This window comes from Blautia sp. 1033sp1_1033st1_G9_1033SCRN_220408, assembly GCF_040929965.1.
GTDB classification, from domain to species: Bacteria; Bacillota; Clostridia; order Lachnospirales; family Lachnospiraceae; genus Blautia_A; species Blautia_A ammoniilytica.
In genome coordinates, this window is sequence record NZ_JBFKZO010000021.1 from 1 (window position 1) to 57,671 (window position 57,671).

General features: G+C 44.6%; 46 protein-coding genes. 34 read left to right on the forward strand and 12 right to left on the reverse strand.

What is annotated here, in order from left to right; all coding sequences use genetic code 11:
* Positions 1-727: 727 nt before the first annotated feature.
* Genes alsE through AB5916_RS13675 form a run of 3 tightly spaced genes read left to right on the forward strand, consistent with a single transcriptional unit; the run spans position 728 to position 3,308 of the window.
* Complete coding sequence (gene alsE / locus AB5916_RS13665; protein WP_173727145.1) at positions 728-1,405, forward strand: D-allulose 6-phosphate 3-epimerase; 678 nt, start codon at positions 728-730, stop codon at positions 1,403-1,405.
* Between the two features lie 15 nt (positions 1,406-1,420).
* Positions 1,421-2,323 (forward strand): allose kinase, encoded by a 903-nt coding sequence (gene alsK, locus AB5916_RS13670; protein ID WP_158421206.1) that lies wholly within the window; start codon positions 1,421-1,423, stop codon positions 2,321-2,323.
* Positions 2,324-2,372: 49 nt separating this feature from the next.
* Positions 2,373-3,308: an ROK family protein gene (locus tag AB5916_RS13675; RefSeq protein WP_368191477.1), complete on the forward strand. Its 936-nt coding sequence runs from the start codon at positions 2,373-2,375 to the stop codon at positions 3,306-3,308.
* A 57-nt stretch (positions 3,309-3,365) separates the two neighbouring features.
* Here the strand turns inward: AB5916_RS13675 and AB5916_RS13680 are convergent, their stop codons facing one another.
* Together AB5916_RS13680 and AB5916_RS13685 are read right to left on the reverse strand one after the other, a co-directional pair.
* Entirely contained in the window at positions 3,366-5,978 is a 2,613-nt protein-coding gene (locus AB5916_RS13680) for a histidine kinase dimerization/phospho-acceptor domain-containing protein (RefSeq protein WP_368191478.1), read from the reverse strand.
* 23 nt (positions 5,979-6,001) lie between these two features.
* Positions 6,002-6,697: a response regulator transcription factor gene (locus tag AB5916_RS13685; protein WP_368191479.1), complete on the reverse strand. Its 696-nt coding sequence runs from the start codon at positions 6,695-6,697 to the stop codon at positions 6,002-6,004.
* 227 nt (positions 6,698-6,924) lie between these two features.
* Between AB5916_RS13685 and pulA the strand changes: the two genes are divergently transcribed.
* The 4 genes from pulA (at position 6,925) to AB5916_RS13705 (ending at position 11,677) form a co-directional block, all read left to right on the forward strand.
* The gene (gene pulA, locus AB5916_RS13690; RefSeq protein WP_368191513.1) at positions 6,925-8,871 is read left to right on the forward strand and encodes a type I pullulanase; all 1,947 of its coding nucleotides are present in this window, start codon (positions 6,925-6,927) and stop codon (positions 8,869-8,871) included.
* Positions 8,872-8,942: 71 nt separating this feature from the next.
* Positions 8,943-9,476 (forward strand): TetR/AcrR family transcriptional regulator C-terminal domain-containing protein, encoded by a 534-nt coding sequence (locus AB5916_RS13695; protein WP_368191480.1) that lies wholly within the window; start codon positions 8,943-8,945, stop codon positions 9,474-9,476.
* A 212-nt stretch (positions 9,477-9,688) separates the two neighbouring features.
* Positions 9,689-10,258 (forward strand): HdeD family acid-resistance protein, encoded by a 570-nt coding sequence (locus AB5916_RS13700; RefSeq protein ID WP_368191481.1) that lies wholly within the window; start codon positions 9,689-9,691, stop codon positions 10,256-10,258.
* A gap of 45 nt (positions 10,259-10,303) precedes the next feature.
* Positions 10,304-11,677 carry a radical SAM protein gene (locus tag AB5916_RS13705; protein WP_173727134.1) on the forward strand — a complete coding sequence of 458 codons (1,374 nt, stop codon included), beginning with the start codon at positions 10,304-10,306 and terminating at the stop codon, positions 11,675-11,677.
* Positions 11,678-11,856: 179 nt separating this feature from the next.
* Here AB5916_RS13705 and AB5916_RS13710 read toward each other — a convergent pair whose 3' ends face one another.
* Genes AB5916_RS13710 through AB5916_RS13720 form a run of 3 tightly spaced genes read right to left on the reverse strand, consistent with a single transcriptional unit; the run spans position 11,857 to position 15,000 of the window.
* Positions 11,857-13,185 carry a phosphodiester glycosidase family protein gene (locus AB5916_RS13710; RefSeq protein ID WP_368191482.1) on the reverse strand — a complete coding sequence of 443 codons (1,329 nt, stop codon included), beginning with the start codon at positions 13,183-13,185 and terminating at the stop codon, positions 11,857-11,859.
* A gap of 47 nt (positions 13,186-13,232) precedes the next feature.
* Positions 13,233-14,096 (reverse strand): YitT family protein, encoded by an 864-nt coding sequence (locus AB5916_RS13715; protein ID WP_368191483.1) that lies wholly within the window; start codon positions 14,094-14,096, stop codon positions 13,233-13,235.
* 37 nt (positions 14,097-14,133) lie between these two features.
* Positions 14,134-15,000, reverse strand: coding sequence for a class I SAM-dependent methyltransferase (locus tag AB5916_RS13720; RefSeq protein ID WP_368191484.1), 867 nt, complete (start codon positions 14,998-15,000; stop codon positions 14,134-14,136).
* 262 nt (positions 15,001-15,262) lie between these two features.
* Between AB5916_RS13720 and AB5916_RS13725 the strand changes: the two genes are divergently transcribed.
* From AB5916_RS13725 to AB5916_RS13750, 6 genes are all read left to right on the forward strand, one after another.
* The gene (locus AB5916_RS13725) at positions 15,263-16,546 is read left to right on the forward strand and encodes an aminotransferase (RefSeq protein WP_368191485.1); all 1,284 of its coding nucleotides are present in this window, start codon (positions 15,263-15,265) and stop codon (positions 16,544-16,546) included.
* A gap of 53 nt (positions 16,547-16,599) precedes the next feature.
* Complete coding sequence (locus AB5916_RS13730) at positions 16,600-18,000, forward strand: peptidoglycan binding domain-containing protein (protein ID WP_368191486.1); 1,401 nt, start codon at positions 16,600-16,602, stop codon at positions 17,998-18,000.
* An 89-nt stretch (positions 18,001-18,089) separates the two neighbouring features.
* Entirely contained in the window at positions 18,090-19,127 is a 1,038-nt protein-coding gene (locus tag AB5916_RS13735) for a D-alanine--D-alanine ligase (RefSeq protein ID WP_158421210.1), read from the forward strand.
* A gap of 5 nt (positions 19,128-19,132) precedes the next feature.
* Complete coding sequence (gene murF, locus AB5916_RS13740) at positions 19,133-20,503, forward strand: UDP-N-acetylmuramoyl-tripeptide--D-alanyl-D-alanine ligase (protein ID WP_368191487.1); 1,371 nt, start codon at positions 19,133-19,135, stop codon at positions 20,501-20,503.
* Positions 20,504-20,643: 140 nt separating this feature from the next.
* On the forward strand, positions 20,644-21,237 hold the full coding sequence (locus tag AB5916_RS13745; protein ID WP_158421186.1) for a hypothetical protein: 594 nt from the start codon (positions 20,644-20,646) through the stop codon (positions 21,235-21,237).
* A gap of 94 nt (positions 21,238-21,331) precedes the next feature.
* On the forward strand, positions 21,332-22,288 hold the full coding sequence (locus tag AB5916_RS13750) for a D-2-hydroxyacid dehydrogenase (RefSeq protein ID WP_158421185.1): 957 nt from the start codon (positions 21,332-21,334) through the stop codon (positions 22,286-22,288).
* On the opposite strand, the gene AB5916_RS13755 is transcribed toward AB5916_RS13750, so the two are convergent.
* Complete coding sequence (locus AB5916_RS13755) at positions 22,282-23,625, reverse strand: ATP-binding protein (protein ID WP_368191488.1); 1,344 nt, start codon at positions 23,623-23,625, stop codon at positions 22,282-22,284. The genes AB5916_RS13750 and AB5916_RS13755 overlap by 7 nt on opposite strands.
* On the reverse strand, positions 23,622-24,368 hold the full coding sequence (locus AB5916_RS13760; protein ID WP_368191489.1) for a LytR/AlgR family response regulator transcription factor: 747 nt from the start codon (positions 24,366-24,368) through the stop codon (positions 23,622-23,624). Before AB5916_RS13760 ends, AB5916_RS13755 begins: the two co-directional genes overlap by 4 nt.
* 237 nt (positions 24,369-24,605) lie before the next feature.
* Here AB5916_RS13760 and AB5916_RS13765 point away from each other — a divergent pair, with 237 nt between their 5' ends.
* Complete coding sequence (locus AB5916_RS13765) at positions 24,606-31,472, forward strand: Ig-like domain-containing protein (RefSeq protein WP_368191490.1); 6,867 nt, start codon at positions 24,606-24,608, stop codon at positions 31,470-31,472.
* 155 nt (positions 31,473-31,627) lie between these two features.
* Here the strand turns inward: AB5916_RS13765 and AB5916_RS13770 are convergent, their stop codons facing one another.
* The 3 genes from AB5916_RS13770 to AB5916_RS13780 are packed head-to-tail and all read right to left on the reverse strand — an operon-like array spanning position 31,628 to position 33,608.
* The gene (locus AB5916_RS13770; RefSeq protein ID WP_158421181.1) at positions 31,628-31,894 is read right to left on the reverse strand and encodes a hypothetical protein; all 267 of its coding nucleotides are present in this window, start codon (positions 31,892-31,894) and stop codon (positions 31,628-31,630) included.
* Between the two features lie 32 nt (positions 31,895-31,926).
* Positions 31,927-33,117: a pyridoxal phosphate-dependent aminotransferase gene (locus AB5916_RS13775; protein ID WP_368191491.1), complete on the reverse strand. Its 1,191-nt coding sequence runs from the start codon at positions 33,115-33,117 to the stop codon at positions 31,927-31,929.
* Complete coding sequence (locus tag AB5916_RS13780; protein WP_368191492.1) at positions 33,114-33,608, reverse strand: Lrp/AsnC family transcriptional regulator; 495 nt, start codon at positions 33,606-33,608, stop codon at positions 33,114-33,116. Before AB5916_RS13780 ends, AB5916_RS13775 begins: the two co-directional genes overlap by 4 nt.
* A 295-nt stretch (positions 33,609-33,903) precedes the next feature.
* Between AB5916_RS13780 and AB5916_RS13785 the strand changes: the two genes are divergently transcribed.
* The 3 genes from AB5916_RS13785 (at position 33,904) to AB5916_RS13795 (ending at position 38,673) form a co-directional block, all read left to right on the forward strand.
* Entirely contained in the window at positions 33,904-36,162 is a 2,259-nt protein-coding gene (locus tag AB5916_RS13785; protein ID WP_368191493.1) for a hydratase, read from the forward strand.
* Between the two features lie 92 nt (positions 36,163-36,254).
* Entirely contained in the window at positions 36,255-36,839 is a 585-nt protein-coding gene (locus AB5916_RS13790; protein ID WP_368191494.1) for a DUF1294 domain-containing protein, read from the forward strand.
* A gap of 1,159 nt (positions 36,840-37,998) precedes the next feature.
* On the forward strand, positions 37,999-38,673 hold the full coding sequence (locus AB5916_RS13795; protein WP_368191495.1) for an RluA family pseudouridine synthase: 675 nt from the start codon (positions 37,999-38,001) through the stop codon (positions 38,671-38,673).
* A gap of 63 nt (positions 38,674-38,736) precedes the next feature.
* Here AB5916_RS13795 and AB5916_RS13800 read toward each other — a convergent pair whose 3' ends face one another.
* Positions 38,737-39,828, reverse strand: a complete 1,092-nt coding sequence (locus AB5916_RS13800) for a substrate-binding domain-containing protein (protein ID WP_368191496.1) — start codon at positions 39,826-39,828, stop codon at positions 38,737-38,739.
* 230 nt (positions 39,829-40,058) lie between these two features.
* Between AB5916_RS13800 and AB5916_RS13805 the strand changes: the two genes are divergently transcribed.
* The 15 genes from AB5916_RS13805 to AB5916_RS13875 all read left to right on the forward strand — a co-directional run bounded on the left by AB5916_RS13805 (position 40,059) and on the right by AB5916_RS13875 (position 54,127).
* The gene (locus tag AB5916_RS13805) at positions 40,059-41,543 is read left to right on the forward strand and encodes a rhamnulokinase family protein (protein ID WP_368191497.1); all 1,485 of its coding nucleotides are present in this window, start codon (positions 40,059-40,061) and stop codon (positions 41,541-41,543) included.
* A 162-nt stretch (positions 41,544-41,705) separates the two neighbouring features.
* A complete protein-coding gene (locus AB5916_RS13810; protein WP_158421173.1) occupies positions 41,706-41,969 on the forward strand; it encodes an AtpZ/AtpI family protein in 264 nt (87 codons plus the stop codon).
* Positions 41,969-42,514, forward strand: a complete 546-nt coding sequence (locus AB5916_RS13815) for an ATP synthase subunit I (protein ID WP_368191498.1) — start codon at positions 41,969-41,971, stop codon at positions 42,512-42,514. Before AB5916_RS13810 ends, AB5916_RS13815 begins: the two co-directional genes overlap by 1 nt.
* A 92-nt stretch (positions 42,515-42,606) precedes the next feature.
* A complete protein-coding gene (locus AB5916_RS13820) occupies positions 42,607-43,368 on the forward strand; it encodes a F0F1 ATP synthase subunit A (RefSeq protein ID WP_173728770.1) in 762 nt (253 codons plus the stop codon).
* 82 nt (positions 43,369-43,450) lie between these two features.
* Entirely contained in the window at positions 43,451-43,732 is a 282-nt protein-coding gene (atpE, locus tag AB5916_RS13825; RefSeq protein ID WP_158421171.1) for an ATP synthase F0 subunit C, read from the forward strand.
* A 36-nt stretch (positions 43,733-43,768) separates the two neighbouring features.
* Complete coding sequence (gene atpF, locus AB5916_RS13830; RefSeq protein WP_368191499.1) at positions 43,769-44,272, forward strand: F0F1 ATP synthase subunit B; 504 nt, start codon at positions 43,769-43,771, stop codon at positions 44,270-44,272.
* The gene (atpH, locus tag AB5916_RS13835) at positions 44,269-44,808 is read left to right on the forward strand and encodes an ATP synthase F1 subunit delta (RefSeq protein WP_368191500.1); all 540 of its coding nucleotides are present in this window, start codon (positions 44,269-44,271) and stop codon (positions 44,806-44,808) included. The genes atpF and atpH overlap by 4 nt, the downstream gene beginning before the upstream one ends.
* Positions 44,809-44,857: 49 nt before the next feature.
* On the forward strand, positions 44,858-46,393 hold the full coding sequence (atpA, locus tag AB5916_RS13840; RefSeq protein WP_368191501.1) for a F0F1 ATP synthase subunit alpha: 1,536 nt from the start codon (positions 44,858-44,860) through the stop codon (positions 46,391-46,393).
* Positions 46,394-46,408: 15 nt separating this feature from the next.
* The gene (atpG, locus tag AB5916_RS13845; RefSeq protein WP_368191502.1) at positions 46,409-47,266 is read left to right on the forward strand and encodes an ATP synthase F1 subunit gamma; all 858 of its coding nucleotides are present in this window, start codon (positions 46,409-46,411) and stop codon (positions 47,264-47,266) included.
* 18 nt (positions 47,267-47,284) lie between these two features.
* The gene (atpD, locus tag AB5916_RS13850) at positions 47,285-48,685 is read left to right on the forward strand and encodes a F0F1 ATP synthase subunit beta (protein WP_158421166.1); all 1,401 of its coding nucleotides are present in this window, start codon (positions 47,285-47,287) and stop codon (positions 48,683-48,685) included.
* Between the two features lie 12 nt (positions 48,686-48,697).
* Positions 48,698-49,099: an ATP synthase F1 subunit epsilon gene (gene atpC, locus AB5916_RS13855; protein WP_173728761.1), complete on the forward strand. Its 402-nt coding sequence runs from the start codon at positions 48,698-48,700 to the stop codon at positions 49,097-49,099.
* Positions 49,100-49,187: 88 nt separating this feature from the next.
* Complete coding sequence (gene iorA, locus AB5916_RS13860) at positions 49,188-50,966, forward strand: indolepyruvate ferredoxin oxidoreductase subunit alpha (RefSeq protein WP_368191503.1); 1,779 nt, start codon at positions 49,188-49,190, stop codon at positions 50,964-50,966.
* Positions 50,967-50,968: 2 nt separating this feature from the next.
* Positions 50,969-51,544: an indolepyruvate oxidoreductase subunit beta gene (locus tag AB5916_RS13865; RefSeq protein WP_158421163.1), complete on the forward strand. Its 576-nt coding sequence runs from the start codon at positions 50,969-50,971 to the stop codon at positions 51,542-51,544.
* A gap of 2 nt (positions 51,545-51,546) precedes the next feature.
* A complete protein-coding gene (locus AB5916_RS13870; RefSeq protein ID WP_368191504.1) occupies positions 51,547-52,737 on the forward strand; it encodes a pyridoxal phosphate-dependent aminotransferase in 1,191 nt (396 codons plus the stop codon).
* Positions 52,730-54,127 carry an MATE family efflux transporter gene (locus AB5916_RS13875; RefSeq protein ID WP_244093022.1) on the forward strand — a complete coding sequence of 466 codons (1,398 nt, stop codon included), beginning with the start codon at positions 52,730-52,732 and terminating at the stop codon, positions 54,125-54,127. The genes AB5916_RS13870 and AB5916_RS13875 overlap by 8 nt, the downstream gene beginning before the upstream one ends.
* Before the next feature lie 162 nt (positions 54,128-54,289).
* On the opposite strand, the gene typA is transcribed toward AB5916_RS13875, so the two are convergent.
* Positions 54,290-56,122 (reverse strand): translational GTPase TypA, encoded by a 1,833-nt coding sequence (typA, locus tag AB5916_RS13880; RefSeq protein WP_368191505.1) that lies wholly within the window; start codon positions 56,120-56,122, stop codon positions 54,290-54,292.
* A 225-nt stretch (positions 56,123-56,347) separates the two neighbouring features.
* On the opposite strand from typA, the gene AB5916_RS13885 reads away from it, so the two are divergent.
* Positions 56,348-56,974 (forward strand): single-stranded DNA-binding protein, encoded by a 627-nt coding sequence (locus AB5916_RS13885; protein ID WP_158421160.1) that lies wholly within the window; start codon positions 56,348-56,350, stop codon positions 56,972-56,974.
* Positions 56,975-57,162: 188 nt separating this feature from the next.
* Entirely contained in the window at positions 57,163-57,654 is a 492-nt protein-coding gene (locus AB5916_RS13890) for a cob(I)yrinic acid a,c-diamide adenosyltransferase (protein ID WP_158421159.1), read from the forward strand.
* The last annotated feature ends 17 nt before the right edge of the window (positions 57,655-57,671 follow it).

Consider the following 57,671-nt stretch of genomic DNA (forward strand, 5'->3'; position numbering starts at 1 on the left):
CAGAGGTGCGCAGGAGAAGTATGTCATGCAATTGCATGACGCGCACCTCGCAGCAAGAATGCCGAGGCATTCTTGAAAAAAGAAAAGCAGGGCTGTTTCCAGGGCTGAGGAAGCAGCTCTGTTTGCGTGTTGTGAAATGTGCATAAAAATAATGCTTCAAATAAGCGAAACTGACGAAATGATAAAAGGTATATTGACAAATCATAACACGGGTATTATGATTACACCATAAGTTACGTAAAGGTTTACGCAACGAAAAATAAGATGGTTAATACTATGAATGAAAAGAAGCTGTCCATCATTCGTGTAATCCTTTACTTAACAAATATGTGCAAAAATATTCAAAATATGTTCCAAATTATGAAAAAATATACAGGAAAGGAGCACGTTCACTTTATAATAACAGAGAAAAATGGTAATATGGAGACTTTACTAAGATTTCTATGAAGGCTGCATCAATATTATTTACCAGGAATTAAGTGTAATTAACGAGTTGTCTATTTTAGAAAACCTTTTCGTAGGCAAGCTTCCATCATCGGTGGAACAAGCTTTATGGATGATAAAGGTAAGATCCAGGGAGTTGTAATGGGTGCTCTGATCATTATTTCTGTTGCAATCGACCATTTCGTAGTAAGTAAGAAATAATCTGGATTCAGGTGTTTTCACACCCGGATCATGTTACAAATTCAAATAAAGTTACAGTTTTTGGCTTAAGGAGAGAAAAGAAATGAAACCAATGTTTAATCCTTCATTAATGTGTATGGATCTTCTTAATATCAAAGAGCAGATCCAGATTCTGAATAAACGTGCAGACTTTTATCATGTAGATATCATGGATGGACATTTTGTTAAAAATATTACTCTGTCCCCGGATTTTGTAAAAGCGATCCATCCCATCTGTGACATTCCGCTGGATTGTCATCTGATGGTAACTACACCGGATGATTTTATTGAACCTTTGGCAAAAGCAGGTGCAGGCTTTATCTGCCCTCATGCTGAGACTATCAATTCCGAAGCATTTCGTATCATCAACAAGATTCATGATAATGGATGCAAGGCTGGCGTTGTACTGAATCCTGCAACACCGGTATCTTATATTAAGCACTACATCCACAAGCTGGACAAGATCACAGTAATGAGCGTTGATCCTGGGTTTTCCGGACAGCCATTCATCCCGGAAATGTTAGACAAGATCCGGGAACTGAAACAGTTGAAGGAAGAAAATGGATATCATTATCTGATCGAGGTAGACGGATCCTGCAATAAGAGAACCTTCAAGCAGCTGACGGAAGCTGGAACGGAAGTGTTCGTTGTAGGTTCTACAGGATTGTTTGGACTGGATTCCAATCTGGAAACAGCCTGGGATAAGATGATTGCAGACTTCAATCAGGAAGTGAATGCCTGAGGACAGGAGAAATCTATGAAAAAAGTAATCGGAATTGACATCGGAGGAACCAACCTGCGGTTCGGAGTTGTGGATCACAATGGAAATTTGGAACATTTTGAAAAGAAATCCAGTGGTTCTCTGGTATCCGATAATGCAGTTGAAAATCTAAAAAACGAGATACTCAGATATATGGATACATATCAGCTGAATAAAGAAGAGTTGGCTATCACTATCGGAGTTCCGTCAGCAGTAAGCAAGGATAAGAGTTTTATCTATTCTTCTCCAAACCTGAAAGGTCTTGAGAACATGGATCTGGGACATCTTTTAAGAGATGCCCTTCAGATGCCGGTGTTTGTAGACAGGGATGTGAACTATCTTCTGATGAATGATATCAAGAATTTTGATATTGATCCTGATCGTGACAAAACCATTCTTGGTATGTATCTTGGCACTGGCTTTGGAAATGCCGTGTATATAAATGGCAGTCTTCATTGCGGAAAGCATGGGGTTGCAGGAGAGCTTGGTCATATTCCACTTAGAGGTGCCCATGGACAGTGTGGATGCGGCGGCAAAGAATGTAGTGAACTTCATTGTTCAGGCAAGCATCTGCAGGAAATAAGGGCGGAATATTTCCCGGATACAGTGATCGATGATATTTTCACAAAACACGGAGATGATCCGGTGATCCAGGAATACATAGATATTTTGTCTTATCCTATCAGTACAGAGATCACGATTCTGGATCCGGACTATGTATTAATGGCAGGCGGTGTGATGATCATGAAGGACTTCCCTATGGAAAGGCTTCTTGAGCAGATCAGAATACGTTGCAGACATCCTTATCCGGCAGAGGATATTCAGTTTATTTTCCCTGAGCATACTCAGACCAGCGGTGTGATCGGTGGAGCTCTGGCTTATTTTGCCAGTGTAAAATAACATGTGCAGATGATCTCAGATATGGAAAAGAAATATGGAGCCCAGTGGCATGAATAAGTATATTGGCGTAGAAATCGGCGGTACCAAGCAGCAGATCGGGGTTGGCTATGGGAACGGAAATATTATTGTCAGCAGGAATGTAAAGCTTCAGTATAAAAGAGGCGCAGAGGACATTCTTGACTGGCTGTCCGAAAATATCAGGGAGCTGCTTGATGAGTATCCGGATGTGTCCAGGATCGGCGTTGGATTTGGCGGACCGCTGGAGTCCTCAACCGGTCGTGTGCTTTGTTCACTTCAGGTTCCGGGATGGAAGGATTTTCAGCTGAAAAAGTGGTTTGAAGAAGAATTTCATCTTCCGGCAGTGATCGTGAATGATACCGTAGCCGGTGGGATTGCAGAGCTTTATTGCGGTGCCGGGATCGGTTCAAAATCCATGTTTTATACCAACATCGGAACTGGCATCGGCGGCGGCCTTTACATTGACGGGAAAAATTATGATGGGATCGGTTTTGGGGCAGGCTATCTGGGAAACAGCCTGATCCCGGACTGGCAGAGCAGTACACCAGGGGCAATGACCCGTTTGGAGCTGATCTGTTCCGGCAGAAGCATTGAGAACCGTCTGAATCAGCCAGGGTATGTGCCAGAAGGCACTTCCTTGTGCAAAAAAGGAGAGCGGATCACCTGTCAGGATCTTGGAGATGGGGTAAAGGCGGAAGATGCTTTCTGTATGGAAGAACTGGATCGGATCGCTTCCAGCTTTTCTATCGGATTGGCCAATGTCCTGGCTCTTGGAGGAATCCAGAAGATCCTTATTGGCGGAGGCGTAGCTAAAATGGGAGAGATTCTGTTTTCACGGATCCGCAGGTTTACAAAGGAATATGCATTTGTGGCAAATCAGGGAACTTATTTGATCCAACCCTGCAGACTGATGGATGAAGCGGTGATCGTAGGTGCTCTTCTTGCTGCTGATGGAAAGTGGAGATAAAAGAAAAAACCAGGTGAAGACCCTGAATAAGGATTTGCATCTGGTTTTTTTGCTTGTTTATTTATCTTCCTCAGGTAATTTCTTTTCCACAGGGAAGGTGATCACTACTTTAAAAAGATCTCCATCAAGATACAGGCGGAAGCTGCCTTTTTGCAGCTCCGTCAGAGTTTTGGCAATGGAAAGGCCAAGACCGCTGCCTTCTGTGCTTCTGGAAAGATCCCCGCGTATAAAGCGTTCTGTCAGCTGGTCAGCTGAGAAGTTAAGAGCTTGTGCTGAAATATTCTTGGCAGTAAAAACAACCTTAGTTCCTTGATTTTCCAGGGAAATATATACTCGGGTGCCTTCCATTGCATACTTATAGATATTTGTAAAAAGATTGGAAAGCACACGCCACATTTTCTGACCATCTGCCAGGATGGTGGGTTGTTTGGCAGAGAAAAGGGTAACAATGGTCAGCTGCCTGCGTTGGAACTGCTCCTGAAATTCTCCGCACACCTGCTGGGCAAGCTCTGTAAAATTCAAAGGCTGGATATTCAGGGAAACATTTCCGGTACTGATCTTGGAGGCTTCCACCACATCTTCTGTCAGTGTTTTCAGACGGTGGGCCTTTTCATCAAGGATATCCAGATAGCCGCAGATCTTTGGATCTGTAAAATTCTCCTGTTTCAGCAGGGAAATGTAATTGATAATGGAAGTAAGGGGTGTTTTGATGTCATGGGAAACATTGGTGATCAGCTCTGTTTTCAGCCGTTCATCCCGAAGACTTTTATCAACGGCAGCATCCAGTCCGCTGCCAATATTGTTGATATATTCTGCTGTCCGTTTCTGATTGCCTTTCAGACGGTCTGTGGGTATTTTATACTGCAGGTCTCCTTCCGTGATCTTTTTAAGCCCAAGGGTGATCTGATCCTGGCCGTCTGCTTTTTTGAGCACCCATACCAGTGCGGCAGCATCCATAACAAACAGGAGAAGCAGGAAAATCTGCGGGGTATTTACAGCAAGTATGGAAAAAATAAACTGGAAAAACAGGAAAACAGCCAGCCCCAGGGTCAGGGTTATTTTAAGGGCAGTGTTGGTAAAATACAGGGCAAAAAAATCTTTTAATTTATGGAAGAACAGCCGGATCAGAGAGAAAATCCTGCAGGTCAGACTGTTTTTCCAGAAGGTTTTGGTACGAATCCTGCGGATCATGCCAAGGACAAAGGAAAGCATCAGGACAAAGGTATATAACAAAAGGGATATAAGTACAAAAGCATGTGCCTTTCTTCCGCTTTGTGCATTTTCATAAAGAGTGATCAGGGCGGAATGGTTTATTACATAAGCAAAGGGCAAGAACCAGATTAGGAAAAGCACTACCCCGTAAATCTCAGTGAACCATCTGTCAATAAATGTAAGGTGGATATTACCGTCTTTTGAAGTTCTGCCTGCATTGAAGCAAAGCCACAGGGAACCAATCAGTGTAAGGATCAAACCGGCAGCAAAACCGGCCAGGGCAGGCCGTGCCCATTTCTGGTAGATCTGATAAGTATCCGCATGGGCAGAAAAAATATCTGCTGCAGGATAGTCTGTATCCATTGCCATTGCAAAAGTATAATCTGAAAGATTAAGGTAACTTTCTATATTCTGCAGCCAGGCAGAGGCAGACAGGATGCCATGGCCTGTATTACTGATGGCAGTTCCTGCAGTTTTAAAGGAGCGGTCAGAGCCTGCAAGAACATATACTGGTGTCTGCTTTATCTTTGACAGAAGAGATGCTGCCGAGGAGTAGGAGATTTCCTGATTAGAAAAAGCCTTTTTATTCTCATTGTCTACTAAAAGCCAGGTAAGGTTGGAATTCGTTCCATATTCCTGGAGCACATTCTGGCTGTCCATATAGGCGGATACTAAAGATAATGTTTTTTCCAGAGCATTCAGCGCATCCAGGACACGGTCATTCCAATTTGGATCATGATTCAGGATATCCAGAAGACTGGTACCTCCTTCCGGAGAAAAGTCCTCCACCAAAGGGGTTTGCGTACAGCTGGAAACACTTACATATTTCAATGTGGTTTTGTCGCTGCCATAAATTCCGGTAAGGGCATTGACAGAAACCTCTTTTTCTAAATAATCGTACTCCAGTTCACTCATGATCATGTCATATGCTTCTTTCTCTGTCCACACATCATCATGAAGAAACTGCTGGTTATACCGGAAGTTAAGAGTGCCGTTTTTTATCTGATCCTGAAAATCAGAGAACGGGAAATATTCTTTTGTGCCGTCTTCTTTTTCACAGATCACAATTGTGTGGCCCGGATCAGAATCATAAGACCAGCTATCACTGACCCATTTCTTCAGATCAGAGAAGGAATAGGCAAGGCCGGAAGTGTTTTTGCCGGAAAGAGGCTGGTCATTCAAAACTTCATCCAGGTCGATCATGCAGGAATCATCTGTAACAGAAGAAAAACGGGAAGTATTTGAGTAAGCAGCGGCGATCTTTCCAGCAGCGGTATTAAGATCGTCTGCAAACATGCTGGACTTTGGATAGGTATCAGCCATCTGTATAGGGGACTGGTCTTTGCTTAGCATGTAAGAAAGAAAGAGTCCGCATACAAGGGATACACACAGGAAACCACAGGTCAGGATCCAGACCAGACCTTTCATTGGACGGCTTCTGTAAAATTTGTGATTCATAAGAACTCCTTTCAGAAAAAGTATCAGATTTTTTCTACTTTGTAGCCAAGCCCCCATACAACCTTCAGATAACGGGGCTCTTTTGGATTGATCTCTATTTTCTCACGGATATGGCGGATGTGTACAGCTACGGTATTATCAGCTGCTATGGCCTGTTCGTTCCATATATTTTCGTAGATCTGGTTAATGGAATATACCCGTCCCTGGTGCTTGATCAATAACAGCAGGATGTTGTATTCAATAGGTGTAAGCCGCACCGGTTCTCCGTCCACTGTAACTTCTTTACGGTCATCATCTACCATCAGGCCGCCGGTCTCGTAGATATGGCCGCTTTTTTCCTGGGAAACAGAGCCAAGCTTCATATACCGGCGCAGCTGGGAGCGGACCCGTGCCACCAGCTCCAGTGGATTAAAGGGCTTTGTTACATAATCATCTGCCCCTACATTTAGCCCCAGGATCTTATCTGCATCTTCGGATTTGGCAGACAGGATAATAATGGGAAGGGGATTTTCTTCCCGGATCTTTAGTGTGGCACGGATCCCGTCCAGCCTGGGCATCATCACATCAATGATCAAAAGGTCTACCTCCTGGGTGCGGAGAACCTGCATAGCCTGAACTCCGTCATAGGCTTTCAGCACCTGGTGGCCTTCCTGCTGCAGATAAATGTGGATCGCTTCAACAATGTCTTTGTCATCATCACATACTAATATATTAGCCAATTTCTTTTACCTCCAATGGTCAGATCGTAACAATTCCTTTTTAAGATAGGCGAAAGGAAAGTCTTAAGAATTTATGAAATTTAAACAGTTTATTGCATTTGTATCAGGGTAGCATATTATCAGTGGCATGGCAAACACTGATTTTGGTTGCAATGGGGGAGGGAGTTGGATATAATATGAAAACTATGAAGGCATTCTTGAATTTTGGCGGGAAGGAAGAAGTATTTATGAGAAGTATCAGCGAATGGAAAAGGACCTATAATACAGAAGATTTCAAGGCTAACTATACATATGCAGGACAGGATCTGGGATGTACCTGCACAGAGGGGAAAACTTCTTTTGTGCTGTGGAGTCCTTTGGCAGAGGAAGTATGTCTTTACCTGTACAAAGACGGAGAATCAGGAGAAGCATATGGATCTTTTCCAATGGAAAAGGGCGAAAAAGGAACCTGGAGATGGGAGACAGAAGAGAATCTGAACGGAGTATATTATGATTTCAGGCTTTCTATGGACGGAGAACAGGTATGTCTTGGAGATCCTTATGCCAGAGCCTGCGGTGTGAACGGCAAAAGAAGTATGGCGGTATTGCTGGAAAGCACAGACCCAAAAGGCTGGAAGGAAGATAAGGCTCCTGCAAAAGCAGAGGAAAATATTATTTATGAGATTCATGTAAAGGAGTTTTCCTGGGACAGATCTGGTGGATTCCCTGAAAAAGACCGTGGGAAATATACAGCATTTACAAAAGAACATACCACTTTAAATCATGACGGGATCCATCCCACAGGAATGGATTATATGAAGCAGTTGGGTGTAACTTATGTGCAGCTGATGCCGGTATATGATTATGGATCTGTGGATGAGAAGGATGATCATGGCTTTAACTGGGGGTACGATCCGGTGAATTATAATGTTCCGGAAGGTTCTTACTCTACAGATCCCTGCCATGGGGAAGTGCGTATCCGTGAATTTAAAGAGATGATACAGGCTTTGCACAAAAATGGTTTTCGTGTGATCATGGATGTGGTGTATAATCATATGTATTCTCTGGATACAAATCTGAATAAAGCAGTTCCCTGGTATTATTACCGTTCTTTTGAAAATGGAGAGATCTCCAATGGCTCTGCCTGTGGCAATGATATAGCAAGTGAGCGGCCAATGTGTGGGGATTATATCCTTCAGTCCGTGCTTTACTGGGCAGAAGAATACCATATTGACGGCTTTCGGTTTGACCTGATGGGGCTTCTGGACACAGACCTTATGAACAGGATCCGAAAGGAATTGGATGTACGTTACGGAAAAGGGGAAAAACTGGTTTACGGTGAGCCATGGGCTGCAGACAAAACAGCTATGGAAGGCAGCAGTATTCAGGCATTAAAGTCTAATATTGGCCTTCTGGATGAAAATGTGGGTATGTTTTGCGACGATACCAGAGATGCCATCAAGGGTCATGTGTTTGAGGCAAAAGTGCCTGGCTTTGTAAACGGAAAGGGCGGATTAGAGGAGAAGATCCTTGACAGCGTAAAGGCCTGGTGCATTCCAGGCAGCCAGATCAAATCACCTGCACAGATCATAAGCTATATTTCTGCACATGACAATCTTACTTTGTGGGATAAGCTTCTGGCAACAATGAAAGGTGCTTCCAGAGAGAAACTTCTCAGAGTGAATAAACTGGCAGCAGCTGTTTATATGACCTGTCAGGGTAATCTGTTCCTGTTATCCGGGGAGGAATTTGCAAGGACCAAGGACGGGGAGGAGAACAGCTTTAATCTGCCCATAGAACTGAACCGTCTGGACTGGCAGAGGGCTTATGAAAATGAAGAATTGGTAAGTTTTTATCAGGGGCTGATCCGGCTTCGCAAACAGATGCCCGGATTGTGTGACAAGACAGCACAGGCTTTTGGAAGGATCCGGGATCTGTGGGCACAGTCACAGGCAGTAGGGTTTACTGTGGACAATCAGGATCCAGGAAACGCCTCTGCCTGGACACAGCTGTACATTGCGTATAACGCATCTGACAAGGTGATTGAGAGACCCCTTCCGGAAGGTGACTGGGAGATCCTTGTAAAAGATGGCAGGATCTGTGACAAGACATTCTGCAAAGGCATAGTTACTGTGGAGCCTGTAAGTGCAGTGATTCTAGGTCGAGGTTGCTTTTGCTGGCGATTTATGGCATAATAAGTCAATACAAAAAGACAAAGTAGTGGAACTGCAGAAGCATACAAGTTTGGAACAGGCAGGAAAGAATAATGGCGGGTTTTACAAAAGAGATTATCATTCAGACACTTTTGGAGCTGCTTAATGAGAAGCCGCTGGCGAAAATAACAGTAAAAGATATTGTAGAACGCTGTGGAGTCAACAGAAATACGTTTTATTACCATTTTCGGGATATTCCGGATGTGATGTACTTCGCATTGAAGCGTGAAGCAGACAGAGTGATGAGCAGCCAGATGGAGATCGGAAGCTTTATGGAAGGGCTTGTGCTTCTGGCTGAACGTCTGGGAGAGAATAAAAAAGCAATCCTTCATATCTATCGGTCAGCAGATAAGGAAGTCATTGCAAAACACCTTCGTGAGCTGGCAGAGTACATTATTACCCAGTATGCAGGGAAGGACAGTGATCTTGCACAGATCCCAGAAAAAGACAAGAAGCTTCTCATACATTACGAAAAATGTGTGATCGTAGGGATGCTTCTGGACTGGATGGATCAGGGGATGAAATATGACCTGGTTGAGTATGCACGAAGATTGAATGCTATTTTAAAAGAACATGGAATGTGGTAAATGTCATCACTTTCTATATTATAGCCCAGGACTTTTAACAGCCCGGTATCATTTGTTAAATCGTATAACAACTAGAGCGGATTATGTTTATTTTTAGACATAATCCGTTTTTTGTCTGTTTTGATCTTCTTTTTTTTGAGGTATACTAAATCTAATGAAAGGATGATATCGCCTGACGGTGTTATCACCATATAAGAAAGGAGGAGCAGGAAATGGATTCTCTGAAAATGCTGAAGATAGCCAGAAATGGTTACATAGCAATTTCCCTGATCTTCTGTGCCATGGGATTGTTTCTTGTGTGCAAACCAGGATGTTCTGCGGTTATTTTCTGTACCATCATAGGCCTTTTGTTTATTGCTGATGGGATCATCAAGATGATCGGCTATTTTTCAAAAGATTTTTACTGTCTGGCATTTCAGTTTGATTTTGCATTTGGCTTACTGATGGCAGCAGTGGGGATCGTGATCCTGGTAAGGCGTGAAAGTATTATGCATCTGATTTTTGCAGTGCTTGGGCTTATGGTGCTTATGGATGCCCTGGTACGGATACAGATGTCCATTGATGCCAGACGATTTGGGTTAAGTCTCTGGTGGAGGATCCTGCTGGCAGCTATACTGGTTGGGATTTTCGGGATGATCCTGCTGATCGATCCTTACGAAGGGGCGAAGATGACCATGGTCCTTACAGGAATCAGCTTCTTGTTGGAAGGTGCATTAAACCTGGGTGTAGCCATATACACTGTGAAAGTGATCGAAGGCAAATGGGACAGGTATGATCAGTAAAATAATTTATACAATATAGAAAGATGTATCTATAAGGAGGAAATTATGAAGATTACAGACAAGGTAAAACAGGCGGCTATCAGCGCCGCAGTAAAGCAGGGCTTAAGCTATCTGGAGAAAGATCCTGAAACCAATATTCCAAAGCTGATGGATCTGGTTGACAAGTACTCACCAGATGACTGGTATGCAGGCCAGAGAAATGCCATCCGTAATGCGATTAAAGATAAAGACAGCAACTGGTATCAGCTGATCATGCGTATTTATGATCTTGATCCTGAGGTTAGAAAAGTATTTTTCCAGAATTTTATTATCAATGCCAGCCTGAAAGGAAGTGCAAGACAGGATGAGGTGGCAGCAGAGAACAACTGTAATGTACCCTGGGCGATCCTTCTGGATCCTACCAGTGCCTGCAATCTGCACTGCACTGGATGCTGGGCAGCTGAGTATGGACATAAACTGAATCTGAGCCTTGAGACTATTGATTCTATTGTAAGACAGGGTAAAGAGCTTGGTACTTATATGTACATTTATACAGGCGGTGAGCCTACCGTGCGTAAGAAAGATCTGATCAAGATTTGTGAAATGCATCCGGATTGTGAGTTCCTTTCTTTCTCCAATGGTACATTATTTGACGAGGAATTCTGTGATGAGATCCTGAGAGTAAAGAACTTTGTTCCTGCATTCAGTCTGGAAGGCTCTGAGGAAGCCAATGATGGGCGTCGTGGAGAGGGTATCTATCAGAAGGTTATGCATGCAATGAAGCTTTTGAAAGAAAGACATCTTCCCTTTGGTGTATCCACCTGTTATACAGGAGCAAACGTAGACAGTGTAAGCAGTGAAGAATATTTTGATCATCTGATCGATTGCGGTGCTCTGTTTGCATGGTTCTTCCATTATATGCCGGTAGGAAACGATGCGTCACCGGAACTGCTTCTTACACCGGATCAGCGTGAGAAAATGTATCACAGCATCCGTAAATTCAGAGGTACAAAGTCTATCTTCACACTGGATTTCCAGAATGATGCAGAGTATGTAGGCGGATGTATTGCAGGAGGAAGACAGTATCTGCATATTAATGCAAATGGCGATGTGGAACCATGTGTATTTATTCATTATTCAAACTGCAACATCAAAGATACATCCCTGCTGGATGCACTGAAGAGCCCGATCTTCCAGGCTTATCATGACAATCAGCCATTTAATGAAAATATGCTCAGACCATGTCCGATGCTTGAGAATCCGCAGATCCTTCGCCGTCTTGTAAAAGAGACAGGAGCCAAGTCCACAGACCTGCAGTCTCCGGAGACAGCAGATCATCTGTGTGGTAAGTGTGATCAGTATGCAGCATGCTGGAAAGAAAGAGCAGACCAGATGTGGGCAAAGACTCTGGAAGAAAAGAAAGCAAAAGCAGCAGAATGATTTTTTTGCAGTAGCAAGCTGATAGAAACATAAAATAAAAGCGGTGCACTGTCATTGATCCTTGAAAGGATCTGACAGATGCACCGTTTTTTGATATCGGAATTTTCATCATGATTACACGGATTGTTCCGTGCTTTGCACTTCTACAAGCCTTCCCGTTATTCGTATATCGTGGGATTCTATTTTGTAAAGTAAAGGAAATCAGCACAGGGACGCTGGTAATCGCTGATCAGGCTGTTCATAACATTTCCATTGTAATACAAAGTGGCTGAGCCGCCTCCGTCCAGATTGTAGGCATAGGTGCAGCCATAAGACAGAAAGATATTAACCATATCCCAGTGATTCAGCCCTGTATAGGAACCGGTATTTGTAACAAGAAGCACGTAGTTACAAGGAGAGATCATCCCAATGGCAGTTCTTGGATAATATTTGGCTGTTTCGGACCAGGCTGGCTGTACTTTGCCATCTTTGATCAGCACAGGGCCAAAGTTGTAGGTATCCTTTACCCCATCTGCCAGCAGGTCTTTTCCCATCAGTCCCTGGGCAGGGGTATAAATGGTTCCGTCTTTTTTTACTGCCATTACACTGTAACTGGTCATGTAATCTCCGTAGATCTTACCGTTTTTGATGCACATGCCCAGTGGGGAAGGCTTCCCTGTCTGGTAGCTGAAAGCACTGCCGTTCACACCAATGATCCCGCCGTTAGACGATACAGCACTGGATGTGGTCTGGCGTGTGCCTCCGTAAGTACCATAGGATAATGCAGAACGCAGCTGGGAAGGACTGGAAATATGTATTTTGGCAGCCCAGTAAGAAACCCCATGCATGGATTTTTTGCGAAGATCGATCTTCAGGGTGCTGCTTGTGTAGGTATAATGGGAGGAACTTAAGGTCTTGGCCGGCTGCGGCTCCCTGGTAGCAATCCTTTGACCGATGTTGTTAACATAAGCATCATCAATCCATTGATTCCTGGCCATAACGCCAGAGGTTTTATCAAAATAGTAATAGAAATTGCCTATTTTCTGCCAGCCCTTTGCCATGGTGGAGTCTGCCAGGAAGTAATAGCGTCTGCCTTTGGAAGTAAGCCATTTCTTTGCAATGGCAACCCCATTTTTGTCAAAACAGTAACGCTTGCCTTTGCTGGTAGCCCAGCGGTTGCGGAACATGATCCCTGTACTGGGAGAACAGTAATATCGCCGGCCTCCTTTTTTGAGCCAGCCGGAAGCACGGCGTCCGTTGGTATAGCTGTAATAGTAATTGCCCTTGTACTTGATACGGCCATACATCAGCCGTCCCTTCGTATTGTAGAAATAATAATGCTTGCCAAGCTTTACCCAGCCTCTTCTGGTGGAGGAGGTGGTTTTTACCTGGGTTTTGGAAGCTTTCACATAGGAAGCTGCCTGTGCGGAGGCAGTGCCTGTAAAGCCAAGAAAGAAAACAGACAGGCAGATCAGGAACCATTTTCCAAATCGCTGTGCCTGTACAGGTCTTGATACATCATTCATCATAATCATCCTCTTTAATGCATGGAAAAGCAGGAGAAGTCCTGCTTTTCTCAATAATCTGTCTTATGGTAAAAACGTCCGTTGATATAGTCTGTCTTGATCAGATTTACAAAGGCAGAAGGATCTGTTTCGTGTACCTTTTTCACAAGAAGCTTTGCCTCATCTCTGGATACTACGGAATAGAGCAGGCTGGTCCCCTCAGCGGTATAGCAGCCATTCCCCTCAAAACGGGTGGCAGAATGGTGGGTCAGCTGGGAAATCTCGTGGTAAACCAGATCAGGATGTCTGGTAACGATGAATAGCGTATGCTTCTTGTAACGCTGATGAAGCATCTGTATAGTCTGGGTGGAGGTGAACTGGAAAATAATGGAGTACAGTGCACGGTCCCAGCCAAACAGGATACCTGCGGCCACAAGGATGCAGGCATTGGCACAGAAAACATAATTCCAGATATCTTTGCCGCTTTTTTCGGAAAAATAAATGGCAAAGAAATCGGTGCCGCCGCTGCTGGTATTGCCGATCAGACAAAGGCTGATGGAAAAGCCGTTGATCAGCCCTCCGAAAATGCTGATCAGCAGAGAATCATAGGTGATAGGCTGTGCAGGGATCAGGTCTGTAAGCACACTGGAAAGAAGGATCACACAACAGGAGCTGATGGTGAACTTCTTGCCGATAAAGCGGAAGCCTACGTAAACAGGAATGCTGTTCAGCAGGATATTGATCACAGTGTAAGGAATCTGAAACCCTAAAAACTGGGCAAAAATGTTCTGGATCAAAAGGGTAAGACCGCTGACGCCTCCCGGATAAAGACCGCCTGCTCTTACAAAGGTTTTGATATTAATGGCAAAAACAGTAGCTGCAAGTACAGCACAGCCATAGCGCTTACATTCATGCTTGATATTCAATTGTTCCATAACACTCTCTCCTTGTTACAGATGTTATTAGATGTTATTAATGGGAATCTGCCTCCCACCGTCCGGATGCTCCGCAGGGAAGGATCAGACCGTTATTTCTGACAGGAAGTCCGATCTCCTGGGAATCTACATGGCCATTGAACCTGCCAAGCTCTGTAGACAGCATATAAGTAAGTACAGCCGGTGCCAGCCCGGTAGTGTAGGAATTAACAAGGAAGAAAAGGGGCTGATCAGAAAGAAGGGAAGCACACAGCTTGATCAGGGGATGGATCGCTTCCTCGATCTTCCATACTTCTCCTTTGGGACCACGGCCATAAGAGGGAGGATCCATGATAATGGCATCGTAATGATTGCCTCTTCGGATCTCACGCTCTACAAACTTTACACAGTCATCTACAAGCCAGCGGATGGGGGCGTCTCCAAGACCTGAGGCCACAGCATTTTCTTTGGCCCAGGTAACCATACCCTTGGATGCGTCTACGTGGGTCACACTAGCTCCTGCAGCAGCTGCTGCAAGGGTAGCACCTCCTGTGTAGGCGAAAAGATTCAGCACCTTGATGGGACGACCTGCATTACGGATCTTGTCCCCAAACCAGTCCCAGTTGGCAGCCTGTTCCGGGAAAAGGCCGGTGTGCTTGAAGCTGAATGGCTTCAGATGGAAGGTCAGCTCCTTATAATGAATGTCCCATTGCTGCGGCAGATCAAAAAATTCCCATTCTCCACCGCCTCTGGAGCTTCTGTGATAGTGTGCATTAGGCCTTTTCCAGCCTTTGTCTGTGCGTGGGGTGTCCCAGATCACCTGAGGATCCGGACGAATCAGAAGGTAGTCCCCCCATTTTTCCAGCTTTTCCCCACGGGAAGTGTCTATTACCTGATATTCTTTCCAGTTATCTGCAATCCACATGAAATAAAACCTCGTTCTTTTTGAATTTCCTTTGATGGCAGGTGTGCCTTATAAGAACAGTATAGTGGAAAAGGGAAGGTTGTGCAAGGCAAAAAGAGGGATACAGGTGATCCTTATGGTTGGAATATACGAAAAAAGTGCATACTCCATATAAATATTGTATGGGGAAAAGGCTTGACAACCAATAATTTAGCATACTAAAATGTAACAGATATACAGGGAGTGGTAAAATCCCTTGAAATACAGGCAAGAGGAGGAAATTATGAAGAAATATACCGAAATGAACAAGGAAGAACTGCAGGCACTGAAAAAAGAGCTGGACGCTCAGTTTGCAGAGGTAAAGGCACAGGGACTTGCCCTTGATATGTCCAGAGGAAAGCCAAGTGCTGCACAGCTTGATCTTTCTATGGAAATGATGGATGTTCTTGGCAGCGGTGATGACCTGAAATGCGAGACAGGGGTTGACTGCAGGAATTACGGGGTGATCGACGGTATTCCGGAAGCCAAAAGACTTCTTGGAGAAATGTCTGAGGTGGATCCGGATCACATCATTATCTACGGTAACTCAAGCCTGAATGTTATGTTTGACAGTATTGCACGTTCTATGACACACGGTGTTATGGGGAATACACCATGGTGCAAGCTGGATGAAGTAAAATTCCTCTGTCCTGTTCCAGGATATGACCGTCATTTTAAGATCACAGAGTTTTTCGGAATCCAGATGATCAATGTTCCTATGACACCACAGGGACCGGATATGGATATGGTAGAGGAGCTGGTAAGCAAGGATGCATCAATTAAAGGTATCTGGTGTGTACCTAAATACTCTAACCCACAGGGATATACCTATTCAAAGGAGACAGTTGAGCGTTTCGCCAGACTGAAACCGGCAGCACCGGATTTCCGTATTTACTGGGATAATGCATACAGCATCCACCATCTGTATGATGACAATCAGGATTTCCTGGTAGAGATCCTGGCTGAATGTGCAAAAGCAGGCAATCCAGATCTGGTATACAAGTTTACATCCACATCCAAGGTAAGCTTCCCTGGATCAGGTATTGCAGCAGTAGCAGCTTCTAAGGCTAACCTGGATGATTTCCGCACTTATATGCAGATACAGACCATTGGTCATGACAAGCTGAACCAGCTGCGTCATGTAAAATTCCTTAAGGATCTGGACGGACTTCGTGCACACATGAGAAAGCATGCAGCCCTGCTTCGTCCTAAGTTTGAACTGGTACTGGATACTCTGGAAAAAGAACTGGGAGGTCTTGGTATTGGTCAGTGGACCAGCCCCCACGGCGGTTACTTTATTTCCTTTGATTCACTGGATGGCTGTGCAAAGGCAATCGTAGCAAAAGCAAAAGAAGCAGGCGTTGTGCTTACCGGAGCCGGTGCAACCTATCCATATGGAAAGGATCCGAAAGATTCCAATATCCGTATTGCACCGTCCTTCCCTACACTAGAAGATCTGGAAAAAGCAGCACAGGTATTTGTTTTATGTGTAAAACTCGCAAGTGTGGAAAAACTATTAGCAATGTAAGAACAGCGGGCCTGTAAAGCCACAGACCCATGTGACTGGATCGGAGGCAGTTTATGGCAGAAGAAAACAGGAAAATGGGAGCAGGAAAGAAGATAGTGATAGTTTTGATCGTGATTCTCCTCCTGTGTACTGTAGGAGCATATGCTTATGGAGTATATTATTTCAGCAGCCATTTTCTGCCTGGATCCACAGTAAATGGATTTAATTGTTCTTATATGACAGCAGGGGAGGCAGAGAGCCTTCTTGGAGAAAGAGTGCATGCATATGCACTGGCAATCGGTACGAAGAATAATGGACAGGAAGGGATCACAGCAGAGGACGTGGGACTTTCCTATCAGTCTTCTGGAAGTGTACAGAAGCTGATCAAAGATCAGAACCGTTATAAATGGTTCCTGGCTTTTGGACAGGATCAGGTGTATGATGTAGCTGAAGACATTTCCTATGACGAAGGGAAGATGACAAAGGCCATAGACGGTCTGAAGTGCATGGATCCGGACAAAGTGGTCCAGCCTGTGGATGCCCAGATCAGGGATACTGGGGAGAAGTTTGAGATTGTGCCTGAGGTGGCAGGGAATGCCCTGGATCCTTTGAAGGTAAAGCAGGTGATCGCCAATGCAATGGTAACAGGACAGAACCAGGTGAATCTGGAGGATGAAGCCTGTTATCTGAAGCCGGCAGTATATAGCACAGATGAGCAGCTGATCCGTAATTGTGAGCAGATGAATCAACTGTCAGATGTGATCATTACCTATGATTTTGCAGACAGGACAGAAACAGTAGACAGAAGCGTGATTGCTGATTGGTTTAATATAGATCAGAACGGAGATGTGTATCTTGACGAAACACTGGTAGCAAAATATGTGGATGCGTTAGGATACAAATATGATACATTTGGAAAGACACGTACTTTCCTCACATATGATAACAGGGAAATTACAATAGAAGGCGGAGATTATGGATGGGCCATTGACCAGCAGGCGGAGACTAAGGCATTGATCGCAGCAGTAGAAAGCGGGGAAACCCAGGTGCGGCAGCCGGTTTATGCTTACTCCGGATGGAGCCGTGCAGCCAATGATATCGGCTACACTTATGTGGAGATCGACCTGACTAATCAAAGACTTGTATTTTATAAAGACGGGAAACCGATCATAGATACTCCTGTAGTAACAGGAAATCCAAATATAGATGGCTGTGCTACACCTACCGGATGCTTTGCACTGGCAAACAAAAAGTCTCCTTCTGTACTCACAGGAGAGGATTATGCAGCAGAGGTCACTTACTGGATGCCTTTCTCTGGAAATGTAGGGATCCACGATGCTGTATGGAGAACTGAATTTGGCGGTAATCTTTATCAGCTGGAAGGGTCTCATGGATGTGTAAATTTACCTTATGACCAGGCAGCAGCTCTTTACAGCAATGTGGAGATCGGCATGCCGGTAGTGGTATATCAATAGAAGAAAATGAATATAAGAAATTGGATATACGGAATTAGGTTATAAGAAATTAAATATAAGGAAATGAATATAAGGAGATGAATCTTATTATGAAGATCGTTGTTTTGGCAGGCGGAACCAGTACAGAACGGGATATTTCCATTATGTCAGGTACAGGCATCTGCAAAGCACTGAGACAGAAAGGACACCAGGCAGTTCTGGTGGATATTTTTTGTGGTACAGAGAATGTGGACTGGGCAGATCCTTTCCCTGAGGAATACGATGTTGACCAGGCTGTAGAATATATGAAGAGCTTTAATCCTCAGATTGAAACCATGAAAGCCGAAAGACGCAGTTTCTTTGGACCAAATGTACTGGAATTGTGTCAGGCAGCTGATATTGCATTTCTGGGACTTCACGGGGCTAACGGGGAGGATGGTAAAGTACAGGCGGCTTTTGATCTGATGGGGATCAAATATACAGGTACCGGTTATCTGAGCAGCGCCATTGCCATGGACAAATGTATGACAAAGGAATTTTTCCTGGCAAATCATGTGCCCACTCCTAAGGGGGCTACCCTGACAGGAGAAAATGGCTTTGATACAGATCTGTCAGTTCTTGGACTGGAGTTCCCTGTGGTTGTTAAGACCAGCTGCGGTGGTTCCAGTGTAGGCGTTTACATTGTAAATGACCAGAAAGAGTATGAAGAAGCTTTAAAAGAAGTAAGTATTTACGGAAACGAAGCAGTTGTAGAGGAGTACATAAAGGGGCGGGAGTTTTCTGTATCCGTAGTAGACGGAAAGGCGTATCCAATTATTGAGATCGCACCGATCCAGGGCTTTTATGATTACAAGAATAAATATCAGGCTGGATCTACCGTAGAAACCTGTCCGGCACATATTTCGCAGGAGTTGACAGACAAGATGCAGGATCTGGCTGTAAAGGCGGCAAAGGCTTTGAAGCTGGAAGCTTACAGCAGACTGGATTTTCTTATGAAGGAAAACGGGGATATGTACTGTTTGGAGGCAAATACACTTCCGGGGATGACTCCTACCAGCCTGATCCCTCAGGAAGCCAAGGTTCTGGGCATGGATTATCCACAGCTTTGTGAGGAACTGATCCGTTGCTCCATGAAGAAATACAGGTAAAGTTTATGAAGAATCTTACATTAGCAAATATTGCAAAGGCCTGTGGAGGTGTTTATCATGGGCCTGAAAATAAAAAAGACATACAGGTTTCCTCTATTACCACAGACAGCAGGCAGATACAGCCGGAAGGTCTGTTTGTACCCATAGCAGGTGAGCGGGTGGATGGACATACGTTTATCCCACAGGTTATGGAAAAGGGTGCCCTTGCCACATTATCAGAAAGACCACTGGAAGGAGCACAGCATCCTTACATCCAGGTGCAGTCTTCTCTTCAGGCAGTGAAGGATATTGCAGAATTTTATCTTAAGCAGCTGGGGATACCGGTAGTGGGAATCACCGGCAGTGTAGGCAAGACAAGTACCAAGGAAATGATCGCTTCTGTTCTGAAGGAAAAATATAAAACCCTGAAAACCCAGGGGAACTTTAATAATGAACTGGGACTTCCCCTTACTGTATTCCGGTTGCGGGAAGACGATCAGATCGCAGTTCTTGAAATGGGGATCAGCGATTTTGGGGAAATGACCCGTCTTGCAAAGATCGCCAGACCGGATACCTGCGTGATCACCAATATTGGTACCTGTCATCTGGAGTTTCTGGGGGATCGGGACGGAGTATTAAAGGCAAAAACAGAGATTTTCCAGTATGTGAACCCGGATGGGCATATTGTGCTGAACGGGGACGATGACAAGCTGTGTACAGTGAAGGAATATCATGGCATAAAACCGGTATTTTTTGGCATGGATCAGGGACTGCCTGTTTATGCAGATGAAGTGAAAAGCCTGGGACTGAAAGGGATGTCCTGCAGGATCCATATGGGAGAAGAAAGCTTTCCGGTAAAGATCCCTATGCCTGGACAGCACATGATCTATAATGCACTGGCAGCAGCTGCTGTAGGCAGGATTTATGGACTGACCATCCCTCAGATCTGTCAGGGCATTGAAAGCTATGAATCGATCAGCGGCAGATTCCATATGATCGACACAGAGAAATATCTGATCGTAGACGACTGTTATAATGCCAATCCTATGTCTATGAAAGCATCACTGGATGTATTAAAGGATGCCGATGGCAGGAAGGTGGCAATCCTTGGCGATATGGGTGAACTGGGCGAGGATGAGATCGCCCTTCATGAAGGTGTGGGAAGCCATGCGGCAAAGTGCGGGATCGACCTTCTGATCTGTTGCGGCAGCCTTTCCGGATATATGGCACAGAAGGCAAAGCAGGACAATCCTTCTCTGGATGTGATCTATGAGCCGGATCGTGAGGCTTTGCTCAGTAAGCTTGGAAGCTATGTAAAAGAAGGAGACACCATCCTTGTAAAGGCTTCTCATTTTATGCATTTTGAAGAATTGGTAAATAAACTGCAGAAAGTCTGAGACTTAGTGATATAGCCTCCGGCAGGATTGCAGATGCGAAATTTGTCAGGCAGGTATAGAATTTGACGAACGATTTATGTACCGCAGGCTCCTGTTTCGGGGTATAATCTTCTTTAGCAAGAAGATATAAGGAGGAGCTTATGGTAAAAAAAATCATGGATCTGTACCTGCTGCTTTATTGTATGGCTGGACTTGGAGTCCTGGGCGCTGCAGGTATGCTTGCCACAAATCTTTCTTACAGAAGAATAATCAGAAAAACAGGCCGCTTATCAAATCTTAAAGAGAAGTGGCTTAATTTATGGAAAACAAGAGACAGGCTGCTACATCGGATGAATCGATTTGTATGGTATTGTTCCCTGTTATCAACAGCAGTCCTGGGATTGGCTTTTTATCTGACAACTGCTTATGACCTGGAAAAAGGCATGCCATTGATCTATTTGTATATCGGAGCTGCAGTACCTGTGGTGCTGATGCTTTTAAGGTGGGGACTGGACTTTTCTTACAAGGAAAGCCTGGTCATGGGCACATTATCCGACTATATTGAGCAGATGCGTACTTGGGTGGAGGAGATCCCAACGAAGGAGAAAGCAGATCCTATCCTGAAGGAGCAGGTAGTGGACAAGATCACAGCCAGCATCCGCCAGACTGCTGCATCCGGCAGTCATTTCAGCAAGATGCTTACTCCGGAGGAGGAAGAAATCATGCGTGAGATCATACGGGAATTTATGGACTGAATCGTTACATTTAGGATACATAGGATGTGCACTTACGTCCGCCTTTATAAGCAGCGGGTAACAAATGAGTCTCAGTGAAGAGAGGAGATACGACATGAAGATCGTAATATTGGAAGCAGACAGTCTGGGAGAAGATATGGTATTTACTCCTTTTGAAGAGTTTGGGGAAGTGGTGATCTATCCTTCTTGCACCAGTGAGCAGGCGCCTGAGCGTGTGCAGGATGCAGATGTAGTGATCGCCAATAAAGTACCTATCTGTGAAGCAACCATTGGACAGGCAAAGAATCTGAAACTGGTATGCCTTACTGCTACAGGGATCAATAACCTGGATGGGGATTATCTTAAAGCAAAAGGGATCGCTGCCTACAATGTGGCTGGGTATTCTACGAACGGAGTGGCACAGCATACCTTTGCACTGCTTTTCTATATTTTGGAAAAGCTGTCCTATTATGATCAGTATGTTAAATCCGGAGAATATGCAAGAGGAAGCTGTTTTTCCCATTTCGGAAAAAGCTTCTGTGAACTGCAGGATAAAACCTGGGGGATCATTGGGCTAGGCGCTATTGGCAGAAGAGTGGCGCAGCTGGCAGAAGCCTTTGGCTGCAAGGTGCTGTGCTATTCAGCATCAGGACATAAGTATGACAGCAGATATGAGCAGACAGATTTTGATACTCTGCTGGCAAAGTCGGACTTTATTTCTGTCCATGCACCGTTAAATGCATATACTGAAAATCTGTTTACGCTGGATGCTTTTAAAAAGATGAAGAATACAGCCATCTTTATTAATGTGGCAAGAGGAGCCCTGGTAAATGAGCAGGATCTGTACACAGCATTGACCACAGATGAGATCGCAGGTGCTGCGCTGGATGTACTTTGCAGGGAACCTATGGATCCGGAGAATCCGCTACTGAAGATACAGGACAGCACCAGGCTTCTGATCACACCTCATATTGCCTGGGCTGCAAAAGAAACACGTTTCCGGGTAGTAGAGGAGGTAGTCCAAAATATACGCCGTTTCCAAAGGGGAGATACTGTAAACCGGGTTTATTGAAGCGGCGGCAGATCCTGCCATAGCGGGATCATCACATCAATATAAAATTCAGTACCAATATGGGAGAACCGGGCGAAGCCATGGTATTTTTCAGCGATAGTCTCGATGGAAGACAGACCGATCCCGCTTCCTCCCTGTTTATACACGGGCAGATACTGCCCGTTTCTTTTGTTTATTTTTCCGTCAAAGTTGTTGGTGGAAACAATATAGAGATTCTTTTCCTTTTCTACAGATACGGACAGATCATGGTATTTAGGACTGTCTGTCACAGTATTACATCCTTTGATCACATTTTCCAGAAGATTTCCCACTAAAGTGCAAAGATCCACATCTCCCACAGGGATTTTGTAAGGAAGCTGGATTTTCCAGTGTGTCTTGATCTGTTGATTCTGTGCTGCCTGCTGATAGTAATTCAGCAGGGAGTTTAAGGCATAATTCTGGCAGAAATCACTGGTTTCCTTTACAGGCAGGGTTTTCATATATTCATCCAGATAAGAACTAAGAGAAGCGTAATCCTGTTCATTTAAAAGACCCTGGAGAGTGACTACAGTCTGACGGAAATTATGGCGCAGCACAGCTGTCTGCTCTATGTATCGCTGCTGTCTCTGATACAGGGATTCCTGCATACTCATAAGCCGCAGCTTCCGGGAATTCTCTGCATTTGTCAGAATTGTCTGCGCTACAAAATAGAAAACAAAATAAATGAAACAAAGCATAAAGATCATACAAACCAGTATCTGCCAGAATACAGTAAATACACGATACGAATAAAGTACCTGGTAGTTATGAGGAATGATGAAAATATTCAGAATAAAAAATGTACAGGAAACAAGGGACATGGCGTACCAGGGGGCATCTGCCTTCAGAGAATGGATCAGCCTGCTTCCGAAATGGGCAACCGGCCACCCAAGAAGCAGAACCAGAAGAATACTGCATCCGAATTGAAAAAGACAGGCTTCCAGACTGAAACTGCCTGCAGGTGCATCAGGATGGAGCAGGGCGTCAAAGCCTCTGGCAAAATTGCTGCAAAAGGCCATCAGTGCTATGCACAAGCAGAACATATTCAGGTTCTGGCTGAAACGGGTAGTAAGAAGGCGGTTGTAACCGATGAAAAATATGATGATCATAATCCCCACTGTGATATTGTCATCCAAATGAAAGAAAAATCCCAAACAGACTCCAGCAGGCACCAGTAGGATGAAAAGAAGTGAAAATGCAAGGATCACGGACCGGGATGACCATTTCATATATTGCTTGGTGGGAAGAAAGCAGAAAATGGCTGCAGGGATAATGGCAAGGTAGGTGCAAACGTCAGAGAAAAAATACTGTAAAGTCATGAATGAAGTCTCCTTTCTGCCATCTTGTGACGGATGGAGGCAAACGTATAATCCTCCCATTGCTGACGGATCCTGGAAAGTCTGCGTGTAGATACAGGAAGCTTCTGGCCGTTGGAAAGGATACACAGATTGCTGTCAAAACCGGAAATGTAGTCCATATTCACAAGGATTCCCCGGTTAATCTGCCTGAAACGGCTTTCATTCTCAAGATCAGCAGTCAGCTTTGAAAAGCTGATCAGCGGATCATAACGGCCGCCTTTATTGTCTGTAACAACGGTACGGTGGTCATCAGAAAGGATGCTGATGATCTCACTATGGGGAATCCGGACCGTCTGGCGGTTATGAGTGAATTCCAGATACTGGATATCTGTCTGCATCAGACGCAGGGCATCCTGAAGGACACGGGAAATATCCTTCTGCGTGACAGGCTTTTGGAGATAGTCAAAAGCATGACAGTGGAAGGCTTGAGGCAGATGGTCACTGCTTCTTGTCAGAAAAACGATCAGGCAGCTTTCATCCTGTCTGCGGATCTGCTGGGCAGCTTCAATGCCTGGCAGTCCGTCCATATAGATATCCATAAAAAGTATGGAATATTTATGTGGGGTAAAATCTGCAAGCAGTTCCTCACTGCTGGAGTAGCAGGTGATGGAAAAATCTATATTGCTGGAATCAGCAAATTGCTGGATCAGCTTCCTGGTATGGGTAAGTACCTGGGGCATGTCATCAATTAATGCTATGTTCATGATCTGTCACCTCTTATGTTTATGGTAAAGTATAACATGAATTCGGGAGAATGAACAGCATTTTCATAATTTGAAAAGCTAATGAAAAGCTGATTAAAAGCATATCAAAAGCATATCAAAGCTTGAAAAAGCTTATGAAAAACAGGAAAATGTGTTGTTTGTATTTATACTGCATGATATAATTTTTCGTGAAAGAATGTACAGAAATAAAAAATGTACAGAAACGAGGGAAAGAAGATGAAGAGAAAGAGGTTGAAACAGTTTTTATGTGCATTACTGACTGTATCCATGGTTGCAGGGCAGCCGCTTTCACTGCTGGCAGCAGAAGAAGCTGTGACAGAGGTGGGAGCTGAAGGATTTTCAGATGCACAGGAAGCCGTAGAGGATGTGGACGAGGAACAGGTGCTGGACGCACAGGAGATTCCACCACAGATGTCTGATGACACAGACAGTGCTTTTTCAGATGCATCCGATACAGCACAGACAGACTCCCTGTTTGGGGATGGCAGCACAGAGGCAGAAGAGTTCTCTGATTCTGGTGAGGAAGGATCAGAAGAACCGGAAGCGCTTCTGTCTTTCAGAGAATATCTGGAAAGTCAGGGTGTGGATGTGGACAGCCTTTCAAAAGAAGAGAACATCCATCTGTATGAGGTCTATAAGGCCTATGTAAGACAGTACCTGGGAGTGGATCCGGAGACTGCGGCGGTTCATTCTTCAGGAACTGAAGGCTGGCTGAGAAATAATTATCTGGAAGCAGTAGTAAACAGCGAAGGCAAGTTTACCATGGGAACCTGTGAAGGAAATCCAAACTACGATTCTGACAATAACAGAAAGCTTCTGTATGGACATCCCAATCCAAATACATCAGAAACCCTGATCAAAGTAGGAGATCAGGAACGCTTTTTTGAGGCAGATACAGTAAACAGTGTGGGCAATAAAGTAATTGCCAGCATGACCTATAACGGTGTACAGATCATACAGACCCTGGAACTGGTAAAAAGCGGAAATGCCAGCTATGCAGATACAGTGAGGATTTCTTACCAGGCCATCAATGTATCCGGAAGTGCAGTAGATGTAGGTATCCGTATTATGCTGGATACCATGCTTGCTAACAATGACGATGCACCTTTCAGGATCCCAGGAGTAGGAAACCAGACCACGATCCGTACTTTTACAGGGGCAGCAATCCCTCAGTCCTATCAGGTATATGACCGTCTGGATGATCCCACCACACTGGCTACAGGATATCTTTACAGAGGAAATGAGCGCAGACCTGATGTGGTATATTTTACCAACTGGTCATCCATCCGTGGAGAATACTGGGATTATGATCCATATGAGGGAAGCAGTCTGGGAGACAGTGCAGTAGCGATCCGCTTTGATCCTAAAACACTGGCTGCCGGCAAATCCATGGAAGTTTCAACCTATTATGGAATCAGTGTAGGTAATTCCATTACAGCAGGCTCAGGTAATGAATCAGTAGGGAAAAACCAGTTCCTGATCAAGGTAAAGGATACCGGTACAGAAGAATATCTGGAAGATGTGGATGTTGCTCTTACAGGACAGAATGGGCAGACACTTCAGGGAAAAACAGATGAAAACGGCAAGATTCTTTTTGATGACATAAAAAGCATTGCCGGAGATGTGGATATTAGCATTTCCAAAGACCAGTATCGCACCAAGGTGATCCGCAAGAAACTTAAGGGCGGAGAATCAATGGTCTTTACCCTGAAAAATCTGAATGACACCACTCCGGAGATTGAGTCCGTTACAATGGGAGACAAGAACCTTCTGATCGATACGGTTTCATTTCTGGAGGATTCAAGCGCTGAGATCGCAAAAGCCAAGAAGACAAAGACCGTTAAGATCAATGTTGAGTCCGACATGGATGACTGTGTCTATTTCCTGATGCAGGACGAGTCTGTGGTAGCCAAGAATAAAACCGGTGTATTTGAATTCAAAACACTGGAAAAGAAAAACGGCACTGTGATCGAGAAGCTTACTTCCCAGTCAAAAAGATACGTAAAATGCGTTTCCAAGGATGGTAAATCTTCCAAAGAGATCCAGTTTGGACTGAAGGTTTCCAAACCAGTAGTTTCGGCAAAGGGTATTACCAAGATGAAATTCATGACCATGGGAGAGGGGAATGTGGGAAAATCTTCCCTTGCAGCCTTGTTCATGGGAAATGCCCTGAAATTCGGTATGAATGATCTGCTGGATCTGGAAGTGAAAACCGATGACAATGGAAAGGTAAGCGTTGGTCTGAATCTGAAGTTTATGCCTAGCACCCAGAAGGAAAAGGAAAAGCTGAACAAAGAACTTCTGGAATCTAAGGCAAAGGACTTTAAGCTTGGAAAGAAGCAGCCAAAGCTTAATATAGGAAGCTTTAAGACTACATTTAATGTTGCCGGATATGGAGAAGGATATCTGGATAACGGAAAGGTAATGGTCAATATAGTCGTCAGGGCATGCGGTTCTGTTTCTGGAAGCCATACCACCAATTTCTTCTGGATCGTTCCTACATACATCTCAGTAAGCGGAGAAGGAAAGATCGAAGCAGAGATCAGAGGAAGTATTATAAACCAGAACGGATTGAACCTGAACGGACTTTTGCCGAAATGGACCAGCGGAACCATTGCACCTTCTATCTCTGTAGCAATTGAAGGCGGCGTAGGTTCCAAGGGGATTGCCAATTTTGGCGCAGAGGGAAGAGGAACCGTTAAGTATACAGCGGACTTTGTAAAGTCTACCCAGCTTTGTGAGCTGACAGCATCTGCCAGCCTGAAAGCTGCAGTGTGGAAGTTTGAGAAGAGTTTGAAGCTGGCAGAGGCTACGGTTACTGTATATGACAGCAATCGGAAGGATCGTTCTGTATATTGCCAGGATCAGAATATTTACGATGAACTGAATGCACAGCCTTTCCTTCTGGCGTCAGAGGAAGGTGTGGAGACAGATAACGGAATTACTGCAGGCTCGGATTCCAATCCCATTTTTGTAAATGCAGGCGGAACCAATTATAAATTCTGGATCCATGAGGATCCCTCAAAGCAGATCTGCAACAGCAGCCAGCTGGTATATCAGAAAGCAGGAGAAACAGGATATACCATTATTGACGATGACGGAACTTCTGACTTTGCACCTGCAGTTGCAGTAGACGAAGCAAAGAAAGTGATCTATGTGGCATGGCAGGATACAAAGAAGGCCTTTGACGATTCTTCCGCTACGGTAGATCAGATGGCAAACGCATCTGAGATCTGTGTAGCTGTGATCCACTATGGCAGCGGTTCTGATATGATCCGTACATATCCTCTTACAGATAATAATGTGACAGATACCATTCCTGGAATCGCAGTGAAAGACGGTGTTGCATATGTGGCATGGTATCATACTGAAAACAAGGCGCTTGAGACTACACTGCCAGGTTATGTATACTATACTTCTATCGGGGCTGATGGTACTACAGGAGCCCTGAAGTGGGTAGATATTGGATCAAACCGTTATATTTCCCAGATCTCTGTAGCTGCATCAGGCTCAGGCCCGGTTGTTACCTATACCTTTACCTCTGGTGAAGGCGTACAGGCCCTTGCAGATGTAGATGAAACAAGACAGAGTGGCTATATTCAGATCAATACCGGTGAAACAGGAAATCTTGGTACAGAGGAAGGAAGTGCAGCCTCCGGCATCATTACCGGAAGCCTTGATGGAACAGAGTATATGTTCTGGTATCAGGATGGGAATATTGCTTATAAAGCAAATGTAAATGACAAAGCTTCTTATGTGTTTGATCCGGCACAGCTTCCGGAAAATCTTACAAAGAATTTCCAGGTAATCAGTTCCCAGACAAAAACCTATATCCTGTGGACTGCCACTGCTTCATCTGATCAGGATCAGAATCAGAAGGCTGTCTATGGATGTATCTGGGAAAAGGGTGCTTTTGGAAAGGTACATTGTCTTGGAAACCTTGGAGCAGGTATTATTTCCGGCCTTTCAGGAGCCTTTAATGAGGATGGCAAGCTGGTACTTTCCTACAACAGAGCAGAATATGACGAAAATGGCACCACAAAATATTCTGATCTGGAAGAAAAGACAGTAGAAGAAACTGTGGATCTGAAGATCCAGTCAGTAGATTTTGAGGACAGCGATGTTGCTTCTGACCAGGCTCTGCCGATGACGGTCACTGTAAAGAACAATGGAAATCTTGCAGCAGAGGGAATTGATCTTTCCTACATTTGTGCAGAGAAAGATTATGAAGTTGGTCAGGGTCATAAAGACGTAGTGATCCAGCCTGGTGAAGAAAAACAGATCCAGATCGATTACCCTGTTCCGGAATTGAATGTAGATGATGAGCCGGAAACTTACAGAATAGAAGTGTCTGCGGCTGGCAGTGGGGTACGCCAGGATGCAGCAGAGTTTGAACTTGGCTATCGTGTGCTTTATGTAGAGCAGCTGGATGATGTAATGATGGATAATCAGGAATGTATCGTCCTGCAGATTGTAAACGACAGCGGTCTGGAAACTAAAAACGTAGGCTTCCGTATCCTGGCAGATGCTAAGGACGGTGCTGTGCTTTACACGGAAAATATGGGAACCCTGGAGCCGGGAGAAGTACGGACTGTTTATTTCCCAAGAACCACAATGGATGGTTCCAAGGCAGCATACCTGTATCTGGCTACAGATTCTCCAAGACGTAATGAAGAGGATGCATATTCTCTTCTCAGTAATTCATCAGAAAATGTGCGCCTGCTCACAACAAGCTCCTTTAAGATCACAGCTGGTGAAGGCGGAACCATTGTAAGCGAAAATGAGAAGAACTATGATTCAGACACAGAAATAGATGTGATCGCAGCTGCAAAGAATGGTTATGTGTTTGACCACTGGACTGCAAATGATGGAATTTTTGAAGATGAGGACAGCCCAAGCACTACCTTTATCATGCCTGAGAAGGATGTGGAGGTTACTGCACTCTTTAAGAAAGAGAAAAAGGCAACTGGTGTATCCTTACCGGAAACACTGGAACTTTCTGTTGGAGATGTGGAGCAGTTAAATGCAACAGTTACTCCATCAGATGCAAGTGACAAATGTACATATACAACAGAGCAGACAGATATCATCAGTGTAAGTAAAAAAGGCGAAGTAGAGGCCCTGAAAGCAGGAACAGCACAGATCAAAGTGACCTGCGGAGCTTATTCTGATACTTGTAGTGTAACTGTAAAGGATGTTCCTGTAACGGATATCCGCATGATCTATCCAACACTGGAACTGGATGGTGTGGGAGCGCAGGACACGGTAGAAGTACTGCTTACTCCTTCCAATGCAACAGAAGCCCTTACTTATACTTCTGATCATCCGGAGATCGTATCTGTAGATGAAAATGGAAAAGTAACTGCTAATGCAGTGGGAGATGCAGAGATCACAGTCAGCACAAAGAGCGATGTGAAAGGAACTTGCAAGGTAAGAGTGACGAATCCGCTTACCGGTATCCAGATCAGTGAAAGTGCATTAAAACTTAAGAAAAATGATTCAGCTGTTTTAAGTGTGAATTTCCTGCCCTTTGATACAACAGAAAAGCAGGGAGTTGACTGGACCATTTATGATACAGATGTGGCAGAACTGGTTACATCAGGAGAAAACAACAGCATTGCTTCTGTTAAAGCAATATCTTCAGGAACAACACTGATCGAGGCAAGTATAGGAGATACCTTCCATGCATATTGTAATGTAACGGTTTACGTACCTGCTGAAAGGATTACCCTGAATACTCAGAATATTACCATAAGAGATGGACAAAGCTATTATCTGAGTTATGATATTTATCCGTCAGATGCAACGGACCGTGTTACTTTCACATCCAGCAATTATGATGTGGCTGACGTATATGGTGATGGTGAGGTCTATGGACGAGATCCAGGAACTGCAGTGATCACTGCAGCTACAGAAAGCGGTCTTTTGGCTTCTTGCCAGGTAACCGTTGTAGCTCCGGAAGATAACATGGTGAATGTAACAGATCTTAGCCAGTTCCAGTCAGATCATCCATATGCAAACAATGAAGACAGAACCTGGAGCTATCATGTAGATGGTGCCGGTTCCGTGTCCATTACCTTCAGTTCGGATACCGAGACAGAGGATGATTTCGATTACATTTACATCATGGATGGCACAGGAAAGAAGGTTGGTACTTATACAGGTACAGAGCTTAGAAACCGAACAGTTACGGTTTCCGGCAGCACCATTAAGGTAAGGCTTACCTCTGACAGCAGTTATGCAAAATATGGCTTCCGGGTGGTAAGGGCATCAGGAACCACATCCATTGGCTATGCACAGATCGCGGCAGTGCCCAATCAGTATTACACAGGAAGTGCTGTAACACCTGCTCTTAATATTACTTATATGGGACGTACACTTACTGCAGGTGTGGATTATACAGTATTCTATTCCAGCAATATCAATGTTGGAAAGGCAACTGCAGTGATCAGCGGTCTGGGAAGCTTTGCAGGATCCGCAACAGTGGAATTCTACATTGTGAAGCCTAACCTTAAGAAAGTAACCGGAGGCAAAACGGTTAGTGCTACCCAGAAGAAACTGACCATTGGCTGGAATCCGCAGCCTGGTGCAACCGGATATTATGTATATCGCTATGAAAAAGCGAAAAAGAAATATGTGCTGCGTGCAACCTTAAACGGCGGTACCAACACACGGTATACGGATAAAGACAAGAAACTGAAGTATGGCACCAAGTACAGATACAAGGTGATTCCATTCTTTATCCAGGGCAGCTTAAGTGCCAAAGGCCCGGCAGCAGTGATCGAAAGTACACTGGCACCGAAGAAGGCAGCCATCTCCAGAGTAACAGGCGGCAAACGATCTCTGACTGTGAAATATGGCAGAATTTCCAGAGTCAATGGATATGAGGTTTATGTTTCAAAAAGAAAGGGAAGCGGCTATAAACTGGCTGCTACTGTAAAGAAAGGTACAGCTACAAAAGCAACTGCTAAGCGGCTTACCAGAAAGAAAACCTATTTTGTGAAAGTGCGTGCATATATCAGCACAAAGAGCGGTAAGGTATACGGTGCGTATTCCTCACCGAAAAAGGTACGTGTGAAGTAACAGAAGCGTGCGATAAATAAAGCTTACAACGCAAAGATGGCAAGATAATGACAAAACGGAGAAGTTCCCGGGAATGTGGGGGCTTCTCCGTTTATTTCTGGATTCAGTAAAACAAGATGATGTTATATGCGGCTTGTATCATGAGTTCCATTCATTTAATCTTCTTCAATTACTTGGATCTCCAGGTAGTCAAAATCAATTTGTTCAATAAAATTATCCTGGTAAAAACGCGCTTTATCATGCTTCTGGAAATGGCGGACCGTAGTATCCAGCCAGATGGGATTGCCAAGATCCATATCATAACAAAGCTGTTCAAGACAGTGGAAAACCTTGTGTGTGCGGGTGTCTTCACGGTCATCACATACCACTTCGTCTTTAAGCATATGGTTGTCTTTCCAAATTTTCCCCCATAAACGGAACATATATTTACCTCCCCGTCAGATCTGCCCCAGGGCTATACTTGCTTTTGGGATTCTGTCTTCTGGCTGCGTTTTCGATTCAGATATCGTTCAATGCGGAGAAGAGCTTCTTTCAGCTCCTCAATGGAATAAGCATAAGAAATACGGATAAAACCTTCACCGCAATCTCCAAAAGCACTGCCTGGAACAACGGCTACCTTTTCTTCCCTCAGAAGGTCAAGGGCAAAATCCTCACTGGTCATGCCAAATTCACGGATATCCGGGAACATATAGAAAGCTCCCTCCGGAAGGAAACAGGGGAGTCCAAGACGCTGCAGCTCATGATAGAGGAAACGACGTCTCTGGTTGTAGGATTCCCGCATGTAAATAACATCCTGATCGCCGTTGTACATGGCTTCAATTGCAGCATACTGGCTTACGGTAGGAGCACACATGATGGCATACTGATGGATCTTGATCATTTGCTTCAGGATCTCCTTATTGCCCAGAGCATAGCCCAGACGCCAGCCGGTCATGGCAAAGCCTTTGGAAAAACCATTGATCACAATGGAATACTCCTTCATGCCGGGAAGGGATGCAATGGATACATGCTCCTTTCCATAGGTAAGTTCGCTGTAGATCTCGTCTGAGATCACCAGAATGTGATGCTCTTTGATCACATCCACAATAGCCTCCAGATCCTCTTTTTCCATAATGGCTCCTGTAGGGTTATTGGGGAAAGAAAGGATCAATGCCTTGGTCTTGGGAGTGATGGCTGCCTCCAGTTCCTCACGGGTAAGGCGGAAACGATTTTCGGCTTTTAATTCAATTGGAACCGGAACACCATCCGCCAGAAGGATACAGGGCAGATAAGAAACGTAGCTGGGCTGAATATAAATCACTTCATCCCCTGGATTAATAATGGTGCGGAGAGCTACGTCGATAGCTTCGCTGCCGCCTACAGTAAGCATGATCTCAGATGCAGGATCATAGGTAAGTCCTGTACGTCGTTTGGTAAAGTCAGAAACTGCTTTACGAAGCTCCATCAGGCCGCTGTTAGAAGTATAGAAGGTTTTGCCGGCCTGCAATGCCTGGATCCCGGCCTCACGGATGTGATATGGAGTTTCAAAATCCGGTTCTCCAACACCAAGGGAGATGGCTCCAGGGATCTCCTTTACTATATCAAAAAATTTACGTATTCCAGATGGCTTTAAAGCCTTTACCTTTTCAGATAGAAATTCATTCATGGTGTCATTATCATTCTTTCATCAGATTTTTTACTGTCAAAGTCAACGCCCAGTTCTTTATATTTGGTAAGGGCGAAATGGGTGGCTGTGCTTTGTACCTCATCAATAGAGGCAAGCTTACCGGAAACAAACAGGGAAATCTCCTTCAGGGTTTTTCCTTTTATCATAACAAGGAAATCGTAGGCTCCGGACATCAGATAAAGAGAAAGTACCTGCGGATACTGTTTGATCCGGTCTGCCAGCTGCTGATAGCCATTGCCTCCCTGCGGGGTGACATGAAGCTCTACAAGAGCTGTAACATCGTTGTCATTTACTTTATCCCAGTTGATCAGTGTATGATAACCACAGATAATATGCTCTTTTTCAAGGGATGCGACCTCATCATGGATCTGCTCCTGTGTGACGTCAAGCATGATTGCCAGTTCTGCATTGGTCAGCCGGCTGTTATTTTCTAATAATTTAAGAAGCTGTTCTCTGGTATGGTTCTCCATTTTTGTTCCTCCTGCTAAAATCGCCAAATAAGGTTATTCTTGCGTTAATCATTAGGGTATCACTCTTTTTCAGTGGTTTCAACATAAAAATAAATTGGTTAATGATTATTTATTATTTTACGGCATTGCCTTGGTAACATCTTACTCTGCTAACCTAAGTCTTGCAGTCAGGAAAATTTTATTTTATAATAGGCTTTAATCAGGTGAACAGCATTGACTGTTTCACTATACTAGTACATCGAAACTTAATATTCGATGTACTAGTTTAAAAAACTGAAATGAGGAGAAAGGGATTATGAAATTATACGATACAGGTGTATATCTGCAGAATGGACATGACATCATTCCGGCAGGACAGGCAGATTTTCCGGTTTCCAAAGAAGAAGCTGCAAAAAATACCATTGCTTACTCAATTCTGGAAGCACACAATACCTCCGGTAATATGGAGAAGCTCCAGATCAAATTTGACAAACTTACTTCCCATGATATTACTTTTGTGGGGATCATCCAGACTGCACGTGCATCAGGACTTGAAAGATTTCCGGTTCCTTATGTGCTGACCAACTGTCATAATTCCCTTTGTGCAGTAGGAGGCACCATTAACGAAGATGACCATATGTTTGGACTTACCTGTGCCAAGAAATACGGTGGTGTATATGTACCGCCCCATCAGGCGGTTATCCATCAGTTTGCAAGAGAGATGCTTGCAGCCTGCGGTAAGATGATCCTTGGATCTGACAGTCATACCCGTTATGGAGCACTTGGAACCATGGCTATGGGAGAGGGCGGACCTGAGCTTGTAAAACAGCTGCTTTCCCAGACATATGATATCAATATGCCAGGTGTGGTTGCTATTTATCTGAAAGGAACTCCCCGTCCGGGAGTAGGTCCCCAGGATGTGGCGCTTGCTATCATTGGCAAAGTATTTGCCAATGGTTATGTTAAGAATAAGGTTATGGAGTTTGTAGGACCTGGTGTCCAGAATTTAAGTGCAGACTTCCGTATTGGCGTAGATGTTATGACCACCGAGACTACCTGTCTTTCTTCTATCTGGCAGACAGATGAGAAGATCCATGAGTTTTATGAGATCCATGGCAGAGAGTCTGATTATAAAGAACTGAAGCCAGGTGCAGTGGCATACTATGACGGATGTGTGGAGATCGATCTTTCAGAGATCAAGCCTATGATCGCTATGCCGTTCCATCCGAGTAATACATATACCATTGATGAATTGAATGCCAATCTGAATGATATTTTGGCAGATGTGGAGAAGAAAGCCCTGGTAAGCCTTGATGGTAAGGTTCCGTATACTTTAAGAGATAAAGTAAAGGATGGAAGGCTTTACGTAGATCAGGGGATCATTGCTGGATGTGCAGGCGGCGGATTTGAAAATATCTGTGCAGCAGCAGATATCCTGAAGGGCAGCAGTATTGGTTATGATGCCTTTACTTTAAGTGTTTATCCAGCAAGTACGCCAATCTATATGGAACTTGCCAAAAATGGAGTGCTGGCAAGCCTTCTGGAAACAGGTGCTGTTGTTAAGACTGCATTCTGCGGACCTTGCTTTGGCGCTGGTGACACACCTGCAAATAATGCATTCAGTATCCGTCACACTACCAGGAATTTCCCGAACCGTGAAGGATCTAAGATCCAGAATGGCCAGATTTCTTCTGTTGCTCTTATGGATGCCAGATCTATTGCGGCTACGGCAGCAAATAAAGGCTTCCTTACATCTGCAGAGGAATATACCGGTGGATATACAGGCCAGAAATATTTCTTTGATAAGACAATTTATGAGAACCGTGTATTCGACAGCAAGGGTGTTGCGGATCCGTCTGTAGAGATCCAGTTTGGACCGAATATTAAAGACTGGCCAGAAATGGCACCTCTTGCAGAGAATCTTGTACTGAAGGTTGTTTCTGAGATCCATGATCCTGTTACAACAACGGATGAGTTGATTCCTTCTGGCGAGACGTCTTCCTACAGATCCAATCCGCTTGGGCTTGCTGAGTTTACGCTTTCCCGTAAGGATCCTGCGTATGTAGGCCGTGCCAAAGAGGTACAGAAGGCACAGAAAGCGATCCAGGCAGGAGAATGTCCTCTCACAGCACTTCCTGAGTTAAAGCCTGTGATGGAAACCATCCAGAAAGAATTTCCAGATGCCGGAAAGGGCAACCTGGGCGTTGGAAGCACGATCTTTGCTGTGAAGCCGGGAGATGGATCTGCCCGTGAGCAGGCTGCATCCTGTCAGAAGGTACTGGGGGGATGGGCAAACATTGCCAATGAGTATGCTACCAAGCGTTACCGCTCCAATTTGATCAACTGGGGAATGCTTCCTTTCCTGATCAAAGAAGGCGAGCTGCCATTTGCAAATGGAGATTATCTGTTCTTCCCCGGTATCCAGAAAGCAGTTGCTGAAAAGGCAGATGTGATCACTGGATATGTTGTAAAAGAGAGCGGTCTTCAGAAATTTGAAGTGACTTTAGGAGAATTGACGGATGATGAACGTGAGATCATCCTGAAGGGATGCCTGATCAATTACAATCGTAAATAAAAGGGAGAAATCCCGGATAAGAATGGCTGCCAGGTTCTGCATCAGGAATTCTGGCAGTCTTTTTACTATTAGCTAATGACGGGGAGAATGAAATGAAATTGGGAGCATTTGAATATTATCTTGTTGTAATTAATGTGGTTGGTTTGATGGTTTTTCTTATTAATAAGCTGCTTTATGACCATACTGCCACAGGCCAGATCGACGCCTTACTAACCATTGTATCGCTATTAGGAGGGTCGGCAGGTATTATAGCGGCCATTCTTATTTTTGATAGAAAATCCCATAAAGAAAATATGATGTCCAGAATCTTTGTAGCATGCATATTTGTTATACAAATCATTTTGCTGCTGATCGTAAAAGGAAATCTGGCAGATCATATTACGTTCTCATTTTGGGATTTCTTTAAAAGAAATAAAATACTGTCCTTTTATCTGATCATGATAAATATTGTTACTTTTGCTGCTTTTGCGATGGATAAAATAGCGGCAATTGAGCACAGATCCAGAATAAGGATCGTCACATTGCTGGGACTTTCATTTGCAGGAGGTTCAATAGGTGCTTGGCTGGCAATGTATCTTTTTCGGCATAAAACCCGAAAAGATTACTTTACAGTAGGGGTTCCGCTAACATTGGTGATGCACATTGTGATCATATTCTTTTTAATGAATACAAAGTAAAAAATAAATTGTCTGAATAATATAAAAAACATAAACAAATAAACAAAAAAAGAACATTGAAATGAGAAAGAAAACGAAAAATACGAAAGAAAATACAGAAAAGTATTGACAAATAAAAGCGGCGGTGGTAATATAAACTCATCAAAAAGAAGACGAGAAAACAAAAGATAACAGAGAAGGTTATCTGAAACAAAGACATTCATTCAATTCATAGTATATAGATGTTACATGAAAAGGATGAAAAAGTAATCTTGGAAAGGCAGGGTGAGTCCAGTGGGAACGTAAGTATTCAGATCAATATAAGAGTGATGGGGATCGTATTTCCTGCAAGAAAGACCTGATACGCAGTAAGTAATAATGAGAATCGGAGAAGAACATATCCCGAATTAATATGTATCACAGGTAATTATAGAAACGATTTCTTATATTGAATATCCATCACAGAACTGATACAAAGATCAGGGAGTTGTGTAAAGAAACAACATCCATGAAAGTATAACCACTATCAGCAGTCCATATAAGGAGAGCACTTCATAGCATAGGAAGTTGCTGACAGATAGACAGGATATTTTGAAATCCATATTTATGATTTTAAAATATGAACAGAGTATTTTGAATTTTATATTTTATTTTTTTAAGATATGAACAAGATATTTTGAGTTTTGTATTTTATAATTTTAAGGTATAAACAGAATATTTTAAACTCGTATTTTATAAATTTTAGATATGAATTGAAGCTTTGCATCAGAAGTATGATTACATACGATCAACAGATTATAATCCGTGAAGTTATAATCCCAAATCTATAAAACTTTCTAAATAAACCGAATGATAAAGATCATATCGTTTATGAGCAGGAAATCAAAGAAGAACACGTAAAGAATAAAACTGAATAGAGAACCTTTCAATCCAGACAATCGTAACAGAACATATCAATAAACAATAGATATCCTAAGAGATATACCATAGAAGTTACATTGTAAATGATCTAAAGAGGAAGAAAAATTGAATAACGAAGATTTTTGAGACGGTCATCATTTTATATTATAGGAAAATGGTGACCGTCTCGTTTTGTGTTTTGGTGTTGTAAGGAAGAAGAAGTAAGGATATAATAAAACATCATATTTATTTATATGCGAAATACTTAAGGAGAACGATCATGTGGAGCGGAAAGATTGAAGACTATATTCTCTATGAAGATAAAAATATTATTGTATGCCATAAACCGGCAGGACTGGCAGTGCAGAATGCACGGATCGGATCAGCAGACATGGAAAGTGCATTGAAAAATTATCTGTATAAGAAAGAACCTGGCAAAATGCCTTATCTGGGGATTGTACACAGGCTGGATCAGCCAGTAGAAGGGATTCTTGTATTTGCACATACACCCTTTGCTGCAAAAGAACTGAGCAGGCAGATTTCAGGCGGACAGATGGAAAAAATATATCTGGCAGTGACAAAAGAAAAGCCGGAAAAAGAAGAGGGGATACTGGAAGATTATCTGAAAAAAGACGGACGTACCAATATGTCAGCAGTTGTAGCCGAAGGCACACCAGGAGCAAAAAAAGCCAGGCTTTCATATCAGGTGATCCATGAAGAAACAGAACGCTTTCTCATAAAAATCAAACTGGATACAGGAAGACATCATCAGATCCGGGTGCAAATGGCACATGCAGGAATGCCGCTTACAGGGGATCGGAAGTATGGTGGAACTACAGATACAGCACTTGGGCTTTGCGCCTGCAGTCTTACTTTCTTATATCCTGGAAGCAGAAAGAAAATGCATTTTAAGGTAAAACCAAAGGGAGAAGCCTTTAAGAGCTTCTCCCTCTAAAAAAATCATTATAACAGGGCAAAATTCTTATATACTTTGCAGAAGCCAGCTATCCTTGGTGATCTACTCATAGATGTAGTCAGCGTAATAGGGATCATCTAAAGCGGTGGTATCAATCCAGGCTGGATCAAAAAGAGTGGTCTGTTTGCTGGAAAATGAATCTTCAGTGGTAGTCTGGAGTGCTGCAAGGATGGTCTGATATCCAATCTCATAAGGCTTTTGGGAAAGGGTGCCCACCTCAGCACCATCACGGATAGCATCCTGTTGGGCTGATGTGGCATCTGTGCCAATAAAAATGATGGAATCACGGCCTGCGTCTTGCACAAGAGACAGGCATAGATCAGAAATATCACCGTTCGTACAGAAAATACCGTCCAGCTTAGGATAAATCTCCAGTACGCCCTTAATGGCTGCCTCCATATCATCTACCTGGTCAGAATAGATCACCTGTACTACTTCAATACCAGGATAATCTGCAATACTCTCCTGGAAGGCCTCTACTCTGGATTTACTGCTTAAGGTCTTCTCTTGTGGAGAAAAAACTGCTACTGTTCCATGATTGCTCAGGTAATGGGCCATACGCTTTGCTGCGATATCCCCCAGCTTCTGATTGTTAGTGCCACAGTAGGCAGAAACAAGATCCTCGCTGGATACATCAGAGTCAAAGGTCACAACCGGGATCCCGTTATCTCTGGCTGATTCCAACTGGGCCTGGCAGGATTCGCTGTCTCCGGCAGATACACATACCACGTCCGGATTCTCAGCAATAACAGCATCCAGGGTATTTACCTGGCTCTCCACATCTGTCTCATCAGAGGATCCTTCAAAGGTCATCGTGATCTTATCGTCTTTTTCAAAATTATATGCTTCATTTACGTCAGATACAGCCTGTTCCATGCCTTTTTGTACAAGGTTCCAGAACGAGCCTTTTTTGGATTTACTTACTACAGCAATCTTCGCACCAGGCTGAATCTTTGAAGAGGTATTGATCTGAGAGAGTAGTGGAGCCTGTTCTTCGCTGTTCGAATCTAAGGCTTTGTCCTGGGCTTTGACTTTGATAGGGCCAGTAACGGGCTGCAGGGAATGATTGCCCAGTGCCAGGAACAAGGCGGAAACAGACAGGATGGCAATAGAAGCAGATGCCATTTTTTTCATTGGTTTCGTCTCCTTTTGGTGTTAAATATCATTGATGATGGACTAAAAATCCACAGTAACCGAAATTTCTTTTTTATTATACACTTTTTCAAATTTACGTCTATAGATTTCACAGTTTTTTAATTTTTAAAAAATGGTCAATCGATTGAATGCACAGCTAAAGTATGATAGAATAATAGAAAATTAGTGATTATTCACAATAAATTGGGGCTTGGGAGGTAAAATTTGACATGGGAGCAAAAACGGTGATCGCTATTGACCTGGGGGCATCAAGCGGCAGACTGATCGGGGTAACTTTACAGGATGGGAAGCTTGATATGAAGGAGATTTACAGATTCCCAAATGAGGGGATTCACGCAGGTGACAGATTTTATACAGATGTGCTGCATATTTTTCATGAGATTATTACAGGCCTTAGAAAAGCAAATCAGGAACTGGAGAGTATTGATGCCATCGGACTGGATACCTGGGGAGTGGACTTTGCTATGCTGGATGGGGCTGATGAGATGGTAGGGAACCCATTCCATTACAGGGATGATCAGTCTTCCGGGATGATCGAGGAAGCAGAGCACATTTTCGGGAAAGGCGTTCTGTTTGAAGAGACCGGAGTTCAGGATATGTGGTATAACACGGTTTACCAGCTGCTGGGCCTGAAGAAGAGAAATCCAAGGATCCTGAGGGATGGACGTACCTTCCTGATGATCCCGGATGTACTGGGATTTCTGCTTACAGGGCAGAAGAATATAGAATATACAAGCGCTGCTACCACGCAGATGTATGATGTGAAGAAGAAGGACTGGTCAGAGAAGATCCTGAAGGAACTGGGTATGGACAGATCCGTATTTCCTAAGGTTCTTATGACCGGTGAAGTGAAGGGGTATCTTAGCCCGGTTGTTGCTCAGCTGATCGGACGGGAAGGGCAGGCACCTGTTCCGCTGATCGCTGCTGCACAGCATGACTCTGCTTCCGCAGCACATGCTGTTCCTGCAGAAACAGAAGACTATATTTTTATTAATTCAGGCACATGGTCCATTATCGGCTCCATCATAGACGAGCCTGTGATCACCAGGGAAGTTTTTGAACAGAATTATTCCAATGAAGGCGCAGCCTATGGGAAGATCAAGCTGGTCAATACTATTATGGGGATGTGGCTGGTTCAGGAGCTTCGTAAAAGCTGGGAAAGAAAAGGGAAGGATACAGATTACGGATTCCTTCTGGATGCTGCTGCAAAAGCAAAGCCTTTTACTGCCTTCCTGGATGTGGACGATGAATTATTTATTGCACCTGTGGATATGGAAACTGCTATCCGGCAATACTGTGAGAAGACAGGACAGGAGCCGCCTAAGGGACAGGGAGAATTTTACAGGACAGTGATCGAGTCTCTGGCTTTCCAGTATCGTCAGGCGATCCATGATCTGGAAGCGATTACAGGTAAGAGGATGGATACAGTACATTTCCTTGGCGGTGCAGTCCGGGATCGTTTGTTTTGCCAGTTTATTGCAAATGCTACAGGTAAGAAGGTGGTTGCAGGTCCTATTGAGGCCACTGCAGTTGGCAATGCTATGGTACAGCTGAAGTCACTGGGCTGCATCTCAGATGAGAAAGAAAATGCCAGGATCCTTCGTGCCACATTCGAAATAGCAGACTATATGCCGCAGGATACGAAAGTATGGGACGAAAAGTTTGAACAGTACCGAAAAATCACTAAAAAATAAGCCAAAAACACCAAAATGCGATTAGACAATCCTGGACAAATGCACAAATTTGAGACAGTAAACGGAATTTGTACAAACAAAAAAAGTTGTTATTTTTCAGGGATTGTGATAAGCTAAACATTGTGATAAATATCTAAAAATGCGTAAGAAAGGGGCCGGAATATGAGAGAATTGACAAATATTTTTAAAAATATGAGTCTTGTTTCTCAGTTCGGCCTTTCTTTGATTACGCCCACCCTTTTGATGCTGGGACTTTGCTGGTGGCTTACATCCAGTTTTGGTCTGGGCGGCTGGGTATATATTCCCGGATTCTTTTTCGGTCTGGGTGGATCCTTTACGGTAGCTTACAAGTTTTACCGGACCACCATGAAGAAAGAGAAGAAGCAGGATCAGGAACAGAAGGTATCCTTTAACAAACACAGCTAATGGAAAATCAGGATACAAAGACGAAGGAAAGCAGCACATGGTCAAAGCAATCAGAAGATGATCAGAAAGAAGGCAGATGCAGGAAAGGTGATGGAAAGGATTTCAGGAATATGAGCAATGAAAGAGTAAAGATCCAGCCAGCAGTAAAAAAAGAGACTGAAAAAGTAGCAGCAGGTACCGCCATAGGAGTGATCCTGATGTGGGTGGTATTCGGGATCCTTCACGTGGCAATGCCTGAGAAGGTACCCTTTGATTATACTGTGATCCTGGGTGGATTATGCGGTGGTATTGTGGCAGTACTGAACTTTTTTACCATGGGGATTACCGTTCAGAGAATCGTGTCCCTGGAGAATCAGGACGCTGCCCAGAGAGTGATGCGTTCCAGCTACTCCAAGAGAATGTTTTTGCAGCTGGTATGGTGTATTGTAGCCATTACAACACCATATTTTCAGTTTGCAGCAGGACTTCTTCCTCTGCTTTTTCCAGGAGCAGCCATTAAGATCGCAGGCATTTTTGGAAAAAAGAAAGACAGCTCCGGTTCATGATATGTATGGATTGTTTCGTGCTATGCATGCTTAAAAAGAGCACATTCTTAAAAAGAGCACATTCTTAAAAAGACAGGAGGTGAGAGACGAAGATGGACATAGATATAACTGGCGGAAGGATATTTTACACCTTTCCCATTGATTTTCCTGTTCTTGGGAAATTCCAGATCACAGAAACACTGCTGGTAAGCTGGCTGGTGATGATCCTGATCACAGGTCTTTGCATCTGGCTCACCCATGACCTGAAAGTGGAGAAGATCTCCAAGCGTCAGGCGGTTGCAGAACTTCTGGTGGAGACTGCCAACAAGTTTGTAATCGGAAATATGGGAGAAAAGTTTAAGAAGATGATTCCTTTTGTAGCAGCGTTGTTTGTTACAAGTGTAGTGTCCAACCTAATCAGTCTGGTTGGCCTTAGAAGTCCGACCGCAGATCTTTCCACAGAAGCAGCCTGGGCAGTGGTTGTTTTTATCATGATCACATCCCAGAAGATCAAGACCAATGGTGTGGGCGGATATCTGAAAGGCTTTACAACACCGATCCCGGTGATGACACCTTTCAATGTATTATCAGAACTTGCAACACCTATCAGTATGGCCTGCCGTCATTTTGGCAACATTCTTTCAGGTGTGGTTATTAACGGACTTTTGTATGCAGCACTGGCAGTGGCAAGCTCCCGGTTGTTTGGATTGATCCCGGGGATCGTGGGACAGGTATTATCAAAGATTCCTATTCTTGACGTAGGTGTGCCGGCGATCCTGTCTGTATATTTTGACTGGTTTTCCGGCTTTATGCAGGCATTTATCTTCTGTATGCTGACTGTTATGTATATTGCCAATGCAGCAGAAGAGGGTTAGAAATCAAACGGACATGCCGCATGTCAGCGGCATTGCCATAAATGAAGTCAACACAGGAAATAATAAAACTCAGGAGGATTGAATTATGGATTTTCAGATTTTAGCAAAAGGTATTGCGTTAGCAGGTTGTGCAATCGGTGCAGGTCTTGCGCTTATCGCAGGTATTGGACCTGGTATTGGAGAAGGTAATGCAGTTGCGAAGGCACTTGAGGCTATTGGCCGTCAGCCGGAGTGTAAAGGTGATGTTACAGGTACGATGCTTCTTGGATGTGCTATTGCAGAGACTACAGGTATTTACGGTTTCGTTACAGGCCTGCTCCTGATCTTCGTTGCACCTGGAACCTTCATGAAATTCCTTGCATAAGGTACGAAAAAGCAACACCGGACAGGAGGTTATAAAATGCAGGTACAGGAACTTGTAGGAATTGTGCCATGGACATTTGTGGCCCAGATCTGCAATCTTTTTATCCAGATGTATCTGATCAAGCGTTTTCTGTTCAGGCCCATCAATGAGATGCTTGAAAAAAGAAAAGCCATGGCAGATGCCCAGATTACCGATGCCCAGAAGGCCAGGGAAGAGGCAGATGCAATGAAGCAGGAATACGAGCAGAATATGCTGGATGCAAAGGATAAGGCAAATCAGATCGTAACAAGTGCACAGAAAACAGCTGCCATCCAGAGTGAGGAGATCCTGAAGGAGGCTGCAGACCAGGCAGCAGCTATTAAGGCAAAGGCTGAGAAGGATATTGCTCAGGAGAAACGGAAGGCAGTGAATGAAGTGAAGAATGAGATCGGCGGCATTGCTATGGAGATCGCCGGGAAAGTAATTGAGCGTGAGATCAGTGAAGAGGATCACGCAAAGCTTATTGATGAGTTTATATCGAATGTAGGAGAGGCATCATGACACAGACTGCCAGATTATATGGCAGCAGTTTGTATGAACTTGCTGCCGAAGAACAGCTTACAGACGTTTTGATGGAGCAGATGGAGGAAGTACGTCAGCTTTTCAGAGAGAATCCAGAGTATGTGAAGTTGCTGGGAGAGCCTTCCATTCCAGGAGAGAAAAGAGAAGAGCTTCTTGAGCAGGCTTTCGGAGGCCAGGCACAAAGGTATCTGGTGAATTTCCTGAAGCTGCTCTGCCAGCGCGATCTTATGCGGGAGTATTCCGGCTGCTGTCAGGAGTTCAGAAGGCGCTATAATGAGGATCATAATATAGCAGAAGCCCTTGTTACCAGTGCTGTGGCTCTTAGTGAGACGCAGATGGAAGCACTGAAGGCAAGGCTTGAGAAGATCAGCGGCAAGCAGGTGCTTCTCACCCAGAAAACAGATCCGAAAGTGGTAGCAGGTCTTCGTGTGGAGCTGGAAGGCAGACAGTTGGACGGAACGGTTCAGGGACGTTTGTCAGAAATGTCAAAGAAATTGAATGAAGTCATAGTCTAAATAAAATCATAGTTTAAATGAAGTCATAGTTTAAAGGATGGAAGGAAACATGCAGCTTAAACCTGAAGAAATAACCAAGGTCATCCGAAGCCAGATTAAATACTATGAAAATGCTATTCAGCAGAATGAAACAGGAACTGTCCTTATGGTAGGTGATGGGATCGCCAGAGCCAGCGGACTGGTGAACTGTATGGCAGGAGAGCTTCTTGAATTCGAGGACGGAAGCTATGGAATGGCACAAAATCTGGAAGAAAACAGCGTATCCATCGTATTGTTCGGTGATGATACAGGGATCGGAGAAGGCCAGACAGTAAAGCGTACAGGTAAGGTAGTGTCAGTACCGGCCGGAGATGCATTGATCGGACGAGTGGTCAATGCACTTGGTCAGCCCATTGACGGTGCCGGTCCTATAAAAGCAGAGGAGTACAGGGCGATCGAAAGTCCTGCACCAGGTATCTGCGAGAGAAAAAGTGTAAATCAGCCTCTTCAGACAGGGATCAAGGCCATTGATTCCATGGTGCCTATCGGAAGAGGACAAAGAGAGCTGATCATTGGTGACAGACAGACAGGCAAGACCACCATTGCCGCAGATACGATCATCAACCAGAAAGGTGAGGATGTGATCTGTATCTATGTTGCCATCGGACAGAAAAGATCTACGGTGGCTTCCCTTGTGGAAACATTGTCAAAGAATGGAGCCATGGATTACACCATTGTTGTTGCGGCTACTGCTTCAGAGGCAAGTCCTCTTCAGTATATCGCACCTTATTCCGGATGTGCCATGGGTGAGTATTTTATGTACAAAGGCAAGGATGTGCTGATCATTTATGATGACCTGAGCAAGCATGCAGTGGCATACCGTGCACTTTCCCTGCTGATCCGCAGACCACCAGGCCGTGAGGCATATCCTGGAGATGTATTCTACCTTCACTCCAGACTGCTGGAGCGTGCAGCGAAGCTGGATGATGCCCATGGAGGCGGTTCCATGACTGCACTTCCTATTATTGAGACACAGGCCGGGGATGTATCTGCATATATCCCTACCAATGTTATTTCCATTACAGATGGACAGATTTATCTGGAAACAGAGTTGTTCCATTCCGGTATCATGCCTGCAGTCAATCCGGGTATTTCTGTATCCAGGGTTGGGGGCAACGCACAGATCAAAGCCATGAAGAAGGTTGCCGGTACTCTGAAGCTTGTTTATTCTCAATACAGGGAGCTGCAAAGCTTTGCACAGTTCGGGTCTGACCTGGATGCTGATACAAAAGCCCGTCTGGATCAGGGAGCACGTATTGTGGAGGTGCTGAAGCAGGGACGTAATGCACCGGTTCCTGTTGAGAAGCAGGTGGCTGTTCTTTATGCTGTAACAAAGGGTATTTTGTCCCGGGTTGCAGTGGAAGATGTAAAAGAATACGAGGCAGGACTTTTTACCAGTCTTGACAATGATGCAGAGGGAGTTGCAGTGATGCAAAAGATCCGTTCTTCCGGAAAGCTGGAGGGCGAGACGGAAGAGGAACTGAAAAAGGTTCTGGAACAGTATACAGAAAGCTTTCTGGATACAAAGCCGGCAACTGGTAAATGATTAGGAGGATTTTAGATGGCTGCAAATATGAAAGCGGTAAAGCTGCGTATCAAAAGTGTGGAAAGCACCATGCAGATTACCAAGGCTATGGAGCTTGTAGCATCCTCCAAACTGCGTAAGGCAAAAGAACGTGCGGAAGTAAGCAGACCGTATTTCCAGGCTCTTCATAAGACCCTGGAAGAGATCGCCAGAGGTAATACTGATTTTACATCCGTATATGCAGCCGGTTCCAAAAGCGGCAAATACTGTTATGTGGTAATTGCCGGAGACAGGGGACTGGCCGGCGGATATAATACAAATCTGTTTAAATGCCTGGAAGAAAGAAGCCATGGAAAGGAATATACAGTCCTTCCCATAGGGAAAAAGGCTGTTGAGCATTTCCAGAGAAAAGGGATCCCCTGTGTGACAGATGCATTTGGGGAGATCGCAGATATTTCAGTGGCAGACTGTTACGAGATTGCCAATATTCTCTGTGAAGAATTCAAAAAGGAAAGCTTTGGACATATAGATCTTTGCTATACCAGATTTATTTCCATGCTGGCCCAGAAACCGGATGCCATCCCGGCCATGCCTTTGACAGATCTTGTAGGAGACAGTGGGGAAAGAGAGCCTGTCCGCAATCTGATTCTGTATGAGCCGGATGCAGCACAGGTATTTGATGCCATTGTGCCTGAATATCTGGCAGGCCTGATCTACGGGGCTGTGTGTGATAGTCTGGCCAGTGAACTGGCTGCCAGACGAAATGCCATGGAATCAGCCACCAGTAATGCCCAGGACATGATCGAAAGCCTAAATCTGCATTACAACAGAGCCCGTCAGGCAAGCATTACCCAGGAGATCACAGAGATCGTAGGCGGTGCGGAAGGCGTATAATTTGGAGGTAAATATAGGATGAATGATAAACACATTGGCGAGGTAGTGCAGGTGATCGGGCCGGTACTGGACATACGTTTTGCCCATGACCAGTTGCCGGCACTGCTGAATGCCATTGAGATTGATAATCATGGAGTGAAGCTGACTGCGGAAGTGGCACAGCAGATCGGTGATGATACCGTGCGCTGCATTGCCATGAATTCCACAGATGGAATGGTAAGAGGGACAAAAGCTGTGGATACTGGCAGTCCCATTAAAGTCCCGGTTGGCGAAGAATGTCTGGGCAGGGTATTTAACCTGCTTGGTGATCCGGTAGACAATCTGCCGGCACCGGAAACAAAAGAAAAATGGGCGATCCATCGTCCTGCGCCTGCTTATGAAGAGCAGGTACCGGCAACAGAGATCCTGGAGACAGGTATCAAGGTAGTTGACCTGATCTGCCCTTATGCAAAGGGTGGTAAGATCGGTCTGTTTGGAGGCGCAGGTGTGGGTAAGACTGTGCTGATCATGGAATTGATCCATAATGTTGCTACTGCTCATGGCGGACTGTCTGTGTTTACAGGCGTAGGAGAGCGTACCCGTGAGGGGAATGACCTTTATAATGAGATGAAGGAAAGCGGCGTTATTGACAAGACTGCCCTGGTGTATGGGCAGATGAATGAACCGCCGGGAGCACGTATGAGAGTAGGTCTTTCCGGACTTACCATGGCAGAATACTTCCGTGATGTTAAGAATCAGGATGTGCTTCTGTTTATTGACAATATTTTCAGATTTACACAGGCAGGCTCCGAGGTATCTGCGCTTCTGGGACGTATGCCTTCTGCAGTAGGATACCAGCCTACACTGGCAACTGAGATGGGTACTCTTCAGGAACGTATCACATCTACAAGAAAGGGCTCTATCACATCTGTACAGGCAGTTTATGTACCGGCAGATGACCTGACAGACCCGGCTCCTGCTACCACATTTACCCATCTGGATGCAACTACCGTACTTTCCAGGGATATTGCCAGTCAGGGTATTTATCCTGCAGTGGATCCACTGGATTCCACCAGCCGTATCCTTTCTCCTGAGGTAGTAGGCAGCGAGCATTATGAGATCGCACGTGCAGTACAAAGAGTGCTGCAAAGATATAAAGAACTGCAGGATATCATTGCCATCATGGGCATGGATGAATTGTCAGAGGAGGATAAGCTGACTGTAAGCCGTGCACGTAAGGTGCAGAGATTCCTGTCCCAAAGCTTTTCAGTGGCAGAGCAGTTTACAGGTATGAAGGGACAGTATGTTCCGCTGAAAGAAACATTACGAGGCTTTAAGATGATTCTTGACGGGGAATGTGACCAGATCCCTGAAAGCTGTTTCCTGTTTGCCGGAACCATTGATGATGTAATGGAAAAGGCAAAGAGCCAGAATCAGTAAAGGAGGCTGCCTATGAGTACATTTCCTTTAAGGATCGGTACACCGGACGGACTTCTGTTTGAAGGAGAGGCAGAACGTGTGGTCTGCCGCAGTATTACCGGAGATCTTGCCATTCTTGCCAGACACTGTAATTTCTGCACTGCCCTTGGCATGGGAGAAGCCAGTGTGGTGATGGCAGATGGCAGCAGAAGGACTGCCGCATGTATTGGCGGTATGATCTCTGTGATGAACGGCAGCTGCAGTCTTCTGGCAACCACCTGGGAATGGAAGGAGGACATAGACGTTCACCGAGCAGATGTTGCGAAGCAAAAAGCAGAAGAAAAGCTTGCCGAAAGCGGTTTGACCGATCAGGAATACAAACTTGCACAAGCAAAACTTCACCGTGCACTGGTACGGCTAAGTGTAAAAAAGTGATAGGGAAACCTGTCACTTTTTTGCGTTGACACGATAAGGTGTCAAGGTATACAATCATGTATTAAGAGAACCATTTAGGAGGTAGCAAATGAAGAAATTAATGACCGGCGATGAGGCCATTGCCAGGGGAGCATATGAGGCAGGTGTTTCTTATGCATCTGCATATCCGGGAACACCAAGTACAGAGATCCTGGAGAACCTGTCTACATACAAAGAGATTTATGCAGAGTGGGCACCCAATGAAAAGGTAGCCATGGAATCTGCTATCGGAGCATCTGTTGCAGGACTGAGAAGTATTGTATCTATGAAGCATGTGGGCATGAATGTGGCAGCAGACCCTATGTTTACCTGGGCTTACATGGGGGTAAACGGCGGCAATGTGATCGTAACTGCAGATGAGCCTGGGATGTTTTCTTCCCAGAATGAGCAGGACAACCGCAATTATGCCAAAGCAGCCAAGATTGCCATGATGGAGCCTTCCGACAGCCAGGAATGTATTGATATGGTGAAAGCAGCCTATGACCTGGGCGAAGAATTTGATACCCCATTTATCATCCGTATGACTACCCGTGTCTGTCATTCCAAATCTATTGTTGAGCTGACAGACAGGGCAGAGCAGCAGCCTAAGATATGGGAGAAGAATCCGGCCAAATACGTTTGCCTTCCTGCTATTGCAAGGAAGCTGCGTGTAAATCTGGAAAAAAGAATGGAGAAGCTTGCTGCTTACAGTGAGACAACACCATTTAACCGGATGGAGATGGGGGATACCCGTGTAGGAGTGATCGCTTCCGGTATCTGCTATTACTATGCAAAGGAAGTATTCGGAGAGGAAGCCTCTTATCTGAAACTTGGCTTTACCAATCCTCTGCCTGCAGGTCTGATCAAAGACTTCTGTTCCAAGGTAGATAAGGTTTATATTCTGGAAGAGAATGATCCCTATATTGAAGAATTCGTAAAGCAGCAGGGCTGTGCCTGCATCGGTAAAGAGCTTTTTCCATCATATGGAGAGCTGACACCAGATGTGATCCGCGCCTGCATTACAGGAAAAGAAAATCAGGTAATGGATTTTGACCACAGCAAGCTGATCGGCAGGGCGCCTTCTTTCTGTGCAGGCTGTCCTCACAGAGGTCTTTTCTACCGGCTTGGAAAGCGTAAGGACATTATGATCAGCGGCGATATCGGATGTTATACACTGGCAGCTGCAAAGCCCTATAGTGCAATGGATTCCACAGTATGTATGGGAGCCAGCATCAGCCTTGGACATGGGGCACAAAGAGCCTTCAATATGGAAGGCGTGAACAGAAGAGTTGTTACCGTACTTGGCGATTCCACATTTTTCCATACAGGTATCAATTCACTGATCAACACAGTGTACAATAAGAGCAATACAGTGAATATCATCCTGGACAACAGGATCACAGGAATGACAGGACATCAGAATAATCCGGGAACCGGTTATACAGCCAAAGGTGAGGAGACTACTCTGATCCGTATTGAGGATCTGGTGCGTGCTATCGGCATGAAGCATGTATATGTGATCAATCCTAACAATCTTCAGGAGGTAGATGATACACTGGATAAATGCCTGGCACTGGATGAGCCGTCCGTGATCATTACCCGCTGGCCATGTGCATTAAAGAAATTTTCCAAAGAGGATAAAGCAGAATTTGACAGTTTGTTTGTTACAAAGAACAAAGTGGATGAAGAGAAGTGCGTAGGCTGCCGTCTTTGCCTGAAGGCAGGCTGCCCGGCTATGTCCTATGACAGAAAAGCAAAGAAAGTCCATATCAATAAAGCACAGTGTGTAGGCTGTGATGTTTGTACCCAGGTATGCCCTAAGGCTGCCATTGTAAAGGAGGAGGCGTGACCATGACAAAAAGCATTTTATTAGTAGGTGTAGGTGGTCAGGGAACCATCCTTGCCAGCAAGATTCTCACAACAGGTCTGATGGAGGCCGGATATGATGTAAAAATGAGCGAGATCCACGGCATGTCCCAGAGAGGTGGAAGCGTTTCTTCACAGGTACGTTATGGAGAAAAGGTAATGTCTCCGGTTATCGAAAAAGGAAAGGCTGATATTATCGTTTCCTTCGAGAAAATGGAAGCATTGCGTGCACTGGATTATCTGAAACCAGATGGAGTACTTGTAGTAAATAACGAAGAGATCCCATCCATGTCTGTGATCACAGGAGAAGAGGAATATCCGGAGGATGTACTGGAAGAAATCCAGAAGCATGTAAAGGCAAAGGTGATCGATGCTACCCGCCTTGCAGGAGAGCTTGGTAATGAAAAGGCTGCCAATATGATCCTTCTGGGAACCATCATCCGTGCAATGGGGCTGGAGCATATCCACTGGGAGCAGATCCTGGAGGCCAATATTAAGCCGCAGTTCCTGGAATTAAATAAAAAAGCATTGAAAAAAGGAATTTCACTGATAGGAGATTAACCATGATTGCAGAAAAAATGAAACCTTACGTTAAAAACAATTCTGCCATCCGTATGATGTTTGAAGAAGGAAACCGTTTGAGAGGGATTTACGGTGCAGAGAATGTTTTTGATTTCAGCCTTGGCAATCCAAGCGTACCGGCACCGGACTGTGTACGCCAGGCCATCATTGAACTGGTAAATGATACAGAGCCTACTGTACTTCACGGCTATATGAGCAATGCAGGCTTTGAGGATGTGCGTCAGGCAATTGCAGATTCCCTGAACCGCCGTTTTGGTACAGCTTTTGGCGCAAAGAATCTGATCATGACAGTTGGCGCTGCCAGCGGTCTGAATGTAGCCCTTAAGACTATTCTGAACCCTGGAGAAGAAGTGATCGTATTTGCACCGTATTTCCTGGAATATGGTGCATATGTAAAGAACTACGACGGAAAGCTGGTGGAAATCTCACCGGATACTGCTACCTTCCAGCCTAATCTTCAGGAATTTGAAGAGAAGATCACTCCCAACACCAGGGCGGTGATCGTAAATACTCCACATAATCCTACGGGTGTTGTTTATTCTGAGGAGACCATCAAGAAGCTGGCTGCCATCATGGAAGCAAAGCAGAAGGAATATGGTACAGTGATCTATCTTATTTCTGATGAGCCATACAGAGAACTGGCTTATGATGGGGTACAGGTTCCGTATCTGACCAAATACTATGATAATACTATTGTAGGATATTCCTACAGCAAGTCACTTTCCCTTCCAGGAGAGCGTATTGGCTATCTGGTGATTCCGGATGAAGCGGACGGAAGCCAGGAGATGATCACTGCAGCGGCCATTGCCAACCGTACCATCGGCAGTGTGAATGCACCATCCCTGATCCAGAAGGTGATCGCCAAATGTGTGGATGCAGAGGTAGATGTGGCTGCTTATGACAAGAACAGACTGGCTCTTTATAATGGGCTGAAGGATCTGGGCTTTGAGTGCATCAAACCGGAAGGTGCTTTTTATCTCTTTGTAAAGTCACCGGTTGCAGATGAGAAGGAGTTTTGTGAAGCCGGTAAGAAATACAATATCCTGATGGTTCCAGGCAGCTCTTTTGCCTGCCCAGGATATGTACGTCTGGCATACTGTGTATCTTATGATACCATTATCAATTCCCTGCCTCAGTTTGCAAAGCTGGCAAAGGAGTTTGAAATTGCCTGATACCATGATCACCAAAAAGAAAAAGAAGGCACACATAAACGATCTTGGTAAAGATCCTGTGCCTGAACTGGTGCTGCGCCTGGCTCTTCCCACTATGCTTGCCCAGCTGGTAAGCGTGCTTTATTCCGTTGTAGACCGTATGTACATTGGAATGGGTGTGGGTAGCCTGGCCCTGGCCGGAGCAGGTGTGTGCGCTCCAATCGTTACATTATTGTCCTCCTTTGGCACCCTTGTGGGCCTGGGAGGATCTCCTTTAATGGCTATGCGTATGGGAGAGGGGAATACAAAAGAAGCAAAAAAGATCATGAATAATGGATTCATGATGCTTACTGCACTGTCAGCAATTCTTACCATCGTCTTTCTTCTATCAAAGGAAAAGCTGATCCTTTGGTTTGGAGCCAGCAATGCCACTTTTCAATATGCGGATACCTACCTGACCATTTACACGGCGGGTACTTTTTTTGCCCTGATGGCCTGTGGCATGAACAGCTATCTGATCGGACAGGGGTTCTCCGGCCTTGGGATGGGAACAGTGATCCTTGGTGCAATTCTGAATATTGCCCTGGATCCGGTGTTCATCTTTGTATTCCACATGGGTGTGGCAGGGGCTGCGGCTGCTACCGTGATCTCCCAGATGGCATCCTGCGTGGCTGTACTTCTTTTTCTGCACAGCAAAAAGATGCCGGTACGTCTTGGCTGGGGAGGATTTTCCTGGAAAACCGTGAAAAGGATCCTTGCTTTCGGGATGTCCCCATTTTTGATCATTGCTTTTGACAGCGTGATCCTGATCGTATTAAATACAGTGCTTCAGCGTTATGGAGGGGGAAAAGAAGGGGACATTCTTGTAACCTGTGCCACCATCGTACAAAGCTATATGCTTCTGATCACCATGCCTCTGGGCGGAATTACTCTTGGGTGCCAGCCTGTGATCAGCTATAATTACGGAAGCGGGGATGGAGAGCGGGTAAAGAAGGCAATGAAGTGTATTGTTGGGCTGTGTCTGCTTTTTTGCGGACTGATGACGATTGTAACCTTTACTGTATCCCCGCTATATGTTTCACTTTTTACCAGAGATGAAATGCTCCTGAACAGATCTGTACGATACATCCGGATTTTTACAGCCATGATCATACCATTGGCTGTACAGTATCCTTTGGTAGATGAATCTACAGCTCTGGGGCAGGTGCGGCTTGCACTGTTCTGCTCTATGTTCCGTAAAACTTTATTCTTAGGTGTGCTTCTGATCTTTCCGGCGGTGATCGCTGCAGATGCAGCTTTCCTTTCAGAGCCGCTGGCAGATGTGATCAGTGCCACAGTGACTACCTGTCTGTTTCTTCATTTCTTTCCAAGGATTCTTGCGCGGCGAAGAGAAGAACTGGAAAAAGAATAAGTAAAAAATACCCTGTACCTTCCGTGAAAGATCATGCGGAAAGCACAGGGTATTTTATATTCAAGAATGCCTCGGCATTCTTGCTGCGAGGTGCGCGTCATGCAATTGCATGATATACTACATCCGGACAAAACCTTAGCGGCAGGCCTTGGGGATGTAAAATCAGTTTTTCTTAAAGGCAGCTCTTTTACGATCCCTTGCATCAAGGATCCTTTTGCGGATACGAAGGCTTTTTGGTGTTACCTCCAGAAGCTCATCCGTATCAATAAATTCAATTGCCTGCTCCAGACTGAGTACCTTAGGCGGAGTCAGCTTTAATGCTTCGTCAGCGGAAGAGGAACGTGTGTTGGTAAGATGCTTTGTCTTACATACATTCAGCTCAATATCCTCTGCCTTACCATTTTGTCCGATGACCATACCACTATAAACCTTCTGGCCAGGTCCGATAAATAAAGTACCCCGCTCCTGGGCAGCGAAAAGACCGTAAGTCACAGATTCTCCAGCCTCGAATGCGATCAGGGAACCCTGTTTTCTGTATGGGAAATCTCCCTTGTAAGGCGCATAACCATCAAACTCCGTATTGATCACACCGGTTCCCTTGGTAGATGTGAGGAAATCACCACGGAAGCCGATCATACCTCTGGAAGGGATATGGAACTCAAGACGGACAGAGCCATCACTGGCAGTACTCATGCCCTGCAGTTCTCCTTTACGCTCGCTTAACTTCTGGATCACAGTTCCGGAAAACTCCTCAGGAACATCTACATATGCGATCTCCATTGGCTCCAATTTCTTGCCGCGCTCATCATAGTGATACAGAACCTCCGGCTTGCTCACTGCAAACTCAAAACCTTCACGACGCATATTCTCGATCAGTACAGAAAGGTGAAGCTCACCACGGCCGGAAACCTTGAAACACTCTGTGGTTTCAGTATCCTCTACACGCAGGCTCACATCTGTATTCAGCTCTTTGTAAAGGCGGTCACGAAGATGTCTGGAAGTAATATATTTTCCTTCCTGGCCGGCTAAAGGACTGTCATTTACCAGGAAATTCATGGCAATGGTAGGCTCGGAAATCTTCTGGAAGGGGATTGCTTCCGGATTCTCACCACCGCACAGGGTATCACCGATATGAATCTGTGCAATGCCGGAGATAGCAACAATAGAACCAATGGAAGCTTCTTTTACTTCCACCTTATTCAGACCGTCAAATTCATACAGCTTGCTGATTTTTACCTTCTGGCGCTTGTCAGGATCATGGTGGTTCAAAAGAGTAAGCTCCTGATTTACGGCGATGGAGCCATTTTCAACCTTACCTACGCCGATACGGCCTACATATTCATTGTAGTCAATAGTGCTGATCAGTACCTGGGTGTCTGCATCCGGATCACCTTCCGGTGCAGGGATGTATTTCAGAATAGCTTCAAATAAAGGCTCCATGTTTTCCGGTGTGTCCTTCAGATCCAAAACTGCATGACCTGTCTTGGCTGAAGCATAAAGGAACGGGCAGTCCAGCTGCTCATCAGAAGCACCCAGATCCATGAGCAGTTCCAGTACCTCATCAACAACTTCATCCGGTCTTGCTTCTGGTCTGTCGATCTTGTTGATGCAGACGATCACGTGCAGATCCAGTTCCAGAGCTTTTCTTAAAACAAATTTGGTCTGGGGCATAGCGCCCTCAAAGGCATCAACCAGGAGGATGACGCCGTCTACCATCTTAAGCACACGTTCTACTTCACCACCGAAATCAGCATGTCCAGGTGTGTCAATGATATTAATCTTAACACCTTTGTAATGAACAGCAGTATTCTTGGAGAGGATAGTGATACCACGTTCTCTTTCAATATCATTGGAGTCCATGACACGCTCCTGAACTTCCTGATTTGCACGGAAAACGCCGCTTTGTTTCAAAAGCTGGTCCACAAGTGTGGTTTTCCCATGGTCAACGTGGGCAATAATGGCTACATTGCGTACATCTTCGCGTTTGGTCTTCATAAAATCGAATTCCTTTCTTTCTATTCTTTCTATATTAATGTGTTTCATTCTCATAAGTTGTCCGATTTTTCAGTTTACCACATTTTTCGCAGATTACAAGGTGTTGGAATGATTTTTTTGATTTTCCTGATTTTTTGGTTCTAAAAAAGATCTTATCTACATACATAATATAGACCCGCCCAAGAGGGCAGCAACACGCAAAGTGAAGGGAAGGAGAGCTACATTATGGCAGATAAAATTATTGAAAACAATCAGGTGTGGATCATTGGGAAGATCGCAACAGGTTTTACCTTCAGTCACCAGGTTTTCGGAGAAGGTTTTTATACCATGGAGCTGCTAGTGAAAAGATTGAGTAATTCAGAGGACAGGATTCCGGTAATGATTTCGGAAAGACTGGTGGATGTAACCCAGGACTATGTGGGGGAATACATAGAGATCCATGGACAGTTCCGGTCCTATAACCGACACGAAGAAAAACATAATCGGCTGGTATTGTCTGTTTTTGTAAGAGAACTGAGATTTGTGGAGGAAGATGATGAGGCTGATCCGGTCAATCAGATATTTCTGGACGGCTATATCTGTAAGCCGCCTGTTTATAGAAAAACCCCTCTTGGAAGGGAAATCGCAGATATTTTACTGGCTGTAAACAGACCTTATGGTAAATCAGATTATATCCCCTGTATTTGCTGGGGAAGAAATGCAAGATACGCTTCTGCCTTTGAAGTGGGCGGTCATGTACTGATCTGGGGCAGGATACAGAGCAGGGAATATATGAAGCGCATCGGAGAAAACGAAACAGAAAAGCGGACTGCCTATGAAATATCTGTAAGCAAGCTAGAGTACATAGAATGATATGCTGCCTAAGTAAAATGATCATCGGTCATGCTGGGCTTGCAATTCTGGCGAAACTGAGGTAATATAAGGATATTATTTGAAAATGGCGTAGTTTGCGCCTGTATTTTACAGCAGCAAAATGTCACTGACCGGCAGCTTTTTCTGACAGGGAAATCCAGCTGGACGCAGCGTCGAGAGGAAATATTATGGAAAGAGAATTAACAGAGGTTTACTGTGGAAGTGGCCGGGGAAAGACTACTCTGGCAATGGGACAGAGCCTGCGGGCATCCACTCAGGGCAAAAGTGTGATCATCATACAGTTCCTGAAGGGAAATGAACGCCGGGAACTGGATTTTCTGGAAGAACTGGATGAACTGGATATTAAGATTTTTCGCTTCGAGAAAATGGAAACCTGCTATGAGGAGCTGACAGAACAGGAGAAGTCAGAGGAGAAACGTAATATTCTGAATGGACTGAATTTCTCCAGGAAGGTAGTTGCCACCCAGGAATGTGATTTCCTTGTACTGGATGAGATCCTGGGGCTTCTGGACAATGGGATCGCTACATTGGATATGATCACAGACATTCTCAAACTGAAGAATGAATCTATGCATGTAGTGCTGACAGGAAGGATGATGCCGGATTCATTAAGACCCTATGTGGACAGTGTAACCACTCTGACAACAGAAATGATCTGACAACAGAAACAATCTGA

Excerpts from the sequence above, each read along its gene's own strand:
- AB5916_RS13700 (WP_368191481.1), top strand. The coding sequence starts at position 9,689 with ATGGATTCTCTGAAAATGCTGAAGATAGCCAGAAATGGTTACATAGCA.
- atpD (WP_158421166.1), top strand. The coding sequence starts at position 47,285 with ATGAATGATAAACACATTGGCGAGGTAGTGCAGGTGATCGGGCCGGTA.
- AB5916_RS13675 (WP_368191477.1), top strand. The coding sequence starts at position 2,373 with ATGAATAAGTATATTGGCGTAGAAATCGGCGGTACCAAGCAGCAGATC.
- AB5916_RS13720 (WP_368191484.1), bottom strand. The coding sequence starts at position 15,000 with ATGTGGATTGCAGATAACTGGAAAGAATATCAGGTAATAGACACTTCC.
- AB5916_RS13810 (WP_158421173.1), top strand. The coding sequence starts at position 41,706 with ATGAGAGAATTGACAAATATTTTTAAAAATATGAGTCTTGTTTCTCAG.
- AB5916_RS13765 (WP_368191490.1), top strand. The coding sequence starts at position 24,606 with ATGAAGAGAAAGAGGTTGAAACAGTTTTTATGTGCATTACTGACTGTA.
- AB5916_RS13890 (WP_158421159.1), top strand. The coding sequence starts at position 57,163 with ATGGAAAGAGAATTAACAGAGGTTTACTGTGGAAGTGGCCGGGGAAAG.
- AB5916_RS13760 (WP_368191489.1), bottom strand. The coding sequence starts at position 24,368 with ATGAACATAGCATTAATTGATGACATGCCCCAGGTACTTACCCATACC.
- AB5916_RS13870 (WP_368191504.1), top strand. The coding sequence starts at position 51,547 with ATGATTGCAGAAAAAATGAAACCTTACGTTAAAAACAATTCTGCCATC.
- AB5916_RS13770 (WP_158421181.1), bottom strand. The coding sequence starts at position 31,894 with ATGTTCCGTTTATGGGGGAAAATTTGGAAAGACAACCATATGCTTAAA.
- AB5916_RS13755 (WP_368191488.1), bottom strand. The coding sequence starts at position 23,625 with ATGACTTTACAGTATTTTTTCTCTGACGTTTGCACCTACCTTGCCATT.
- atpA (WP_368191501.1), top strand. The coding sequence starts at position 44,858 with ATGCAGCTTAAACCTGAAGAAATAACCAAGGTCATCCGAAGCCAGATT.
- atpG (WP_368191502.1), top strand. The coding sequence starts at position 46,409 with ATGGCTGCAAATATGAAAGCGGTAAAGCTGCGTATCAAAAGTGTGGAA.
- AB5916_RS13710 (WP_368191482.1), bottom strand. The coding sequence starts at position 13,185 with ATGATGAATGATGTATCAAGACCTGTACAGGCACAGCGATTTGGAAAA.
- alsE (WP_173727145.1), top strand. The coding sequence starts at position 728 with ATGAAACCAATGTTTAATCCTTCATTAATGTGTATGGATCTTCTTAAT.
- AB5916_RS13750 (WP_158421185.1), top strand. The coding sequence starts at position 21,332 with ATGAAGATCGTAATATTGGAAGCAGACAGTCTGGGAGAAGATATGGTA.
- iorA (WP_368191503.1), top strand. The coding sequence starts at position 49,188 with ATGAAGAAATTAATGACCGGCGATGAGGCCATTGCCAGGGGAGCATAT.
- AB5916_RS13680 (WP_368191478.1), bottom strand. The coding sequence starts at position 5,978 with ATGAATCACAAATTTTACAGAAGCCGTCCAATGAAAGGTCTGGTCTGG.
- AB5916_RS13865 (WP_158421163.1), top strand. The coding sequence starts at position 50,969 with ATGACAAAAAGCATTTTATTAGTAGGTGTAGGTGGTCAGGGAACCATC.
- AB5916_RS13735 (WP_158421210.1), top strand. The coding sequence starts at position 18,090 with ATGAAGATCGTTGTTTTGGCAGGCGGAACCAGTACAGAACGGGATATT.
- typA (WP_368191505.1), bottom strand. The coding sequence starts at position 56,122 with ATGAAGACCAAACGCGAAGATGTACGCAATGTAGCCATTATTGCCCAC.
- atpC (WP_173728761.1), top strand. The coding sequence starts at position 48,698 with ATGAGTACATTTCCTTTAAGGATCGGTACACCGGACGGACTTCTGTTT.
- AB5916_RS13795 (WP_368191495.1), top strand. The coding sequence starts at position 37,999 with ATGTGGAGCGGAAAGATTGAAGACTATATTCTCTATGAAGATAAAAAT.
- AB5916_RS13715 (WP_368191483.1), bottom strand. The coding sequence starts at position 14,096 with ATGGAACAATTGAATATCAAGCATGAATGTAAGCGCTATGGCTGTGCT.
- AB5916_RS13885 (WP_158421160.1), top strand. The coding sequence starts at position 56,348 with ATGGCAGATAAAATTATTGAAAACAATCAGGTGTGGATCATTGGGAAG.
- AB5916_RS13820 (WP_173728770.1), top strand. The coding sequence starts at position 42,607 with ATGGACATAGATATAACTGGCGGAAGGATATTTTACACCTTTCCCATT.
- AB5916_RS13805 (WP_368191497.1), top strand. The coding sequence starts at position 40,059 with ATGGGAGCAAAAACGGTGATCGCTATTGACCTGGGGGCATCAAGCGGC.
- AB5916_RS13790 (WP_368191494.1), top strand. The coding sequence starts at position 36,255 with ATGAAATTGGGAGCATTTGAATATTATCTTGTTGTAATTAATGTGGTT.
- atpH (WP_368191500.1), top strand. The coding sequence starts at position 44,269 with ATGACACAGACTGCCAGATTATATGGCAGCAGTTTGTATGAACTTGCT.
- AB5916_RS13785 (WP_368191493.1), top strand. The coding sequence starts at position 33,904 with ATGAAATTATACGATACAGGTGTATATCTGCAGAATGGACATGACATC.
- AB5916_RS13745 (WP_158421186.1), top strand. The coding sequence starts at position 20,644 with ATGGTAAAAAAAATCATGGATCTGTACCTGCTGCTTTATTGTATGGCT.
- AB5916_RS13705 (WP_173727134.1), top strand. The coding sequence starts at position 10,304 with ATGAAGATTACAGACAAGGTAAAACAGGCGGCTATCAGCGCCGCAGTA.
- atpF (WP_368191499.1), top strand. The coding sequence starts at position 43,769 with ATGCAGGTACAGGAACTTGTAGGAATTGTGCCATGGACATTTGTGGCC.
- pulA (WP_368191513.1), top strand. The coding sequence starts at position 6,925 with ATGAGAAGTATCAGCGAATGGAAAAGGACCTATAATACAGAAGATTTC.
- AB5916_RS13775 (WP_368191491.1), bottom strand. The coding sequence starts at position 33,117 with ATGAATGAATTTCTATCTGAAAAGGTAAAGGCTTTAAAGCCATCTGGA.
- AB5916_RS13695 (WP_368191480.1), top strand. The coding sequence starts at position 8,943 with ATGGCGGGTTTTACAAAAGAGATTATCATTCAGACACTTTTGGAGCTG.
- AB5916_RS13730 (WP_368191486.1), top strand. The coding sequence starts at position 16,600 with ATGGCAGAAGAAAACAGGAAAATGGGAGCAGGAAAGAAGATAGTGATA.
- AB5916_RS13800 (WP_368191496.1), bottom strand. The coding sequence starts at position 39,828 with ATGAAAAAAATGGCATCTGCTTCTATTGCCATCCTGTCTGTTTCCGCC.
- AB5916_RS13725 (WP_368191485.1), top strand. The coding sequence starts at position 15,263 with ATGAAGAAATATACCGAAATGAACAAGGAAGAACTGCAGGCACTGAAA.
- alsK (WP_158421206.1), top strand. The coding sequence starts at position 1,421 with ATGAAAAAAGTAATCGGAATTGACATCGGAGGAACCAACCTGCGGTTC.
- AB5916_RS13815 (WP_368191498.1), top strand. The coding sequence starts at position 41,969 with ATGGAAAATCAGGATACAAAGACGAAGGAAAGCAGCACATGGTCAAAG.
- murF (WP_368191487.1), top strand. The coding sequence starts at position 19,133 with ATGAAGAATCTTACATTAGCAAATATTGCAAAGGCCTGTGGAGGTGTT.
- AB5916_RS13780 (WP_368191492.1), bottom strand. The coding sequence starts at position 33,608 with ATGGAGAACCATACCAGAGAACAGCTTCTTAAATTATTAGAAAATAAC.